Consider the following 55,045-nt stretch of genomic DNA (forward strand, 5'->3'; position numbering starts at 1 on the left):
AGCATCATTGGGCTCGGCTTCCTTGTCGGCCTGGTTGGTTTGGCGATTGATCAGATCGCACTTTGGAAGCCGAGTTCCCTCCAAATCTGAGAACTCAGTGATCTACATTTCGGAACAGTTATTTAGCCGGCGGCTTTTTGCTGCTGACCCTGCACGGTGCCGGCAGCCTGTCATTGGACAGCAAACTGAGTCAGTGATAAAGCGCGCGGCTTGCGGCACTCTTGTCGCTCCAGCGCCCTCTACCGTGTGCGGGTGGCACTGTCTGGTGGCAGTGACGAGTTCGATTCTATCGGTTAAATCATGGCCACGCTGGGCGCTTGGGGTGGCGAGATCCCGCCTTAGCATCGAGAAAGGCGGACAGATTGGAGGGCGTGATGGGACAATTAGTGAATGGGGTGTGGCACGACGTTTGGTATGACACCGAGCGTCATCAAGGGGAGTTTGTGCGTGAGCAGGCTCAGTTGCGGCATTGGGTCACCCAAGATGGTCGTCCGGGGCCATCGGGCGAGGGGGCTTTAAGGCGGAAAAGGGGCGCTACCACCTGTATGTGTCTTTGGCCTGTCCCTGGGCGCATCGAGTGCTTATCTTCCGTGCGCTCAAAGGGCTGGAAGCGTACATCGGCGTCTCTGTGGTCAGCCCGGATATGTTAGCGCAGGGCTGGAGCTTTGAGCGGGCGGCGGGATCGACGGGCGATGCGTTGCATGAGCGTCAATTTCTGCATCAGATCTACACGGCCAATCAAGCCGATCACAGTGGGCGGGTGACGGTGCCTGTGCTGTGGGATACGCACACCGGCCGCATCGTCAACAACGAGTCGAGCGAGATCATCCGCATGTTCAACAGCGCGTTTGACTCTCTGACCGGCAATACCGACGATTATTGGCCCGAAGTCTTGCGAGAGGCGATCGACGAGATCAATCAGTGGATCTATCAGGATATCAACAACGGCGTCTATCGCACGGGTTTTGCTACCACGCAGGTGGCGTATGAAACGGCTTTCCGACGCTTGTTTGCTGCGCTCGATCGCGTTGAGCTGCGATTGGCGAGCCAACGCTATCTGCTCGGCGCGCGGCTGACGGAGGCAGACTGGCGCCTGTTTACCACCTTGATCCGCTTTGATGCGGTCTATTACGGCCATTTCAAATGCAATCGACAGTTGCTGGCCAGCTACCCCAACCTGTCGGGTTATGTCCGTGAGCTGTATCAATGGCCGGGCGTGGCGGACACCGTTAACTTCGACCACATCAAACGTCACTATTACTACAGCCATGACATGATCAACCCGACCCGCATCGTGCCATTAGGGCCGGAACTGGATCTGAATGAACCCCATGATCGTGGAGGGATCTAGCTGCTTAGTCGGTGATTTGTACTTTAAACTTAACGGTCACTTTATAGAGTATAAGCTCCACCTTGTTGTCGGGCGGATCTAACTGAGTCAACGGCAAACGTAAAACAATATAAAAAGAGGCCGGCTTTCCATGTCATCACTTTCTCACCTTTCGATTGGTCGCAAGCTCAGCCTGTTTCAGGTGTTGTTTGTCGCTCTGCTGTTGCTGTTCTTTGGATATGGCACCTATTCATCAATACAACGGACTGTGAGCGATACCGATGCGCGCTTGCAGGGGCAGGTCGAGATCGCGGCGGGTTTGCTGGCTGAATACCTGGTTTTGGAACCGCAGCTGGGGCGTGAGGAGGCGCAGGCGGCGGCAAAGGCGGCCATCACTGCACAGCGATTTGACGGCGATAACTATTTTTGGGTACTGGATCGCCAAGGTAGTCTGTTGGTTCATCCACATCGGCCGGACAGTCTAGGGCAGGACATGCGGCGGGTGACCGACGGTGTGGGGCATTTTCATTGGCAGTCGATGCTGGACGTTGTTCGGCGTCAGGGGGCAGGTCAAGTGATCTACCATCTGCAGTTGCCGGGACAGCCGGTTTTGGAGAAGCACTCATATGTTCAGCAGGTCGAGCCTTGGGGCTGGGTGATCGGTGCCGGGATCGATACGGTGGAGATCGACGCTGTGATCTGGCAAGCGGTGAAGGAATTAGCACTGGTTGGGATCTTGGGCATCCTGTTACCACTGTGGGTTGGCTGGGCCATTCGGCGGGACATCGTTGAGCCCGTGCATCAGTTAGAGCGCTTTTGTCAACGTTTGGCGCAAGGGGATCTGCGTCATGAAGCCTCGGCGTTGGACGAGCGCCGGGATGAATTGGGTATGCTGTCGCGTGCATTGGGCAAGGCACAAGATGACTTGGCGACCTTAGTTAAGCGGGTCCAGCTGGCGGTAGGTCAGAGCCGTCAACAGGCTGATTTATTGCTTAGCCATAGCCGCGCGAGTCAACAGCAGGTTGCGACTCAGCAAGATCAGTTGACTCAGGTGGCTTCGGCCATGGAACAGATGAGCCAAACGGTCGCGCAAGTGGCTAAGCATGCCGAAGACAGCGCACTGGGGGCTCGTGAGCTCAACGGTTCGAGTCAGCAGGGACAGGCGATCATGCAGCAGGAGCAGCAGAGGATCGAACAGTTGGCTGAGGTGATCCAATCCAGTGCGGGTCAGATCGAGGCTTTGCAAGCCGGAGTGATGGCGATCAACGATGTGACCGCGGTCATCGATGGGATCTCCGATCAAACCAATCTGCTTGCGCTCAATGCCGCCATCGAGGCGGCTCGCGCTGGTGAGCAGGGCCGCGGATTTGCCGTGGTGGCGGATGAGGTGCGTCAGTTGGCGAGCCGAACCCAGCAGTCTACCTCCCAGGTCAAGTGCACGGTTGAACGACTGCAGGGGGATGCCGGTGAGTCAGTGGCAGCGATGCAGCAGAGTCGGGAGTTGGCGGTGAAGGGCGTTGAGGATACTCAGTCGGTAAGCCAAATGTTGGCTCAGATCGGCGAAAGGGTGGATCTTGCCAGTGAACGGGCATCGCAGATCGCAACGGCGGCTGAGGAGCAAAGCGTGGTTGCGGTGCAGATCAACGAAAACCTCTACTCAATCAATGAAGCCGGGCGTGAAGTCGTTCGACTGGCTTCTGAACTGGCCAGTGCAAGTCAGGCCATGGCGGAGGAGTCGAGTGGTTTAGATCAGCAATTGGCCGGTTTTAGAGTCTAGGCAGACTAGACTTAAGGGGTGTTTAGGTTGATGGCCCGGTCTGGGCTCGGAGGTGCTTATGGGTGTCGCCATTCGTGTCAGTGATTACCTCAACAGTCTGGGGATCCCCTATTCCCTGGTGGCTCATGCCCACAGTCAGTCGGCAACGCAGTCGGCGCTCAGCGCGGGGGTGCCGGTACGACAGACCGCCAAGGCGGTGATATTGGAGGATCATGAAGGCCGGCGGATCATGGCGGTTTTGCCCGCGGGCAACCGGCTGATCGTCCGCAAGCTGGCCGAACAGTTGGGACTGGAGTTGCATCTGGTGCCAGAATCCCGTCTCAAGGGCGCATTCGACGATTGTGAACTTGGCGCCTTGCCCGCAGTGGGGGATCCCTACCATGTGCAAGCCGTGTACGACGATCAGCTCGGTGAGGAGCAGGAGATCTATATGGAGGCGGGGGATCATGAACATCTGATCCGGCTCAGTCATCCCGCCTTTCTGACCGTCATAGCCAACCATGCTCATGGTCGGTTCAGCATCGATCGTAGCGCCGATTACGGCCAGCCCAAACGGGGTTGGGACTGGCAGTAACTTGATTGTTTAGAGTGGCTGGCGTATTTAGTCGCCAGCCTTTTCAATGCGTTAAGCCCGAACGAGAGTATTCAAAAGCGCTGATCTATCTCAACGTTAAAAGTAGGTTGAGAGGGTAAGTTGTGGATCCTTTAACAAGAAATGCGAAGGATCTCTCTCGTCATGGTTACACTTTCTCGTCTCTCATTGAGCCGCAAGCTGAATCTTCTGCTCTTGCTGTCGGTGATCGCCACGCTGTCACTGTTGTCATATGCCGCCTGGTATACGACCAAGGACAAGTCATCGGAACTGGATAAAGAGATCGCCAGTGCTGTGCATCTGGCGCACTCTCTCGTGGCGCAGTATCAAGACCGCGAAGGGGAGCTTGGGCGGGAGCAAGCTCAGGCGATGGCGCAGGAGACCCTCAGTGGCCTGCGGTACGATGGTGATAACTATTTTTGGGTCGTGGATCAGCAAGGCACCCTGTTAGTGCATCCGATCCGTCCAGAGCAGTTGGGCCAAGATATGCGTCGGGTGACTGACGGCCAAGGTCATTACCATTGGCAGCAAATGTTGGATATCAGTGCGCAGCAAGGGCAGGGGTTTCTCGACTATCAAGTTATGCTGCCTGGCCGGGCGGCGCAAGAGAAGCATGCTTACGTGCAACACGTCGAGAATTGGGGTTGGGTGATCGGCACTGGTGTTGATGCGGTGGATCGTACCGCCTTGGTATTAGCCGTCATCATCAATCTGGTCTGGGTTTCTATTATTGCCACTCTGGTGACCCAGTTGATCAGCCATTTCATTCGTAAAGATATCGCGACGCCCATTGCCGAGTTGGAGGAGGTGTGTGATCGATTGGCGGATGGCGATCTGCGTCCTATGCACCCGCACCTCAGGTTGCGCGGGGATGAGCTGGGGCACCTGGCTCAGGCATTGGGTAAGGCGCAACAAAATCTCAGCTCCTTACTTGAGCAAGTGCAGGGCGCTGTCTATGGCAACCGCGAACAGGCTCAAGGGATCGCCCAAGCGTGCCAGGCCAGTCAGGAGCAGGTCAATCATCAACAAAGTCAGCTAGAGCAGGTCTCCACTGCCATGAATGAGATGAGTGTGACGGTCTCTGATGTGGCTAAAAATGCCGAGGAGACGGCGATGCACACGGATGCAGTGACCCAGCACAGCGTGCAAGGAGAGCATTTGATGATGAAGACGGAGCAGCAGATCACCGAGTTGACCCAGCGGGTCCGCACCAACTCTGAGCAGATCGCGGCACTGCAGCATGGGGTGACGGCGATTAATGAGGTGACCGAAGTGATCGATGGGATCTCCGATCAGACCAACTTGTTGGCCCTAAATGCGGCGATTGAAGCTGCGCGCGCCGGTGAGCAGGGGCGTGGCTTTGCGGTGGTTGCCGATGAGGTGCGTCAGCTCGCAAGCCGAACCCAGCACTCCACCTCCGAGGTGAAGCAGACCGTTGATCGTCTGCAGAGTGATGCCGGCCAGTCCGTTGCTGCAATGGCGGCCAGTGTGGGTCTGGCCGAGCAAGGGGTTTCGGACACGCACGCCATGGCGGAAGCGCTGCATGAGATGATCGGACTGATCCGTCAGGCGAATGAGCGCAGTGCACAGATCGCAACCGCGGCGGAGCAGCAAAGCGTGGTTGCCGAGCAGATCAATCAAAATCTGCACAACGCGAGTGAGGCCGGTATCAATGTCAGTCGCTATGCTGATCAGTTAGCTCAGTCCAGTCATGCGTTGCTAGCCAATGCCGGGGAGTTGGAGCAAAAGCTGACCAAGTTCAGGCTCTAATCAAGCTGACTCGTGTCATCCGATACCGCATAATGGCGACATATCTCAGGAACGAGGCAGGGAATATGCTCGCTGTAATGCAGAGTCGGTTGGATGCCTATTGGCGCCTGGCGAGATTAGATCGGCCGATTGGTACCTTATTGCTGTTGTGGCCAGCGATGTCGGGCTTGTGGTTGGCGGCCGGCGGTGTGCCGGATCCGTTTGTGGCTGTGGTGTTCTTTGTGGGGGTTTGGCTGATGCGGGCCAATGGCTGCATCATCAATGATTACGCCGACCGCCATCTCGACCGGCATGTGCAACGCACTCGACATCGGCCGCTGGCCAGCGGCGAGATCAGCAGTAAAGAGGCGCTCATGCTGTTCGCACTGGTGGGCCTGGTTTGCTACGCCCTGGTGCTTCAGCTCAACGCCATGACGGTGAAACTGGCCTACGTTGGCATCGTATTGACGGTGATCTACCCCTTTACCAAGCGCTTCCTGCCTGCGCCGCAGATGTTCCTCGGCATCGTCTGGAGCTGGTCCATTCCCATGGCGTTCGCCGCGCAGACCGGCAGTGTGCCCACCCTAGTCTGGTATCTGTTTGCCGCCAATTGGTGCTGGACCGTGGCGTACGACACCATGTATGGCATGGTGGATCGCGAGGATGATCTCAAGGTCGGGATCCGCTCCAGCGCGATCTGGTTTGGTCGCTGGGATCGGCATTGGATCGGGCTGTTTCAGTTCCTGACGCTATTGCTGCTGACTGGGATCGGACTTCGGCTCTCTCTGGGCGTGATCTATGGCCTGGGGCTGGTTGGCATGGCGGGCCTGTTTGTCTATCAGCAACGCCTGATCCGCGCACGCCAGCGCGAAGCCTGCTTCCAGGCTTTTATGAACAATAACTGGGCGGGCGCGCTGCTGTTTACGGCCATCGTGCTGGATTATGCCGTGCTAGGAAGCTAGGAAGCTAGGAAGCTAGGAAGCTAGCAAGCGAGGAACCGAGCAAGCATGAACAAGCCGGGGCGATCCGGCTTGTTCGATCGAGCGTCGATCACGTATTGGCAACGGCCACAGAGCGTTGGTATTGCTCACGGGTTTGGCCAAACCAGCATTGATCGATCGTCCCCTCCGCAAAGTGACCATACACCTTATGGGTGCGGCCAAAGCCACTCTTCTCCAACACCCGCTTACTGGCCTGATTGTTGTCGAAGGTATCGGCCTGGAGCTTGTTGGCTCCCATCTGCTCGAAGGCCAGCTGAGTCAGCAGGCGACATGCTCGACTCGCCAGTCCTTGCCCCCAGCTGCGGTGGGGCAGTTGGTAGCCAATGTCGTAAGTATTGGGCTGCTCTGCGGTGGCGACAATGGCGACCATGCCGGCAAATTGCCCCTGTGGATCCCGGATCGCCAACAGCAGCTGGTTGGGTTGCTGGCCGGCGGCGATGCTGGCGGCCATCGCTGCAAACTGCGGGGTGAAGTAGTCGTAGTAGATCTGCTCGGGCGCAGGGGCGAAGAACAGATACTGATTGACCCGATCATCGGCCAGCATCTGACAGATCGCCGGCATGTCATCCGGACTCAGCAGGTTTAGGCTGTGGGTTGGGCTCAGCGCGATGCTTTCGCCTTTCAGAAGATGGGTCAGTGTCATGATGTCCGCCAGTAGGGAAAATTCGCGGCGGATCATGCCGGTTTGACCGGTGAAATACTGTGACTGTGGACAAAGAATCACCGGTGAAATAAACAACAAGGCATGTCTGCCGAGCTCAAACCCTGGGGGGAAGGTGCGAGCCCGGCTTGAGCGTGCGTTCGGAACGCCCAAGCCGGCTCGGAGCGGCCTAGGGTTGCATGGTTGGCCGCGGCCAATCTTGAGCCCGGTAGCCGTCGGGTTTGGTGGGTTTATGGACCTGAACCAAAGGCTTGTCCGGATCAAACAGTGGCCAGTCATCGGTGCGGAACGGCGAGGCAGGAAAGCCTTCGTGGTTATAAAGCAGATTGCGCTGCGAGGGGTTCATCGCCCAGGCATAGCGAGCGGCAACCGGGCGGGGCACTGCGGGCGAGGAGAGCCGGATCTTATCGCCCAGGATCTCGGCCTCGGCCCAGTGCCATTGCTGATCGTCGCCGGCAATGGCAAAGCTGTCCAGCGGCGCATCCTTGGCGGCCATCAAGCCCTGGCCCACAGCCTCAAAGCTTAGCACCAGTCGATCGCCCGCCACTTGCGTGCCGGTCAGTCGTGGCCCGGTATCCATAGTGTCGAAACCGTAAACTCGGCTGAGCGCCAAGGCGGCATGTCGCAGGCCGATGGGGCGTTTGTTTTTGGGGTGGAGCTCGACCGCGTCACCGGTATCGATGGCGACGGCCAGACCGGTATTGGGCAGCTCTTCACTGGCCAGGCGCATCATTTCGCGATTGACCGCCCAAGGGGCCTCAACGCCTTCAACGGGTAAGGTTTGCGGCGGATTCCAGCTGGGTAATTGGGTGAAGTACACGGGGAGATCTGCGGCCACATTGCCGTCGCTCATTTCGTGCCAGGACTGGCGATAGTAACCGACCAGCTGGGCCAATTGCCGGCGGTAGTTCAGCGCCTGGGCGACATTTTTCGAGTTGCGCTCACCCTGATACCAGATCATCCCTTTGATCCCATAAGGGCGGATCGGGTGGATCATGGCGTTGTAGATATGGCCTGGCATCTGATGGCCCAGATTGGCGGGTTTGGTGATGATCGGCGGTTTCGGTTCACGCTGGCGTCGCGGTGCTGTGCTTGCCAAGGCCAGCTCGGCGCGGTATTGCGTGAGCTGTTGTTGGTAAGTCTCCAGGGCTTGGGTTCGATCGAAGCGTCTCGAACGTCTATCCATATCGGCGATCAGCGCCGTGACGGCCGGATCATCCTGCTGCAGGGTTTTGGGGATCCAGCCTTCAATGGGGGTACCGGCGTACGCCTGCACGATGATCCCGACCGGCACCTTCAGCGTCCGCTGCAGCGTTGCGGCGAAATGGTAGGCCACGGCCGACGTCTGCGCGACCGTCGCCGGTGTGGCCGTCTGCCACTGCCCGCTGGCGTTGTCGAGTAGGGGCTCATGCCAGTGTTGTCGCTGCGAGCGGTAGATCCGCAGATCCGGGTTATCGGCTTGGGCCAACGTGGCCTCGGCGCTAAAGGTATTTTGCATGGCCCAACCCATGTTGGACTGGCCCGCCGCCAGCCAGACCTCGCCGAGCGCCACGTTATTGAAGGTGAGGGTATTGTCACCTGCAATGGTGAGGGAGTGGCTGTGCGGCGCGCCGGGTTGATGGGCGGGTGTTGCCAGCATGAGTTTCCAATTGCCGGCTTGATCGGCCTGAGTTTGGGCGCTGGCCCCCCAACTGGCGTGCACCTGAACCTGCTCGCCGGGATCGGCAAAGCCCCAGATGGCGTTTTGGGTGTCTTGCTGCAGGATCATGTTATCGCCGAACAGGGCGGGCAGCCGGATCTCGGCATGGGCGTGGAGCAGGGCGCTGCTGGCAAGCAGCGCCAACAGACAGTGCTTGGCTAAGAGTGTTTGCATTGTCGCGGTACCAACTGACAGTGGGTTATATTCCGTCGTTGAATATACGACCTCCGCAGCGCTGTTGTTGTGGCCTGGCTTGGGTTTTATTCGGTCAATCGGCAAAAAAACGGCACCGTTAACGGTGCCGAGATCGGCGCAGAGTGCGCTATTTCATATAGGCGTAAGCGTCACCAAACAGGTGGGCTTCATCGATGCCGAGCGTGCGGAAGCGCTCACGCGCGGTACCCGCCATCTCAAACCGACCGGCGATATAGACGTCGTAGTCGTGCAAGCTGACGAAGTCGTCGCAGACGGCGTCGAGCACCGTGCCTTGCCGCTCCCCCTCGATGGGGGTATCGAACACCGGCACAAAGCGCAGTGCCGGATGCTGCGTCAGCCAATGCTCGGCGCGCTGGCGCAGATACATGCTGGCGTTGTCTCTGCAGCCCCAGTAGATAAAGGTGGTTTGTTGATCGCCTAGGGCGATCAGGGTCTCTACTAGACTATGGATGTAGGAGAAACCGGTGCCACCGGCGATCAGGATCCGCGGCCGCTCGGTGTCATTGCGTAGCTGAGCGGCACCAAACGGCGCTTCGATCTCTATGCTGTCATCGGCTTTGAGGCGCTCCAACACTTGCGTGGCGTAGCTTTCCGCCACGGCGGCGCCAATGTGCAATTCGATGTGCGCGTCGCCGGGCTTGGAGGCGATGGAAAAGGGGCGTTTGTCCGCCTCGTCCATGACGATGAGCAGATATTGGCCCGCCTCAAAGGCAAGCGGCGTAGCGGGTTTTAGGCGGATCCGAAAGACGGTATCGCACAGTGGCGTGATGTCCACCAGGTGACAAGGTATTCGACTCATGGTTGGCTCTGCTATCCGTTCTCTGATCCTGTGGCGGGCAGGCCAAATTCGGCCCAGCGGGCATCGACCTGGTTTTTGATCGCCTCGTCCATGACGATGGGCTCGCCCCATTCCCGATCGGTTTCGCCGGGCCACTTATTGGTGGCGTCCATGCCCATCTTGGAGCCCAGTCCCGCCACCGGCGAGGCGAAATCGAGGTAGTCGATGGGGGTGTTCTCCACCATGATCGTGTCCCGGGCGGGATCCATCCGGGTGGTGATGGCCCACATCACGTCGTTCCAGTCGCGGGCGTTCACATCGTCGTCGCAGACGATGATGAACTTGGTGTACATAAACTGGCGTAGGAAGCTCCAGGCCCCCATCATCACCCGTTTAGCGTGACCCGGGTACTGCTTCTTGATGGTGATCACCGCCATCCGGTAGGAGCACCCTTCCGGTGGTAGGTAGAAGTCCTCGATCTCCGGGTACTGTTTTTTCAGGATCGGCACGAACACTTCGTTCAGCGCCACCCCGAGCATGGCGGGTTCATCCGGCGGCCGGCCGGTGTAGGTGCTGTGGTAGATGGCATCACGGCGTAGGGTCATATGGGTGACGGTAAAGACCGGGAAGGTTTCCACTTCATTGTAATAGCCGGTGTGATCGCCATAGGGGCCCTCTTCCGCCTCTAGGCCGGGCTCCAGATAGCCCTCCAGTACCATCTCACAGGTGGCAGGCACCTGCAGTTCGTTGCTGATCGATTTGACCACTTCGGTGCGCTCACCGCGCAGCAGGCCGGCGAAGGCGTATTCGCTCATGCTGTCCGGTACCGGGGTCACGGCACCGAGGATGGTGACCGGATCGGCGCCTAGGGCCACCGAGACCGGGTAGCGCTCGCCCGGGTTCTGACGCTGAAACTCCTGATAGTCCAGCGCGCCACCGCGGTGGGCCAGCCAGCGCATGATCAACTGGTTCTTGCTCAGCAGTTGCTGGCGGTAGATCCCCAGATTCTGCCGCTTTTGATTGGGCCCTTTGGTGATGGTCAGGCCCCAGGTGACCAGTGGCGCGACATCCCCAGGCCAGCAATGCTGGATCGGCAACGCGGTGAGATCGACCGCATCGCCCTTCAGCACGATCTCCTGACAGGGCGCTTTCTTCACCAGCTTGGCCGGCATGTTCAGCGCTTGCTTGAACATGGGCACCTTGGCAATGGCGTCCTTAAAGCCGGACGGCGGCTCTGGCTCCTTGAGGAACGCCAGCAGCTCCCCGACCTGGCGCAAAGCCTTGGGATCGTCCTTGCCCAGTGCCATGGCTACTCGCTTGGGGGTGCCGAACAGGTTGGCCAGCACCGGGGTTTGATGATCTTTGGCGTTTTCAAACAGCAGGGCCGGGCCGCCGGCGCGCAATACCCGATCGCAGATCTCGGTCATCTCCAAGTGGGGATCCACTTCAGCCGTGATCCGCTTCAACTCGCCGGCGTTTTCGAGATGAGTGATGAATTCGCGTAGATCCCTGAACTTCATAGGTTGGTTTTCTCTGGCGTGGTGTGATGTCCGTCTCAATATGGCGCCCATTATAACGACGGCATTGAGGCTTGTCCCTGTGACTGGAGCGTCGGATGGTGATGAATTAGGCTAACGGTAAGGTCACAAAGACCGGGAGGGCGTATGGGTAAGAGGTGGGCAGTGATCGGCGCGATGTGGCTGGCCTGTGGGCCAATGGGCCACGCGGCGGAGGTGCAGGTGCATCTTGGCAGCGGTTGGTATGGACCGAGTTATGGGCTCGGTTGGGGCAGGCACCATGGCGCTCGCTATCGATGGGATCGGCGCGATAACCGCTATCGGTATGATCCCTGGTTTCAGCACTATCGTCAGGATCTGCGCCGGCGGGAGCGGACGCGGCGGGCGGTGACGCGCCCGGCGCCGGTGACGGTGATCCCCGAGCGGCAGCGCACCGTGCAGCACGACACGACAGCGCGCGGCAGCCGCGCGGCCTTGCCCGCCAATGCGCGGATCGTGCAAACCGATGCGGGCACGCGCTATCTGTGGCAGGGGGTGTGTTACCGCTTTGACTGGCAGCAGAAGCGCTATCAGGCGGAGGATTGTCCTGAGTCAAACTGAGGTGAAATAGGCAGGACGGCAGACGTTTAAGCCCTAGTGGGCACTGGTCGCCTTAGCGTAGGATCGCAATTGTATCTGTCTTTTTTTGCCTTTGTTACAAGGAAGTGGAGTATGAAACCTGTTGTATTGGGCTTAACCGCCCTGTCGTTACTGCCGGGCGTCGCGTTGGCGTCCGCATTGGTGGATGCCCGTAGTGGTGCCATGGGGGGCGTGGGGATCGCCTCGGGCAATTTTACCTCGGCCGATCTGAATCCGGCGCTGCTGACCCGCGCGACCGAGCAACAGCGCTTTGCCATGCGTTTGGGCGTGGGGGCGGTGATCCGCGATGTGGACAATACCATCGACGACGTGGATCAGATCCAAGACACCCTGGACGCGTTCGAGGCGGTGATCGACCGGCAGGATCCGAACGATCTGCCGGAGGCGCAGCGTCTGGCCGAGTTGGCCATCAATCAACTGGAGGCGCTGGATCAGGCCAACCCGACTGGCAGCGCTGAGCCGGCGCTGGGCTTCTATGTGCCGAGCCAATCCTTGGGTTTCAGCTTGACCTTGGGGGCGCAGGCGAGGGTCGATGGCCGTTTCCATTTCGATGAGAGCGATCGGACGGTGCTGGAGCAGGCGCTGCAGACCGGCCAGTTCGATCAGGAGGACATTCTCTCCTATGCCGACGCCAATGCCGTCGTGGTGTCGGAGTTGAAGCTGGGCTTTGCCCGCTTATTTAATGCGCGCGGGATCGGCGAGTTTGCGCTTGGGATCGCGCCTAAATGGCAGCGACTCGACAGCTATTTCTATCGCGCCACCGTGGCTGAGTTTGATAAGGATGAGCTGACGTCGGACGACAATATGACCGACAGCACCCAGTTCAATCTCGATCTGGGGCTGCACAAGGGCTACGGGCCCTGGCAGTTCGGCCTGGTGGCACAGAACCTGATGGGTCATAGCCTGCGCAATGTCGAGCAGCAAACCCTCAAGCTCAAGCCGAGCTACACCGGCGCGGTGGCTTACCAGCACAATGGCTTTACGGCTGCGCTGGATCTGGATCTGGCGGAGGATCGCTCGTTCGAAGCGTTCATGTTGCCAAGTCAGTGGGCCAAGGTGGGCTTGGAGTATGACTTTGGTGGTCACTTCCAACTGCGGGGCGGCTATCGCAGTGATCTGGCCAGCAACCATGGCGATCGGGCCACAGTCGGGTTGGGGATCAGCCCTGGGCGTCTGGTGAGCCTGGATCTGGCCGGTGAATTTGGCGATGACGACGAATACGGTGTGCGTCTGCAGTTGGGATTGAATTTCTAACCGAGCGCCGACACTCGGTGGCTCACTGAATCAACGGCTCAACGCAAAACGCCCCGCTCAATGAGCGGGGCGTTTGTTTTAGCGCTAACGCTTACTTCGATTTGGCGCGTTTCATCGCATCGAAGAATTCGTCATTGGTCTTGGTCATCGCCAACTTGTCGATGAGGAACTCCATCGCTTCGATCTCCTGCATCGGATTGAGGATCTTACGTAGGATCCACATCTTCTGCAGCTCATCTTTGCTGGCCAGCAGCTCTTCGCGACGGGTACCGGAGCGGTTGAAGTCGATGGCCGGGAACACGCGACGCTCGGCGATCTTACGGGCCAAGTGCAGCTCCATGTTACCGGTGCCTTTAAACTCTTCGTAGATCACTTCGTCCATCTTGGAGCCGGTTTCCACCAGCGCGGTCGCGATGATGGTCAGGCTGCCGCCCTCTTCGACGTTACGGGCCGCACCGAAGAAGCGCTTTGGACGGTGCAGGGCGTTGGCGTCGACACCACCGGTCAGAACCTTGCCGGAGCTTGGGATCACGGTGTTGTAGGCACGGGCCAGACGGGTGATGGAGTCCAGCAGGATCACCACATCTTTCTTGTGCTCAACCAGGCGCTTGGCCTTTTCGATCACCATCTCGGCCACTTGCACGTGACGGGAGGCGGGCTCATCGAAGGTGGAGGCGACCACTTCGCCTTTCACCAGACGCTGCATCTCGGTCACTTCTTCCGGACGCTCGTCGATCAGCAGTACCATCAACTCACAATCTGGGTGGTTGTAGGCGATGGACTGGGCGATGTTCTGCAGCAACAGGGTCTTACCGGCCTTCGGCGGGGCGACGATCAAGCCACGCTGACCTTTACCGATCGGGCTGGCCAGATCCAGAACGCGCGCGGTGATGTCTTCCGTTGAACCATTGCCTCGCTCCATCCGCAAACGATCGTTGGCGTGCAGCGGGGTGAGGTTTTCGAACAGGATCTTACTGCGGGAGTTTTCCGGACGGTCGTAGTTGACCTGGTTGACCTTGAGCAGGGCAAAGTAGCGCTCACCGTCTTTGGGTGTGCGGATCTTGCCGGCAATGGTGTCACCGGTACGCAGGTTGAAACGACGGATCTGGCTCGGGGAGACGTAGATGTCGTCCGGACCGGCCAGGTAGGACGAGTCGGCGCTACGCAGGAAGCCGAAGCCGTCTTGAAGGATCTCGAGTACGCCTTCGCCGAAGATGTCTTCGCCGCTTTTGGCGTGGGCCTTCAGGATGGCAAACAGAATGTCTTGTTTCCGTGCACGTGCCAGATTGTCCAAATTCATGGATTCGGCCAAGGCAATCAGCTCGGAGACCGGCATCTGTTTCAGTTCGGTAAGGTTCATAGGGGGGTCTTTTTGATGGATTTTGCGCACCATTAGCGGGCGCGGACGTTTCACTGTCACTGTGAAAGAGTTGGGGGATCTGGGCTATCTGAGGCCGAGAATTGTACTGATGATGAAGTTAGCACCAATGACTGGGGGCGTCCAGCGCTTTTCTGTTTCGGTTAATCGCGGTCAAAGCTGGGCCGCCATGACGGGCTGCCCAGCGCCAATTGAGCACTTACAGGTGAGTGTCAATGAACTCTTTCAATTGTGTCTTGGATGCCGCACCCACTTTGGAGCCAGCCAGTTCGCCGTTTTTGAACAGCAGCAGGGTTGGGATCCCGCGAATGCCGTATTGGGCCGGGGTGCCACTGTTTTGGTCGACATTCATTTTGCCGATGGTGATCTTACCTTCGTATTCCGTGGCCAATTCATCCAGAACCGGGGCGATCATTTTGCACGGTCCACACCACTCGGCCCAGAAATCCACCAATACTGGCTGATCAGCCTTTAGTACGTCGGTCTCAAAGCTGTCATCAGACAGGGTAATAATCTTATCGCTCATCAGATACTCCAGATCAATGTAGTCAGCGCCGACGTCATCGACGGCGTAGGGTTCCTATATGGGCACGCAGCCCGCCGCTTTCAAGGTTGCGTAAACACAGACTGATGTGGCGATAATTTGACTCGATCGGTTCCCAATAGCAAGCGCATCCGATATGCTGCATCCGTTATGACAAAGACCCATCTTACAGAAACGAAATTCGCTGATTTTCCTTTAGCATCATCGGTTGTTGATGCTTTGGCAGCCAGTGGTTTTAACCACTGCACCCCGATCCAGGCGTTAACCCTGCCGATCGTCTTGGGTGGAAAAGACATCGCCGGCCAGGCGCAAACCGGTACCGGTAAAACCCTGGCTTTCCTGGTAGCGACTTTTCATGAGTTGCTATCCCGTCCTGCGCCGGAACAACACGATGGCAAGAGCCCTCGTGCTTTGATCATGGCCCCAACCCGTGAGTTGGCCATTCAGATCTGTAAAGACGCGGAGCCATTGGCCGCGGCGACGGGTCTGAAACTGGGCTTGGCCTACGGTGGCGAGGGCTATGACAGCCAGCGCCAGACCCTGGAGAATGGCGTCGATATCCTGATCGGCACCACGGGTCGTTTGATCGACTACTTCAAGCAGGGTGTGTTCAAACTCGATAGCATTCAGGTGATGGTACTGGATGAAGCCGATCGTATGTTCGATATGGGCTTTATCAAGGACATTCGCTACCTGTTCCGTCGCATGCCAGCCCCTGCCCAGCGTCGTAACATGCTGTTCTCTGCCACGCTGTCCTTTAAGGTGCAGGAGTTGGCTTATGAACACATGAATGAGCCTGAGCATGTCCAGATCGAGCCGGAGCGTAAAACCGCGGAACGGATCGAGGAAGAGCTGTTCTATCCCTCTAACCAAGACAAGATGGCGCTGCTGCTGACCTTGTTGGAAGAGGAATGGCCGGACAAAGGCATCGTATTTGCGAATACCAAGCATCGCTGTGAGGACATTCACGGTTGGATGGCCGCCGATAACCATCGGGTGGGTCTGCTGTCCGGGGACGTACCGCAGAAGAAGCGGGTGAAGATCCTTGAGCAGTTCAAATCCGGTGAGATCGATTTCCTGGTGGCCACTGATGTGGCGGCACGCGGTCTGCACATCCCGGATGTGACGCATGTCTTCAACTACGATCTGCCGGACGACTGCGAGGACTACGTTCACCGCATTGGCCGCACCGGTCGGGCGGGCGCGGCGGGCAAGTCGATCAGTTTTGCTTGTGAGCAATACGCCCTGAACCTGCCAGCGATCGAAGAGTACATCTCGCACAGCGTCCCGGTGAGCAACTACGACGCATCGGCCCTGCTGACCGATCTGCGCCGTCCGAAACGGACTGCGCCACGCAACCGCCGCCCGGGTGGTCAGCGTGATAATCGCCAAGGAGGCTCCCGTGGCGGGCGCCCGCGCCGCAACGGTTAATTCAGCTCGAACGCAACGTGGCGGCCCTTTGTTGGCCGCCATTACGTTGGGTTCAAACAGCTTCAATATGCTGCTGGCCCGCCCGGGTCAGCCGCTTCCACAAGTGATCGCCAAACATAAACGCAAGGTTCGTCTGGCTCAGGGGTTGCTGCCCGATGCGCCGTTGGCGCCGGAAGCGGCGGCGGCAGGACGGGATTGTTTGCGCTGGTTTGGCCAATTGCTTGCCCAGTACCAGCCCAAGCATGTGGCGGTCTATGCCACCGCGGCGCTGCGTCAGGCCAGTGATGGCGCGGCTTTTTGCGCGCAAGCCGAACCCCTGCTGGGCTATCCCATCCAGATCATCTCCGGTGACAGTGAGGCCGCCTATATCTACCAAGGCATGCGGGCGACCACGGATGTGGCGGGCAGTGCCTTGGTGTTGGATATTGGCGGCGCTAGCACCGAGTTGGTGATCGGCGATGAGCACATCCGTTTTAAGCATTCCCTGGCCCTAGGGGCGGTGCTTTATACCCAAGAGTACTTTGCCGGCGCCATCACCGCGCAGGGCTTCGTTCAAGCGCATCAGGCGGTGGCGCGTGCGCTCGACCCTTTGCGAGTTGAGATGGAGGGACACGATTGGCAAACCGCCTTAGGGATCTCCGGTACCTTTCGAAGCCTGTTTGAGTTGGCGGACAACCGTGGGTTGGCCCTGACCCGGCTTACGCCGGCATTTCTGGCTGAGATCCAGCAGGAGCTGATCGGCTGCGGCCATGCGCAGCTGGACGGCTTGGTCGAGGAGCGTGTGCCCACGTTTGCGGCCGGCGTGGCGATCCTCGCTGCCCTGATGGCGGAGTTGGGTATTGCTGAGCTACATCCGGCCGGTGGTGCCTTGCGCGAAGGGGTCTTGGTCGAGCTGGATCAATGCGCTCGTCGCTCGCAGTCATTGTCGTAACAACTCTATCTGACTTTCATATTCCATTTGGGAATAACGTTATGTGCGTCCTTTGGGTATTCTGCCCGTCGTTAGGGAACGGAGTGAATGAATCCGGTTAATAACGCAATTATAATTAATCCCGCTAACGCGTAATTTGCGCCGCCGTATTCGGCGAATAAGGTGACTGCTTTATGGATCTGTTTGTGATCGCCAATGTCCTGGTGATGTTGGTGTTGTTTGGTTTGCTGTACAAGATGCAGCGTGACCATGTGAAGTTTACCCGTCGGGTGTTCATTGCACTCGGCCTCGGGGTGGCGTACGGCGCGATCCTGCAATGGCTCTATGGCTCTGGCTCCGCTGTGGTGCAGTCCTCCATTGAGTATTTCGATATCGCCGGACGGGGTTATGTCCAACTGTTGCGCATGATCATTGTGCCTTTGGTGATGGTCTCCATCATCAGTGCCATCTTGAAGCTCAAGGACGGTGAGTCCCTGGGGAAGATCAGCGTGCTGACCATCGGGATCCTGCTGGCCACCGTGGCGATCGCCGGTCTGATCGGCTTGTTTGTGGCGCAGATCTTCGGTTTAACCGCGGAAGGGCTGGTGCAGGGGGGTCGTGAGGCCGAACGTGCCGCGGCGCTGCTGGCCAATGAAGGTCGGGCCGAGGGGATCTCCATCGCCAAGACCCTGGTCGAGATCATTCCGGCCAACCCGTTCCTGGACATGACCGGTGCTCGCGACACCTCCATCATCTCGGTGGTGATCTTCTCCGCCTTTATCGGTGTGGCGGCCCTGGGCGTCAACAAGAAGCAACCTGAGCTGACCGCCAAGTTCGACAGCTTTATGCAGGTCGCGTACGCCATCGTGATGCGGATTGTGACCCTGGTACTGCGCCTGACCCCTTATGGTGTGCTCGCGCTGATGACCAAGGTGCTGGCGTCCAGTAATTTTGCTGACATCCTGAGTTTGTTTAACTTTGTCGCGGCCTCCTACGTGGCCCTGGCACTGATGTTCAGTGTGCATCTGTTGCTGGTCTTCTTGGTGGGGGGCAATCCGATCACCTATCTGAAGAAGGTGTGGCCGGTACTGACCTTTGCCTTTACCAGCCGCTCCAGCGCCGCGACCATTCCGCTGAACATTCAGACCCAGACCCGCCAATTGGGCGTGTCCGATGGGGTGGCCAACTTCGCCGCTTCCTTTGGGGCAACGATCGGCCAGAACGGTTGTGCCGGGATCTACCCCGCCATGCTGGTGGTGATGGTCGCGCCGATGATCGGCCTGGATGTGATGAGCCTGAGTTTCATTGCCACCCTGATCGCGGTGATCGTGGTGGGCTCCTTCGGGGTCGCTGGCGTCGGCGGTGGGGCCACCTTTGCCGCGCTGATCGTGTTCTCTGCGCTGGGACTGCCCAACGAGGCCATTGCCTTGATCGGTTTGCTGATCTCCATCGAGCCGCTGATCGACATGGGCCGGACCGCATTGAACGTCAATGGCGCCATCACCTCCGGCTTTGTCACCAGCCGCTTGCTGGGCCAGACCGATATGGACGTGTTTAATAGCAAGCAAGACTTGGAACTGGATATGGAATCCGTATCCTAAGCTTACTCATTCCCAAAGGGTCGCCATGGGCGGCCCTTTTTATTGGAAGATCCTATGAATATTTTGATCATCGGCGCCGAAGCCGCCGGTATGAGCGCCGCCGCGAAAGCCCGCCGCAGCGCACCAGATGCGAACATTACCGTGTTTGAACAAAGCAACGTGGTCTCCTTTGGCGCCTGTGGTCTGCCCTATTTTGTTGGCGGCTTCTTCGATGAGCCCAAGTTCATGGCGGAGCGCAGCGTCGAGCAGTTCAAAGCCTCGGGGATCGATCTGCGTACCGGCCACCGGGTCGAGTCCGTCGATACTGACAAGCAGATCGCCACGGTGCGCGATTTCGCCAGCGACACCCTGTTTGAGCACGCTTACGATAAGCTGATGATCGCCACCGGTGCCTCGGTGGTGAAGCCGCCGGTACCGGGTCTGGAGCTGGGAAACGTCTATTTCGTTAAGACCATGGCCGACGGTTTGGCATTGCGCACATTGGTGGAGCAGGAGCACATTCAGGATGTGGTGGTGATCGGCGCCGGCTACATCGGCCTGGAGATGGTCGAAGCGATGCACAAACAGGGTAAGCGGGTACGGCTGATTGAGGTGGGCGAGTGGGCCTTGTCGGGATCTTTCGACAGCGAGGTGTCCGAGCTGGTGCATGCCGAACTGGAAAAGCACGGCGTGGCACTGCATCTGAATGAGCGGGTGGAGTCGTTGCACGGCGAGCAGTTGGTCAGCATGGTGCAGACCAACAAAGGCGAATACGATGCCGATCTGGTCGTCGTGGCCACCGGCGTGCGACCGAGTACCGGGTTTCTCAAAGACACCGACATCGAGATGCTGGCCAATGGCGCCATCGTTATCGATGAGCAGGGTCGTACCAGCCTGGCCAACACCTATGCCGCCGGCGACTGTGCCACGGTATGGCACCGGGTGCGTCAGGAATCGGTGTACATCCCGCTGGCGACCACGGCGAACAAACTGGGCCGATTGATTGGCGAGAACCTGGCCGGTGCCGAGAAGCGTTTCCACGGCACCCTGGGCAGCGCTGCGGTTAAGGTGTTGGATATCGAGGCGGGCCGCACCGGGATCAGCGAGAAAGAAGCCAAGGCGCTGGGTCTGAACTACAAGGTGGTGGTGATCCGGGATAAGAACACCACCAACTATGTGCCTGGACAGGACGACATTCAGGTCAAGCTGGTGTACGACGCCGACAGCAAGGTGATCCTTGGGGGCCAGTTGGTTGGCGGCCAGGGCGCGGTGCTGCGGGTGGATACCCTCGCCGCCGCCATTCACAGCGGCATGACCACCGAGGATCTGGGCATGCTGGATCTGATCTACGCGCCACCCTTTGCCCGAACCTGGGACGCGCTGAACGTCGCGGGCAATGTGGCCAAGTAACCCGTCTTAGCGGGATCGCCGCGAGAGGAAGTAACAACGCCGCAGTTATGCGGCGTTTTTGTTGCTGGGTTCGCGCTTATGGCGATCAGTGGCGGGCGCCGCTGATCTCCAAGGGCTGATCCCGTTGTGACAGATCGATGATCTCGACATTGGCCCGATTGCGCGCATGGCGATTCAGGCGGTCGACCACACGCTGATCGCTGTTATAGCGGGCGGCGAAGAAATTGATCGGCTCGTCGTTGCAGGCGATCCCGCGGACCACATTGCGGATGGCATAGCCTGAGTGTTTGACGGCGGTGTGCATCTTCAGCGGTGTCCCGGTTGCCGCGGCCATGCACAGGCGGGTTTCCCGCGTGTCGTTCATAGCGACAAATTCGGTGGCGGAGACGGTACCGCAGATCAGAAACAGTGAGGCAAACAGTGCGCGTTTCATAATGGCATTCCCTGTGGGTGAGGTAAGAAGCCTCTCAAGCTTCGTTCAATGCGGGCAGAATGCTGTTAGCGATCTGTGTGCGGATGTAACCTAATGCACGGGAAACATGCAGGGCTTGCGCAGGAAGGTGGGGTAAAACAGTCGCATGAAAGTTTATGCGCCGATATGCAATACATATTCAGTCACGGCGGGAAACACTTTGACATAAATTGCCGCGGCTGCTGGGCCGGCGGATCAAAAAAAAGCGCCCGGAGGCGCGTTCATTTCAGCTCGGCAGCTTAGTGGGAGCGGATGATCTGAACCAGATCGTGCTCCAGGCTGACTTCGGCACTTTCGACGATACGGCCGATCTCTTCACCGTCCTGATGCACCAGGATGGTTGGGATCCGCTGGAAGTCGTAGCCGGCGGCCAAGCCCTGCGGATCGGTGCGTGAGCGATCGATGCCGATGTATTTCACGCTGATGTGCGGGTTGTTGACCTGTGCCAGGATCTTAGCCAGACGCGGGGTTTCACGGTGACAGTCTGGACACCAGGTGCCGACGATCACCACCAGCTCGGTCGGTGTGGTGATCTGCTTCAGCGCATCGATCAGCTTGGCATCGGCTTGGTAAGCCGCGTAGTTTTCGTCGTAGCCAGGCTGCTGGCGTAGCTCGTCAAAGCTCAAAAGACCGGTCAGGATCACTTCCTTTTTTTCCTCTTGTTTTTCGCAGGTCGCAAACAAGCCGCCAGAGGCGTTGTCTTCGAAGCCACAGCCACCGCTGGCGTTATCGGCGGCGTGGGCAGGAACCAGTAACAGGGGGCTGATCAGGGCAGCCAGTACCGCTTTGTTCATGGAACATCCTCTACAGGTGTGTGTCGTTTCGCTCAGTATGACGGTCATTCGTCACAAAGGTGCCTGGATGATCGGCAAAGCGTGATCCAGGCAACACTTGTTAAGACGGCCTTGAGCGAGCGAGGCGTCAGGCTTCCTGTAGGTAACGCGCCACGTCTTTGGCGAAATAGGTGAGGACGCCATCGGCCCCGGCGCGCTTAAAGCACAGCAGGGATTCCAGTACCACCTTGCGCTCGTCCAGCCAGCCATTTTGGGCGGCGGCTTTGAGCATGGCGTACTCGCCGCTGACCTGGTAGGCAAAGGTCGGCACCTTCAGCTCGGTTTTGACCCGGCGTACCACATCCAGGTAGGGCATGCCTGGCTTGACCATGACCATGTCGGCGCCTTCTTCGATGTCCATGGCCACCTCTTGCAGCGCTTCGTCGCTGTTGGCGGGATCCATCTGGTAGCTGTGCTTGTTGCCACCGGCCAGGTTACCGGCGCTGCCGACCGCATCGCGGAACGGGCCGTAGAAGCTGGAGGAGTATTTGGCGGAATAGGCCATGATCTGGGTGTTGTGGAAACCCGCCGCTTCCAGTGCATCGCGAATGGCGCCGATGCGGCCGTCCATCATATCGGATGGGGCCACCATGTCGGCGCCGGCTTCGGCATGGGACAGTGCCTGCTTGACCAGCACCTCGGTCGTGACGTCATTGAGGATATAGCCGCTGTCGTCGATGATCCCATCCTGACCGTGGGTGGTGAAGGGATCCAGCGCAACGTCGGTGATCACGCCCAGCTCGGGGAACTGACGTTTGAGGGCCCGCACCGCCTTTTGCGCCAACCCTTCCGGGTTGTAAGCCTCCTCGGCGTCCAGCGATTTAAGCTCGGCCGGGGTTACCGGAAACAGGGCGATGGCCGGGATCCCCAGTGCCACCAGCTCAGCGGCTTCCTCCAGCAGCAGATCGATCGACACCCGCTCGACCCCCGGCATGGAGGGCACAGCTTCGCGGCGGCTGTTGCCTTCGAGCACAAACATCGGATAGATCAGATCGGCGCTGGTTAGGGTATGTTCGGCGATCAGTCGGCGGGAAAACGCTTGTTTGCGGATCCGGCGTGGCCGGCGACGGGGAAAGGCTCCGGTGGTTGGGCTCATAATCCATTCCTTGTTAATGATATGGGGCGACGGGATCGCCAAGTCATAGCCGCATAGTAGCAAAATGTATGGGAGGTGAAACGCGCGGGTTCACAGAGGAAACAATTGCTTGACGTTGTCTTCGCATTGGCGGCACAGCGTCTCCAGCGGGACGTGACGCAGCCGAGCGACGGCCTGGGCTATGTGGGGCAGGTAGGCCGGCTCATTGCGGCTGCTTTTGGGCTTGGGGCGCAGATCGCGAGGCAACAGATAGGGCGCATCGGTTTCCAGCAGCAGCCGGTGGGCGGGGATCCGCGTGACCAACTGGCGCAATTCGCCGCCGCGGCGCTCATCGCAGATCCAGCCGGTGATCCCGATGTGCAGATCCAGCGCCAGCGCGGCGTCCAACTCCGCACCGCTGCCGGTAAAGCAGTGCAGCACGGCGCCGGGCAGATCGGCACGGTAACGCGCCAGCAAAGGCAGGAAGTCCGCGTAGGCTTCCCGGCAATGCAGTAACACCGGCATCGACAACTCCGCAGCCAGCGCCAGTTGGGCTGCGAATGCCTCGCGTTGGGCCGGGCGCGGCGAATAGTCGCGGTTGTAGTCCAGGCCGCACTCGCCCACGGCAATGACCTTGGGGTGTTGCAGCTGTTGTTTGAGGCGGGGCAGGCTATCGGCACACCAAGCGCTGGCATGGTGTGGGTGCACCCCGGCGGTGGCGTAGACATTGGCATAGTGCTGCGCGTGCGCTATGCACACGCTGGCTTCGTCCAGATCGCTGGCCAGCGACAGCAGGCGCCTTACCCCGGCCTCGCTGGCGCGCCTCACCACGTCATCGCGATCCTTGTCGAAGCGTTGCCCGGCCAGGTTGACGGCGATGTCGGTCAGCTTCATTGCAGCCGCTTGACCTTGGTGATGGCATTGCTGCCGGCCTTGGCCAGGTTGAATGAGCCCAGCGCGCCTTTTTTGATCACCACCAGATCGTCGGTTTTCAGCTTAAAGCGGCGGGATTCACTCTGACGCCAGCGTTGGCCATTGTCCAAAGTGATGGTCCATTTGCCGTAGGGATCGGAGGTTAAGGCCACCACGGTGGCGCTGATCTTGTCCGGGGTTTGGTTGAGCGCCTTGGCTTCAAAACCAAATGCATTGTCGGCATTGTCGGCATTGACCGGGACGGTCGGGGTCGGTGGGCTGTCGGCGACGCTGGGGCGCGATGCGGGTGCATGGGCCTGGCTGGCCTGGGTGATGCTGTCGTAGCAGAGCAGGCGGTCGAGTTTGTCGCTTTGCTGGCGACACTGAGCAATGGTGTCGGCGATCTGATCAAAACAGGCGAGGCGCGCCTGAGGATCGGTATCTTGGCCGCAGCCAAAGGGGGTAGAGAAGGCTGCGCTGCTGGCCAGCAGCGCAGTGGTCAAAAGCAATGTGCGGCGCATGATCCCTCCTTGGGGGTCCGGTGCCGCCATCGATCCTGGGCGGCGATTAAGCCTCGTCGTCGTCCCGCTTTGGGGTGTAGATCCGCGCGGCCAACAGGCCACCTTCAAACAGCAGCAGCATCGGAATGGCCAGCATGGTCTGAGAGATCACATCCGGTGGAGTCAGTGCCATGCCAATCACAAATGCGCCGACAACGATGTAGGGGCGTTTGGTTTTGAGTTCGTCCACCGTGGTGGCGCCACTCCAGCACAGCAACAGTACCGCGATCGGGATCTCAAACGCCAGCCCGAAGGCAAAGAAGAGTTTGAGTACGAAGTTGAGGTAGCTGTTGATGTCCGTTGCGACCTGAACCCCTTCCGGAGCGACACTGGTGAAGAAGCCAAACACCACCGGGAATACGGCGTAGTAGGCAAAGGCGATCCCGGCGTAGAACAGCAGGGTACTGGAGGCCAGTAACGGTGTGATCAGGCGCTTTTCATGCTTATACAAGCCTGGCGCGACAAACGCCCAGATCTGGTACAGCACATAGGGGATGGCGATAAAAAACGCCACTACCAGGGTCAGTTTAAACGGCGCAAAAAACGGCGAGGCCACGTCCGTGGCGATCATTGACGTACTTTCTGGCATCACAGACAGCAGCGGCTGGGACAGATAGTGATAGATGTCATTCGCCCAGTAGGCGATGGCAAAAAACACCGCAAAGACGGAGCCGAAAGCATGCATCAGCCGCGTTCTCAGCTCCATCAGATGGCTGATCAGAGGTTGTTGCTCAGACATAGTTATTCTTTCGCTTTGGCGTCAGTCGGCTCCGCGGCGGTGGCCGCAGGGGTCGTTTGCGCGGGTGCGCTCTCCGATGTTGCCGTTGAAGGGGACGGGGTCTCATAGCTACGGGTAACGGATTGAGCCGCTTCCCGAAGCTCGGTGATCGATTTTTGCAGATCCGGATCCAGATCCTTCAGGCCTTTGGCCTCGGCCTTTTTCAGATCCGCATGCAGTTGCTCGATCTTCAGCTCCTGCTCCAGCTCGGTTTTGACCGAGCCAGCCATCCGCTTGATGGCCCGGACCCAACCGGATACGGTACGTACAGCCACGGGCAGTCGCTCCGGTCCCAACACGATCAGGCCCAGAACGGCGATCACCAGTAGCTCGAAAAAACCGAATCCATCGAGCATCGTCGGTTAGGCCTTTTCTTTGCTTTTTTGCTCAGCTTCGCTGCGCTCGGCCTTGTCGCTCTCTTCCAGCGCTTTCTTTTCGTCGGCCTTGTCGTCGGACATGGCGTTCTTGAAGCCTTTGACTGCGCCGCCCAAGTCACCGCCGATCCCGCGCAGCTTCTTGGTTCCGAACAGCAGTACCACGATAAGTGCAACGATCAGTAGTTGCCAGATGCCAAAATTGCCCATGACGGCTCCCCATTTCTTTAGGATTACTCCGACGCCGGTGGGCGACGGAAACAAAGTTCAGTGTACCGTGACTTGGTTACGGTTGCCTAATTCGCCAGCTGATCCCCCAAGCAACGAGCCCGAGGAAAATTAAGCTGACTGAAGGCCAGATTGTAACGGTTTTCCCAACCAAGATTGTGCTGGAGATCACCAAAACACCGCCCGCAGATAAGAACCAATTACTCAGGTGCTGACGACGTCGCAGCGCCACATACTTTTCCATCACCTGACTCGGGTTCGCCAAGAGGTTGCGGCCAAGCATAAGATTTTCATGAAGTAATTCAGGAAGATCAGGCAATTGCTCGGCAAATCTAGGGGCCGATTGTTTGAGTCGTTTCCATTGATTCTGCGGACTGTGCTGCGCCAGCATCCACTGCTCAAGGTACGGCTTGGCGGTGGCCCAAAGATCCAGCTGCGGGTAGAGCTGCCGGCCTAAGCCTTCAATATATAACAGGGTTTTTTCCAGCAGCACCAGCTGTGGTTTCACCACCATGCCAAAGGTGTGGGCGGTGCGAAACAGCTGCACCAAGACGTGACCGAAGCTGATCTCGGACAGGGGCTTATTCTCCAGCGGCTGGAATACCTGCCGCAGGGCAAACTCGAAGTCGGCCAGATCGGCCTGGGCATCCACCCAGCCGGTGCTGAGGAAGATCTGCGCCAGCTGGCGGTAATCGTGATTGAAGAAGGCCAGGAAGATGGCGGCCATATCGCGTTTGTCCTGCTCAGACAAACGGCCGACGATGCCGCAATCGATGCCGATGTATTGCGGATCGTCCGGCGTCTGGCGCGAGACAAAGATGTTGCCCGGGTGCATATCGGCGTGGAAGAAGTTATCGCGAAACACCTGGGTAAAGAACACCTCCACTCCGCGCTCCGCCAGCTTCTTCATATCGGTCCCCTGGGCGCGCAAGGCGTCCAGATCGGTCACCGGGATCCCGTAGATCCGCTCCATCACCATCAGCTGAGGGTGGGAGTACTCATGGTGCACTTCCGGCACATAGAGGGCGGGGGAGTCGAGGAAGTTGGCTCTGAGCTGGCGGGCGTTGTCGGCCTCACGGGTCAGATCCAGCTCCGCCAGGATGGTGCGGCGGTAGTCTTCCACCACGGCGGTGGCGCGCAAGCGGCGGCCGTGTCGGCTGAATTCCACCACCTTGGCGGCGAGCGCCATTAGGCTGAGATCGGAGCGGATAACGCTGTGGATCCCAGGCCGGAGCACCTTGAGTACGACGGGTTGCTGACGCGATCGGAGCGTGGCAGTGTGGATCTGCGCGACCGAGGCGGAAGCCAAGGGAGTGGGCTCGAAGTCATCAAAGTATTCGGCGATGGGCGCCCCGAGCGCGTGCTCGATCTGTGCGATGGCCAGGACCGGATCGAACGGCGGCACTTGATCCTGCAGCAGCGCCAAGCTGTCTGCGAGCTCGTCGGGCAGCAGATCGCGTCGGGTCGACAACATCTGACCAAACTTAATGAAGACCGGACCAAGCTGTTGCAGGGCCAGTTTCAGTCGCTGTGGCGCCGGTTGTTCCTTGGCCTTGCGGGGCAGAAAGAACAGGCTGCGATCGAGCCAGCGCAGCAGGGTCGGTTGATGCTGGCGTGGCAGCAGCTCCAGCAACTGATATTGACGCAGGGTTTTGAGGATGGTGGCGCCGCGGCGCAGCGCAGCCAGACTCATTCGACCCCCTGGTGTCGGCTCAGTCGAGCATCCAGCTGCGCAACCCGTTGCGCTAGGGCGTCGATCTCTTGGCCAAACTGGGCCAGCTCCGTCGCGCAGGGGGCCAGTTGAAGCTCATCGCGCAAGAAAGTGCCGCTGTGTCGTTGTAAGCGACTGAGCTGCTCTGCGCCCTGTTGCCACCCGTTACGAGCGAGCTGATCGAGCCGATAGGCCATGCCATCGCCCACCAGTTTGCTAAGCGGCGCCGTCAGATCCGGTTCGATGGCACCGAGCAGGTGGGCCAGCTTGCCCGCCAGTTGAATATCGCCCTCGATGGTCAGCCTATCCTGCTTAATCAATTCGGAAAGGCTGTCACCCCGTCGTAATTGCCCTAGCGTGGCGAGGCTGAGGGTGAGCTGGCAGTCGATTGGCCCTTCGCAGCGGCTGTACACCTGGATGGGATCGGTGATCACCAAATAAAGCGGAAACTTCAGCTCCGCCAGATCCAGCTGGATCCGTTGCCCTTGCCAGCTGGCTAAGGGGCGGGGATCGGGGTGGAATTTCAATAGGCTCGCCAGAGCCGTTTCGAGCCAACCGGCTGCTAAAGTCGCTATCTGCATCGCCTTCCTGCTTGGCTGCGGTTCGTTAGAACTTGTATCCGCGGTGTAGGGCTACCACACCATTGGTCATGTTGACGTAGTCGGCCTGATCGAAGCCGGACTCCAGCATCATGTTCTTCAAGGTTTCCTGATCCGGGTGGACTCGGATCGACTCGGACAGGTAGAGGTAGGACTCCTTGTCGCCGGCGATCATGCCGCCCATCTGCGGGATCACCTTAAAGCTGTAGAAGTCATAGGCCTTCTGCATCAAGGCGTTCTTTGGCTTGGAGAACTCCAGCACCAGCAATTTGCCGCCTGGCTTAAGCACACGCTGCATGGAGCGCAGGGCTTTGGCCTTGTCGGTAACGTTACGTAGACCAAAGGCGATGGTGATGATATCGAAGTGGTTGTCGGGAAACGGCAGGGCTTCGGCGTTGGCTTGCACGTAGCTGACGTTGCCGACCACGCCATTGTCTTGCAGCTTGGCACGACCCACTTTGAGCATGGAGTCATTGATGTCTGCCAGGACCACTTCGCCGGTGGCGCCGACCAGATGGGCAAACTTGGCGGTCAGATCGCCGGTACCGCCAGCGAGATCGAGCACCTTCATACCAGGGCGTGCGGCGGCGCACTCAATGGTGAAGCGTTTCCAGTAGCGGTGGACGCCAAACGACATGACGTCGTTCATCAAGTCGTACTTCGAGGCAACGGAATGGAAAACGTCTGCCACCATCTCCGCTTTCTTATCCGCTTCTACCTGTTGGTAGCCAAAATGGGTTTTGTTGTCACCGCCGTCGGCCATGATGCTCTGATCCTGTGATTGCAATCCTCAAATGTGGCCACAGTCTACACTTTAACGCGTCTAACAGAAATGATGCCGATCGCACGGGATCCAACTGTCGTCTGAGGATGGAAATAGGGACATAACCCCCCTCAAGGGACGTGTTGGCTTTCGATGGCTCGGTGGTCGCGATGACCAGCTAGGAGGGGCGCGATGAGCGTTATGTTGTGGTGGTTCTGTTTTGCCCGATCCCGTTAGTGGCTCGCCTGTGCTTGCTGCTCGGCATCGGTTTTGCCCCTTGGTTGTGGGCCCTCGAAGAGCCGGCCTTGCCGTGGCAGCAGTATTTTGTCGCCAGCCGATTGGACCAGCTCGAGCGCCGTTTTGGCCTTGAGGGGCGCCAGCGTGTTGAAGCGCTAGAGCAATGGCTTTTGACGGAGCTGGCCATCGATCGCCCCACCTTAGAGCGGCTGGATGTGGTGAATCGGTATTTTAACCGGCTGCAGTTTGTCGACGATCAGGCCCACTGGGGCGTGGCTGATCACTGGGCCACGCCGTTGGAGATGGTGGCCAGTGGGGGGGGCGATTGCGAGGACTTCGTCATCCTCAAGTATATGGTGCTGAGGATCCTGCGCTTACCGCCTGAGGCGTTACGGCTGATGTACGTCAAGGCGATCGAGTTGGATCAGGCGCATATGGTGCTGCTCTACCTGGACACCCCGCAAGCCATGCCATTGGTACTGGATAACCTGATCGACACCATCGAGACCGGCGAACAGCGCTCGGATCTGCTGCCGGTGTACAGCTTCAATGCTGGTGGTCTGTGGAAGGCGCGGGCGTTTGATCAGGGCACTCAGTTGAAGGCCGGTGAGAGCGGGGTCGATCTGTGGGGCGAGCTGGTGGCCCGTTTGATTGAGGAGGGACAGGGATGACACTGTACCGTTTGTTGTTGCTGGCCATGGTGTTACTGATCGGCAGTCTGTCTTGCAGCAGCCTGTGGCTTTATCTACATGGGAGTCAGGCCTTTCTCAATCAGCAGCTGTCGGTGCACGCCCAGGACACCGCCACCTCGCTGGGATTGTCTCTGTCGCCGGTGTTGGGGGCGGACGACTGGGTGCTGGCGGGCTCGATGGCCGACAGTATCTTTGACCGGGGTGAGTATCAGTATGTGGCGATCCGCAGTTTGGATCAGCGCCAGAGTATCGAGCGGCTCAGCCGGGCCAGTGCGTCGGGATCGCCGCGCTGGTTCCGCCACCTGTTTCCCTTGAATGCGCCGGTCGAGCGCAGTCAGGTCAATGCCCGTTGGCGCTTGGTGGCGGATGTCGAGGTGCAGGCCAGTGTGGTGCGGGCATACGATTACCTGTGGCAGATCAGTCGCAAGGCGATGCTGTTCAGTGCGGCTCTGGCCCTGGTGTCGGCCTTGGTGGGCGCCTGGATATTGCGGCAGCTGCTGCAGCCGTTGCAACTGGTGGAGCGCCAGGCTCGGGGCTTGCGGCGCCACCATTACATCAAGCAGGCGAGCCTACCTCGGGTGCGGGAGCTGCGTTCATTGGTGCAGACCATGAACGTGATGGTGGATCACTCCGAGGCGATGTTTAAGGAGCAATGCCGCCGGATGGAGCGGCTGCGGGCGCAATCGCTGCTGGATGAGCAGACTGGGCTAGGGAATCTTGCCCGGGGTCGTAAGCGTTTGGCGCAACTGCTTAAAGATGCGGAGCTGGGCGATGGCATGATCGCCAAGGTGCATCTGGTGGGGCTGGACAAGGTGGCGCTGAAAAGTGGGGTTGACGCCGAGCTGAGTTTGCTCAGAGCCGTGGCGACACGTTTGTCTGAGTGGGTGTTACAGCTGCCTCATGCCCGAGTGTACCGGGTTGGATTTGCCGATTTTATGTTGCTGTTTCCCGGGATCGGCGCGGCGGATCTGGCGAGCCTGGAAACTGAGGTGCGCCAGCGGATCAGCATCGATCTGCAGCAGGCCGGTGGCGATAGGGTGCTGATCGTGGCGTGCGGCTATCCGCTCAATGAGGCGATGGAGGTGGTCGAGGGGCGGCTGGAGCATCAACTGTCGTTGGCGTTAACGCAGGATCAGGCCAGTGTCTATCTGTGTGATAGCGGCGCTGAGTTGGCGCCGCTGGATCTGGCCATGCAGGAGCAGCAATTGACCCAGCTGCTGAGCGTGCCGCCCAGGCTGATGCTGCAGCCGGTGTTTGATCGAACCGGTCAGACGCTGCATCAAGAGGTGTTGGCGCGTTTTAATGACGGCCAGCGCTGGATCAACCCCGGCCCGGTGATGGCGATGGTGGCGCGCCAACGTTGCCATCAGCAGCTGGATCTGCTGGTGTTGGAGAACATCCTGCGCCGTTTACGCTTGCGCCCTCAGGTGCAGCCGGTGACCTGCAACCTGACCGCCGAGTCGGTGTTGGATCCGCTATTTCTCGGCCAGTTGCGCCGGCGCATGTCGGGCCATTGGCAGGCGGTGGGGTTTGAGGTGCCAGAGCGGGCTTTTCTGGTGGATCCTCAGCTGACCCAGCGCTTTCTTGAGGCGCTGCAAGACAATGGTGCGCGGATCTGGCTGGATCACACCACACCGGCGGGTATGGTCTTGATGGCCAAGCCCGGTTTGCATGGTATTAAGTTGGATCCTGCCTATACCCGCTCGTTGCTCAGTGAGGAGGGGCATACCGATCTGATCGAGATGATGATCGGCGCGGCCCACACCCGCGGCATCAAGGTGGTGGCCGAGCAGGTGGAGGAGGCGGCGCTGGCGGAGCGGCTCTGGCAGTTGGGGATCGATGGGGTGCAGGGGTTTGCGGTGCGTCCCCCCAAACCCTTTAGCTCCGAGGATGGCCCGGTGGCCCTGGACGATTGAGCGGCGTCAGTGGCACGGGTGCTGGCGGCCGTCCCGATAACACAGCACCAATTCGCTCAGCAGTTGGCCGATCTCTCGCTCACCCTGGCTCAGCCCAGCGGGATGACAGCCCGGTGCGGCCTCGGCCAGATGCAGATAGGTGACGGCATGGTGCTGGGCCAGACGATAGAGTGCATGGCAAGCATCTCGGACAGGGACGCCAATGATACTTTGCGCGGAGCTGGGCGCGGACTCGATCGCATCGAGATCCAGCTCCAGACCGACCGGTTGAGCGGTTGGCAGTCGTGAGCGGATCAGCTGCAGGGCAGCGTTCAGGCTCATCTCGCGGTGCAGCCAGATCTGCTGGAAGTCGTACCAGAAGATCCCCGATTGCTTCAGCTCAGCCAAGGCGTCGGCGTTGTTGCGCTGTTCGTGCAGGCCCAAGATCTGATAGTGGCTGAGCGCGCCTTGCTGCCAGGCGTAGCGGAAGGGATTGCCACTGTGTCGGCCTTCGCAGGCGCGGAAGTCGCAGTGGGGATCGAGGTTGACCGCCGCCATGGGTTGGCCCAGTGCCTGGCTGCAGCCTTGTAGGATCGGCAGGGCGTTGTTGTGGCCACCGCCGATCACGATGGGCTCGAGTCCCGCTTGGACAATGGCAGCGATCAGCGGACTGAGCCGCCGATCCAGCTGGGTGACGAGTTCACGCAGTTGGTCGAGCTGCTTGGGTTTGGCGGGATCCAGCGGCGCCGCCTGTTGGCGCAGATCCGCCAAGGCCACTTCGCCCCAGAGCAACAGATCACTGCCATCACAATCGGGGGTGGCGGGCAGGTTGAGGAAGTGTTGTAAGAAGGCGGGCCAGCCGCGCTCGGCACCGCCACGGCCGAGGTTGGCGCGGGGGCCAAGATCTTCCGGCACCCCGAGCAGCACATAGCGGGCACCGTGTTGCTGGGCATGGCGCAGTTGTTGGTCTATCGGCGCGCTGATCGGCAGCTGCAGCGTTTGACCCAAGCGTTGTTCCCCTGAGCGGGGCCGAAGGTAGTGTGCCAGCGTGGCACCGTCCATGGTGCGCAGCATGTTATTCCAGATCCAGCGGTTCGTCTGACAGGATGATCCCGGTGGCATCGATGTAGAGATGGTCTTCGGGCATAAAGGTGACGCCGCCAAAGTTGACCGGGATATCGATCTGACCTTCGCGGTTCTGGCTGGCACCGACCGGGATGGGGGCCAGTGCCATGATCCCCAGATCCAGATCCTCCAGCCCATCGACATCGCGCACGGCACCCGACACCACCAGCCCTTCCCAACCTTGCTCTACGGCGCGCTCGGCCAGCGCCAGATCGATCAGGGCGCGGCGCATCGAGCCGCCTCCGTCGATCACCAACACCTTGCCGCTGCCATCCCGCTCCAGTGCTTCAGCGATGGCGCTGTTGTCTTCAAAGCACTTGACCGTGCTGACTTGGCCGCCGAACGAGGCAACGCCGCCGAAGTTACTGAAGATGGGCTCGACGACGTCGATCTGATCGCCGTAAAGATCGCAGAGTTCGGACGTGTTGTAGTGCATGGAGGGCTCCTGGACTGTGGGCAAGCGACCCCTGTCAAATTAGCTAAAACCTGTTGAATTGCAATCTAATGATGTGATTAACGCGCGGCGGTTCAAGAATACGGTTGCGCTGTCATCGGCCAGCCTCAAACCTGTCATGTGCGCGTCGACGGGCCGTCACCCGTTTGTCACGGCCGCTGCCTAGCGTTAGAGCCAGGTTGAAGGAGGCGACGATGTGGCAAAAATTGGATGAACTTGATCGGGATGGCTTGTTGCGCTTACAGCGGTTGCCCGGCGCGCCGATCTGGCAACCCATGGCCCGGGGGATCTCGCTGAGTGGCGATGGGGCCGGTTATCTGCTGTTTGCTTTGTTATTGGCGGAGCTTGGCGGGGCGCGCGGTGTCGCGTTTCTTTTTGCTGGGTTGGCGGCATTTGCGGTGGAGCTGCCGATCTATTGGCTGCTGAAGAACAGCCTGAGGCGGGGGCGACCCTGCCATGTGTTGGGTGAGGTGATGGCGAGCGTGGAGCCCCATGATCGGTTTAGCCTGCCCTCCGGTCATACCGCTGCGGCGTTTATCTTTGCGTCTTTGTTGGCCTGGTATTGGCCACCACTGGCGGGGGTGGCGTTTGCCTGGGCGAGCTTGGTGGGGCTGTCGCGAGTCTTGCTCGGGGTGCACTATCCTGGGGATGTTTTGGTGGGGGCCGGTCTCGGTCTCTGGAGCGCGCAGTTGGGACTGAGTTGGGTGGGGTAGATGATGGGTTTGGCTCGATATTTTTCACAACATAAGATTAGGGATTGATCACGATGCGGATCCTTTACGGCGTACAAGGCACGGGCAATGGCCACCTGACACGCGCTCGGGTGATCGCCCCGGCGTTTGCCAAAGCGGGGGTCGAGGTGGACTACCTGTTTTCTGGCCGGGCGCGGGATAAGTTCTTCGATATGGCGCCGTTTGGCGAATTTCAGTGCAAAACCGGACTGACCTTTGTCAGTCGCGCAGGCAAGATCCGCTTTGTCGAGACGGCACTGAAGAATCGTCTGTGGCAGTGGTTTCAGGACGTGAAACAGTTGGATCTGTCTCAGTATGATCTGGTGTTAAACGACTTCGAGCCTGTCAGTGCTTGGGCGGCCAAGCGGCAGGGCAAGCCCTGTATCGGGATCAGCCATCAAAACGCGTTTAACCATCCGGTGCCGGTGAGCGGTGACAGTTGGGTCAATCGCCAGATCATGCAGCACTTTGCGCCGACAACCGTCGCGCTGGGGTGCCATTGGCATCATTTCGGTTGCGATCTCTTGCCCCCCTTTATTGAGCCGATCCGTCCTTCGGAGCAGGGCAGCGGCCGGGTGCTTATCTACCTGCCGTTTGAAGACGCCAATGACATTGTGGCGCTGCTCAAGGCGTTGCCGGAGCAAGCCTTCGCGGTCTATCACGGCGAGGCGCCGGACTCGCCGTTGCCGGCCAATGTGCAGTGGCATGGGTTTTGTCGGGCGGGATTTCAGCGTGAGTTGGCCAGCTGTCAGGGGGTGATCTGCTCGGCGGGGTTTGAGTTGGTGTCCGAAGCCTTGGTGCTGGGCAAGAAGCTCTTGCTTAAGCCGTTGCAGGGGCAGTTTGAGCAACAATCCAATGCGATGGCGCTGGAGTTGTTGGGTGTCGCAACGGTCATGCAGCAGCTCCAAAGTGAGCGAGTGTGCCAATGGTTGGCTGAGCCGGAGATCGAGCCGATCGGCTATCCACAGATGGGCGATGCCTTAGTGGAGTGGTTACTGCGCAAGGATTGGGACGACGTGGCGGGCTTGTGCCAGTCTTCCTGGCAGCGCGCCAAGCTGCCTGAGGCGTGGCAACATAAGTGGGCGACCGCCTATTAAGCGCACTAAGACAAGGGCAGCCGGCAGGCTGCCCTTGTTGGTCTTAGTGGGTGATCACTCGCGGCAGGGCCTTGGCTTGGGTAACCCAGTCCTCGACGGCCGTGCTGGTCGGCAGCTGCCTGACCAGGCTTTTTTCTTCATTGACCTCGGCCATTTTGGCATGAAGATTAGCCGCATTGCGCTGGGCCAGCTCAGGCACGGTGTCAACGCCAGCGGCCTCTAGCAGATCGGCATATTGAGTGCTGACGCCTTTGATCCGGGCCAGATCGGCTCGGTTAACCCAGTTGAGGATCAGGCTTTCGCTGATCTCGGTGGCCTGGGCGAGCTTGCCGCGTCCGGCCTTGCTGGCGGCGGACTCGAGTAGCTGTTCTAACGTGGCTACCCCGGCGTCACTGAGCTTGCTGCTGTAGCTTGGGCCGATCCCTTCGATGCTGGTGAGTGCGGTCATCTTGGTGCTCCATTGTCAGAGAGAATCGCTAAAAAGGTAGATGAAAGATCCTGTTTGTGCCTGTTGTTCGAGGAAAAACGTGCTGATGTGATCGGTTTAGGTGTGTGCTCCGTAGATCGCACAGGGTGAGGGTGACTGGGGATAGGCATGCGACATATTTTGGTCTTAGGGGCGAGCGGATTTGTTGGTAGCCACCTGGTGCCGCTGTTGCTTCAGCAGGGGCACCAGGTGCGCGTGGCTGGACGGCGGCCAGAGGGGTTGGCGCAGCGCGGTTGGGCGGCGGATCGTGTCCGGGCGGATGTGCTTGAACCGGAAACGCTGGAGGCGGCGCTGGCGGGCATCGAGGTGGTGTATTACCTGGTGCACGCAATGACCGAGGGCGATGGCTATGGCGAGCGAGAATCCCAAGGCGCCCGTAATGTCGCGGCGGCGGCACACGCTGCGGGCGTCGCGCGGATCATCTATCTCGGCGCCCTGCGGCCCGAGCAGGCTGATTCGACGCATCTGCGCAGCCGAAGTGCCACCGGCGCGGCCTTGCGCGCGGGCTCCGTGCCGCTCACGGAGATCGGCGCACCGGTGATCATCGGGCCCGGCTCGGCGGCGTTTGAGGTGATGCGCGATCTGCTCTATCACCTGCCGCTGATGGTGACGCCCAAATGGGTGCGCTCGAAGATGGCGCCGATCGCCCTGCCGGATCTGCTGCACTATCTGATCGGGGTGCTGGAGCGGCCGGAGAGCGTCGGTCGGCATTACAACGTCAGCGGGCCGGAGATCCTCAGCTATGAGCAGCAGATCCACCGCTTTGCGGCCTTTATCGGCCGCCGGATCCGGATCGTGCCGGTGCCTCTGCTGTCGCCAGGTCTGTCGGCGCGCTGGTTGCGCTGGATCACCTCGGTGCCGACCGGGATCGCCAAGGCGTTGGTGGGCGGACTGAAGCAAGATCTGCTGGCGGACGACCGTGCGATCCGCGCGTTACTGCCGCGGCGGCGGATGGGATTTGATGAGGCGGTGCGCTGGTCTTTGGCGCAGGAGCGCGAGCATATCGCCGAGCAAACCCCGGCATTGGCGCCCGTGTTGCGTCGTCGCTGGCGGCCTGCTTTTAGCTTTTATCCTAAGCGTGACGGTGCACGTGCCGTTATCGATGCGCCCCCGGCGCAGGTGTGGTCGGTGATCAATCAGATCGGTGCGGCCCCCAGATATTTTGCGTTTGATGGTTTGTGGCGCATTCGTGAGGCGATGGATGCGGCCATTGGAGGGCGGGGTTTGAGCTATTATCGGCGCGATCCGCATGAGCTGGTGGCGGGGGATCGGATCGATTCCTGGACGGTGGCTGAGCTGCAGCCGCAGCGTCGGCTCAGCTTGCTGTTTGGCATGAAGGCACCGGGCATGGGCGGACTGAGCTTTGAGTTGACGCCGAGCGGCGACCAAACCCAGCTCAGCCTCACTTGTTGGTGGTATCCGCAGGGGGTTTGGGGACTGCTCTACTGGTGGGCCTTGTTACCAGCGCATGTGCTGCTGTTTCGGCGCATGGTGAGCAACATTGAGCGCTTGGCCCTGCAGGGGACTCCGACCCCGGCCTAAGCTCAGAGCCAGCGACGTACCCGTTGGCAATAGTGGTCGAATTCACGGCCAAAGCGTTGTAGCAGGTGGCGCTCCTCCGGGCCGATCTGGAAGCGATTCATGTATAGCACGAACAGCGGCAAGACCAGCAATGGCAGCAGGGCGCTAAGGTAGAGCGACCAGCCGAGCAGTGCCAGTAGCATGCCCAGGTACATGGGATTGCGCGTCAGCCGATAGATCCCGCCGTTCACCAGTGCGGTGGCGTCTGGGCGGGCCGGGTGCACTGTGGTACTGGCTCGGCGAAACGCCAGCACGCCGGCCAGCGCGATCAGTACGCCGAGCGCCAGAGCCAAAGCCAACAGGCTATTTTTGAATACCGGCGGCAGCGGCCAGCGCGGCCCCAGTCGGGCCAGCAGCGTCATCAGTTGGCTGGCGATAAGGGCGATCAGTAGTGGCGGTACTTTTAGCTCGAGGGCGTGCATCTTCGCTCCGTGCGTGGGGGACGGCGCCGTGCATTACCCCCGGCAGGGTATGGGCTCGGGCCGCCGCGATCGGGCCTGCGGCTTGAGGCGGCGATGGTTGGCGCAGCCAGTGCGATCCATCCTCACCACTGAGTGGCGTAGCGTAGCAAGATCTCAGGCTGGGATCTGTAAGAAAAACGCCCCCGCTTCCATAGGGAGGCGGGGGCGTTGTTGGCGGCGCGCTGAGGCTACTTCGGTTTGCTGGCGTCGTGAAACTGCACCTTGAGCGGAATGAGCGGCTCGCGCGAGGCGTTGGCGGCGCGCATTCGGCTCAGGTAGTCCTGCCACAACTCCGCTTGGTTTTGCCCCATCTCCCACAGGTATTGCCAGGAATAGAGGCCGGAGTCGTGGCCATCGTCAAACACCAACTTCACGGCGTAAGCGCCGACCGGCTCGATCTTGACGATGTTGACCTCCCGTTTGTGGGTCACCAGCTTGGGGTTGCCGTGGCCATGCACCTCCGCCGAGGGCGAGCACACTCGCAGCAGCTCGCAGGCGAGGGTGTAAGACTCGCCGTCATCGAACTCGATCTCCAGCACGCGACTGCTCTGCTTTAACTTAAGCGCTGTGACTCTTGGGGCCATGGTGACTTCCTATCGTAAAACGCCCTGATACAAGGAAAGAGCCTAGGTACTAAGGAAACGCCTAGGTACTAGGGAAACGCCTAGGTACTAGGGAAGAGCAAAAGCGTTTCGCACTCTTGCTCTTAGAACCTAGCAGAGCGAAGCCCGCCATAGAGCCTGCTCTTAATGCTCTTAGTACCTAGAACCTAGCAGGGCGAAGCCCGCCCTAGAACCTGCTGTTAAAGGATAAAGCGAGCCAGATCTTCGTCTTCCACCAACACATCCAGATGGCTGTTGACGTAATCGGCGTCGATCTTAAAGGATTGGCCGCTCTTGTCGGAGGCGTCGAAGGAGATCTCCTCCATCAGCCGCTCCATCACGGTGTGCAGACGACGGGCACCGATGTTCTCGGTGCGCTCGTTGACCTGCCAGGCCGCTTCGGCGATGCGATCGATGCCGTCCTGAGTGAACTCGATGGTGACGCCTTCGGTGCCCATCAGCGCGATGTATTGCTCGGTCAGGCTGGCGTGGGGCTCGGTCAGGATGCGAACGAAATCTTCCGCTGACAGTGCGTCCAGTTCAACCCGGATCGGCAGGCGGCCCTGCAGCTCAGGGATCAGATCCGATGGCTTGGCCAACTGGAACGCGCCGGAGGCGATAAACAGGATGTGATCGGTTTTGACCATGCCGTGTTTGGTGGAGACGGTGCTGCCTTCCACCAGTGGCAGTAAGTCGCGCTGTACCCCTTCGCGGGATACGTCGGGGCCGGAGGCTTCACCGCGCTTACAGATCTTGTCGATCTCATCGAGGAAGACGATGCCGTTTTGCTCGACGGATTCGATCGCCTTCTCTTTCAGCTCTTCCGGGTTGACCAGTTTGCCCGCTTCCTCTTCGATCAGCGCTTTGAAGGCGTCTTTGACCTTCATTTTGCGGCGATCTTTCTGCTGGCCGCCCATGTTCTGGAACAGACCCTGCAGTTGGTTGGTCATCTCCTCCATGCCCGGAGGTGCCATGATCTCTACGCCCATCTGGGATTGAGACACTTCGATCTCGATCTCTTTGTCGTCCAGCTTGCCTTCGCGCAATTTCTTGCGGAACACCTGACGGGTGCTGCTGTTGTCGGACTTCTGCTCGTTGCCCCACTGATCTTTGGCCGGTGGCAGCAGCGCATCGAGCACGCGCTCTTCCGCGGCTTCTTCGGCGCGGAAACGGTTACGCTCCACTTCCTGCTCGCGGGTCATCTTGATGGCGGAATCGGTCAGATCACGGATGATCTGCTCCACTTCCTTACCGACGTAACCCACCTCGGTGAATTTGGTGGCTTCGACCTTGATGAACGGTGCGTTGGCCAGCTTGGCCAGACGACGGGCGATCTCGGTTTTACCGACACCGGTCGGGCCGATCATCAGGATGTTCTTGGGCGTCACTTCCTGGCGCAAGTCCGGCTGCAACTGCATGCGGCGCCAGCGGTTACGTAGGGCAATGGCGACGGCTTTCTTGGCGCCGGACTGGCCGATGATGTGGCTGTCCAGCTCGGACACGATCTCGCGCGGGGTCATAGCGGACATTATTGCGCCTCCTTGGTGGACAACTCTTCGATGGTTTGGGTGGTGTTGGTGAAGACGCAGATCTCACCGGCGATGGTCAGGGCTTTTTGGCAGATCTCGCGCGCGCCCAGATCGGTGTTTTGCAGCAGGGCCAGGCCGGCGGCCTGGGCAAAGTTGCCGCCGGAGCCGATGGCGATCAGATCGTGCTCGGGCTCGACCACGTCGCCGTTACCGGAGATCAGCAAGCTGGTTTCATTATCGGCGACGATCAGCATGGCTTCGAGTTTTTGCAAGGAGCGCTCGGTGCGCCATGCCTTCGCCAGCTCGACCGCTGCGCGGGTCAGGTGGCCTTGGTGGGCGTTGAGTTTGGCTTCGAGCAGCTCAAACAGGGTAAAGGCGTCGGCGGTGGCGCCGGCGAATCCGGCCAAGACTTTGCCGCCGTGCAGGTGGCGTACCTTGCGGGCGTTGCCCTTCATAACGGTATTGCCCAGGGAAACCTGGCCATCGCCAGCGATGACAACCTTATCGCCGCGGCGTACAGACACAATCGTGGTCATTTGGAACCCTTATCTACGGGGCGGTCGGAACGGACCGCCACTGAAAATGTGGTGGCAGATCGGCCCTGTGGGCGGATCTGAGCGGCAGGCGTAAGGCCATGGCGCTTTGCATTAGTGTAGATGTGGGGATGGGGAGGGACGGGATCAACCCTGTAGGGGCAATTCCCGCCATGACGCCAGTTTGAGTTCAGCCCTAGAGCATGCGTGCCAGCACATCGGCTTGGTGGCGCTGATCCAGCCAGCGGTGTTTGACGGCGCCGGCGATATGCAGCAACACCAAGCCCAGCATGGTATAGGCGAGCGGACCATGCAGCGTATGGGCGACGGAGCCAAGGGTTTCGCTTTGTGGGGTGATGGTGGGCACCACCCAGCCAAACACGGCCAACTCCCGATCGATGGTCGACATGATGAAGCCGGACAGGGGGAGCGCCAGCATCAACAGGTAAAGCAGGCTATGGGTGGCGTGAGACAAGCCGATCTCCCAGCGCTTGAGGATCCCGACCGAGCTGGGAACCGGACTGCTGCGCCGGGCAAGCACGCGCAGCACCCACAGCGCGAGCAACAGCACGCCGAAGGATTTGTGCAGGCCATACAGCTCCCATTTGAATGCGGATTTTTCCAACCCTTCCATATACCAGCCGACGGCGATCAGGCTAAGTAAACTGAGGGCCATCAGCCAGTGCAGTAGGCGCAGTGGCAGAGCGTATTTCGATACCTTCATGGCAACGTCCTTTGTTGTTGTGTTGCGCCCATGATCGATAATTATTAGCCGCTTAGCCAGACCCGATCCGGTTTGACTTGATGTAGATCAGACCACAAATTGCTCCAGCTTCTGGCGCTGCTCATCGGCGATGTGGGCGACCTGCTCGGACTGGACCGACAATTGATCGATCTGGTTTTGCCGTTCACTGGCTTGCGCGGCCAATGAACGGACGCTGGTGTTGATCTGATGGCACTGCTCGGTCTGCTCGGCCGTGGCGCTGGTGATCGCATCGGCCCGGCTTTGCACCATCACGATGGCGTGGTGGATCTGCTCGGTGGCGCCTTCGAGCGTTTGGCGCAATTCGGCGGTTCGGCTCATCTCCTCGCGGCTGGCGGTGATGGAGTGGCGGGCATTGCCGGCCGCGTGGTGCAGGGTCTGGATCATCTGCTCGATGGAGTTGGTTTGCTCTCGGGTCTGGGCAGCCAGCTTGCGCACCTCGTCGGCCACCACGGCAAAGCCGCGGCCCTGCTCGCCGGCCCGCGCCGCCTCGATGGCCGCATTGAGCGCCAGCAGATTGGTGCGATCGGCGATGTTATTGATCACTTCGGCCACGGCGCCGATCTGATCCACCTGGGTATCCAGCTCGGCCATGCGGCCGTCGTTGTCGTTGAGGTGGCTGGCCAGGGCATCGAGGTGCTCGCTGGTGCGATAGAGCGCTTGCTGCCCCTGCTTGGCCAGATCGGCGCTGAGTCGGCTGTCCTCTGAAGTCTGGGCACTGGCCTGTGCGATCCCCTGCAGGCTGGCGTCCAACTCCGCCACCGCCGCAGCGATCTGGGTGGTTTGGCTGGCCTGGGTGGCAAGTGCCTGCTGCTGGTTGTGGCTGATCTGAGTGCTGACTTCGGCGGCCTGACTCAGCTCCTGGCCCCGCTGGCGCAGCTGGCCCATGGTGTCACGGTTGTTGTCGTTGGCCTGGTTGAGCCAGCGAGCCAACTGCTGAAACTCGGCCGGGCTGTTGGCATGGCAGTAGTGGGTAAAGTCGCCGTTGGCCATCGCCTTGATGGTGCCCTTGAGCTGCGCCAGGACGTGACGCAGGCGTAGCATTAAGCGGTACGTTAGGTAGGCGACGATGAGCCCGCCGAGCAGGGTCAAGGCCAGCAGCCACTTGCGGCTCTGCTGTACGGTCTCTGTGGTATCTGTCTGGGCTTGAGCGACCAGTTGATCGGCATTGGCGCGCAGCAACGCCAATGCCTCGGCCAGTGGCTGCAGCTGGGACAGCAATTGACTCAGGCCATTCTCTGTTAGGTGGTTGAGTCGCACCCGCTCCACCTCTTGAGCAAACAAGCCGTCGCGGGTCGCGCCCTGCTCCAGCACCTCCAGTGCCGCGAGGGCCGATGGGAACGTATCGAGCTCAGGGTTGAGTTGGGCCAGAGAGTCGTATTGAAAGCGCATCCGACTGATATAAGCGCGTACCTCACGATATTGGTTTTGCGCTTCGTCCGGCGTGTTTGCCGTCGTCAACTGGACGATGGCACCGACCAGGCCTCCGGCGCCGGAGATAAAGCTGTCGTAGGCGTCATTGGCACCGGGGAGCGTGTCAAACAGCAAAGGGTAGATCCGCGCCATCTCATTGCGCACCGAGTTGACGGAAAACAGCAGATAGCCCCGGCCTTCACTGAGGGTATGCTCGATCTCCAGTTTCTGTGCGATCTGCCGCAGCAGTGTATCCATGGTTTGCTGCGTGTCACGGGTTTGCAGGGTGATGGGCTCTAACCCCTGTACCAACCAAGGGTGGGGGTAACGCTCGCTGGCGTGCTGCAACTGTGCCAGCGCAGTGCGCAGTTGTTGTTGATGCTGCTGGTAGATCTGTTGGCGTTGGTGAAACTGAGCCAGATCCCCGCTGTTGATGGCGTTGCGCAGGGATTGATCCAACTGCAACACCTGACGTTCAATGCTGCCCGCGGCGGTGGCGATTGGCAGGGCTTCCGTGCCGAGTTGATCGATGGTCCGAGAGAGGGTGGTCAGTCCCCATAAGGCACAACCGACTAGGGCCAGAGCGATGGCCAGTTGCAGCAACATAGACAGGGTGATCCGCTGGATCAGGGTGAGGGCAGCGAGTGGGCGAAAAATGACGGACATGATCCTTCTCATACAGAGTACGTCGGCGGGATCACGTTTTACTGCAGATATATGACGCCGTTATGACTGTATTCGAAGCTGGTTATTTCTCTGGTCAGACATCTGGCTCTTTCACTGTTTCGTCATGATTTCGACTCTATAGTGATATGGCATATTCAACCAGAGGGAGTGGTATCGCATGGATCGCAAAGTGGCACTTATTACCGGCGGGCTCGGGGGGATCGGCCTGACCCTGACCAAGTCTTTGGCAGAAGCTGGCTATCAGGTGGTCGCTGGCTGCCGACCCAATAGTAGCAATGCGGAAAAGCACGCCGGGGAACTGGCGCAATCACACCCCGACGTTAAGGTCGTGCCCTTTAATGTCTCGGATTTTGATGAATGTCAGCGGGTGGTGTTGGATATTGAGGAGACGGTGGGGCCCATCTCGGTGTTGGTTAATAACGCCGGTATTACCTGGGACGGTCAGTTGAAGAAGATGAAGGCCGAGCAGTGGCGTTCAGTGATGGACACCAATTTGGACAGCGTATTTAACCTGTCCCGCGCCCTGATCCCACAGATGTTGGCGCGCCAATATGGCCGTATCATCAGCATCTCTTCGGTCAATGGCGAGAAGGGGCAATTTGGTCAGACCAACTACGCCGCTGCCAAAGCGGGTATGTATGGCTTTACCAAGTCGTTGGCGCAGGAGGTGGCGTCCAAAGGGATCACCGTCAATACCATCTCGCCGGGTTACATCGAGACCGATATGATCCGTGCGATCAAAGAGGAGATCCGTGAGGGGATCCGCACTCAGATCCCGGTGAAGCGCTTTGGTCAGCCGGAGGAGATCGCCCGGGCGGTGTTGTTCCTGGCGGATGAGCAGGCGGGATTTATCACCGGCTCGAATCTGTCCATCAATGGCGGCCAGTATATGTAATCGCCCTAGAGCTCAATGCGAGTCTCAAGCCGCGCCTCAGCGCGGCTTTTGTTTTTCTGCGTCGGGGCGTTGCGTTGGCAGCACTCCAGACACAGCTGCCATAGCCGGTGTTTGCTGGCCGGATCCAGCGCGGTGACTTGCGCCAGGCATAACTGCTGCTGCGTAACCAATGACGCCAGCACGGCGTCGTCGATGGCGATCTGAACCCGAGTCATTCCATCCCTCTTAAATCCCCCTAAATGGTATTGGTAATTATTATCATTAAGTCTGATGTAGTTCAAGGGGGGATAACTTTAGCGATAGCGGGTGCGTACCTCGGCGGGCATGTGGGCCAACTGACTCTGCTTCAATGCTTCAAACGCGTGGTACAGCGGGGAGGGATCGCAGCCTTCCAGTTGCTCCAGTGCGTAGGCGATGGCCTCTAAGGTCGACAGGCTGTCTTCGCGGTGGGCTTTGCGGATCTGGTAGTTGCCTTGTGGTGCGGTGTGGAAGCTGAGCTTGGGCAGCGCCTGTAGCCAGGGATTGAGCTGCAGGATCTTGTGGGTTTTGCGCCAGGTGCCATCCAGCACCAACAACTGGCTGTGGGGGGGCAGTGTGGCCGTTTCCACTGGCTGGGCCTGTTCATCCGGGTAGAGCAGAAAAGCGGGGACGTCGGCCAGGTGCTGTCTCAGGGGGGCCAGATCGTCGGCACTTTCGCCGGGCCAGAGTTGGCAGTGATCTAACACCTTTTCGGTCAGCTTTGCCGTGCCTTTGGCGGCATTCAGCTCGCTGGGGTGGATCAAGATCTGCACCGGCAGATGATGATGCAGCGGGGTGATGTGCGCGCACAGGCAGACCTTCATCGGCCGCTCGCAATGCGGGCATTGGCGTCGTTTTTCAGTGGGCGATCCAGACATAGAGGCAGCCTGCTTCAATGGGTTGCTTGGGAGAGTTTAGGTGTTTGGCGTGCGCTCGGTACAGGGGGAAACCGAAGCGCGGGCAGGCGCCTCGGTTGGGTGGTCCGCATCAGCGTCAGTGCCAGCTCAACGCGGATGACGCGTTGAGCTGGCACTGAGCACTGAGCTTTAATCCCAGTTCCAGATCTGACAGCCGTTGATCCCAGCCCGCTCCAGCGTATGGCGATGTGCTTCGGCTTGGCGTTTGCGCTCATAGGGACCGAGGCGAACCCGGTACCAAACCCCATTGCGGCCTTCGGTGCGACGCACCTCGGACTCGAGCCCTTGAAAGGCAATGGTGGCGCGCATTGACTGTGCCTGATCGTCGGTGCGGAACGAGCCACACTGCATCTGAAACGGCCCGGCACTCTGGCGTTGCTCTGGCAGTTCAACCTGCACTTCCTTATTGGGCAGTGACTCGATGAACTCCCAGCGCTCGGTCGGGGCTTCCGGCAAGGGTTGGCTTGGCTTGGCCGGCTCCGGCTTGGGCTCAGGCTGAGCTTGAACCGCCGGGCTGCCGGCACTCGGTGCGTGTTCCGACAGCGGCGCCTCACTGGCGCCTTGGATAGCACTGAGTACATAGCCAAACAGCGACAACATGGCCACGGCAAACAGCGCCAATGGCCACGGAAACGGCTTCTTGGCCGGAGCGTTACCCCGGCCTCGAGCGGTGCGGCTTCGACCGCGTGAGCGTCCCTTGCCCGCGTAGTCCCGGGTCATGGATTACATGCGCTCCAGGGTGTCAATGCCCAGCAGGCTGAGGCCCACTTTCAGGGTATTGGCGGTGGCGGCACACAGGCGCAGACGGCTGGCTTTGTCTTGGGCGCTGACGTCGTCTTTGTTGATTGGGCAGGCTTCGTAGAAGCTCATAAAGGCGCCAGCCAACTCAAACAGGTAGGTGCACATCAGGTGTGGCATGCCTTTGTTGGCAACGCCGTTGACCGCGTCATTGAACTGCACCAGCTTGTTGGCCAGGGCCTCTTCCTTGTCGTGGGACAGGACGATCTCACCGTTCAGTTGCTCGGCGGTGACGCCGGCCTTACGGAAGATGGACTGGATCCGGCTGAAGGCGTACAGCATGTAAGGCGCGGTGTTGCCCTCGAAGGTCAGCATGTTGTCCCAGTCGAACACGTAATCCGTGGTGCGGTTCTTGTTCAGATCCGAGTACTTAACCGCGGCCATGGCGACGGTGTGGGCGATCTTCTCCAGCGCTTCGCCTTGCAGATCTGGGTTCTTCTCGCCGATCAGCTTCACAGCGCGGCTGTGCGCCTCTTCCAGCAACTCGGACAGCTTAACCGTGCCGCCGCTGCGGGTCTTAAATGGCTTGCCATCCTTGCCCAGCATCATGCCGAAGGCGCAGTGCTCGGTGGTGGTGGCGTCGGTCAGGTAGCCGGCCTTGCGGGCGATCAGCCAGGCTTGCTGCAGATGCTGGGCCTGACGGGAGTCGATGAAGTAGAGGATACGGTCGGCCGCGTAGTTGTCGACCCGGTATTTGGCGGCAGCGATGTCGGTGGTGGTGTAGAGGAAACCGCCGTCACGCTTACGGATGATCACGCCCATGGCGTTGCCATCTTTGCCCTTGAACTCGTCGAGGAACACCACGGTGGCGCCGGCGTCTTCGACGGCCAGACCCTGCTGGGTCAGATCGGATACCACTTCCGGCAGCAGATCGTTGTAGAGGCTTTCACCGGCGATGTGATCGTTGTTCAGGGATACGCCCAGGCGATCGTAGATCGCTTGGTTCTGCGCCATGGTGATGTCCACCAGCTTGCGCCACATGCGGTTGCAGTATTCGTCACCGCCTTGCAGTTTCACCACGTAGTTACGGGCGCGCTCGGCAAAGGCTTCGTCTTCGTCGTAGCACTTCTTGGCTTCGCGGTAGAAGGCTTCCAGATCGGACAGATCCATGTCAGCGGCGCTTTCGTTTTCCATCTTTTCCAGATAGGCGATCAGCATACCGAACTGGGTGCCCCAGTCGCCGATGTGGTTAGCGCGGATCACTTTGTGGCCCATGAATTCGAGGGTGCGGGTCACCGCATCGCCGATCACGGTTGAGCGGATATGGTGTACCGCCATCTCTTTGGCCACGTTGGGCGCGGAGTAATCGGTGATGATGGTTTGTGGCTGAGCGGCCGGCGCCACATTGGCGCGGCTGTCGTCGGCCATCGCTTCGATCTGCTTGGCCAGCCAGCGGCTGTCGAGGAAGAAGTTGATGAAGCCCGGGCCGGCGATCTCGGTCTTGGCCACCAGCTCGGAGGCCGGCAGGTTGTCGATGATCAGTCCCGCCAGCTCGCGCGGGTTCTTCTTGGCCGGTTTGGCCAGCATCATGGCCAGGTTGGTGGCCAGATCGCCGTGGCTCTTGTCTTTGGTGCGATCGACTTGAACGCGTGGCGCGGCATCGGATGGGATGATGGCCTGATCTTTCAGACGGCTGACGGTTTGTTCAAGTAATTGCTGGATTTGCTCTTTCATCGCGACACCAAAAAGCGTTAAAAACGGGCCGAAATCGGCGGATTATCGAACCCGATAGTTTAACCGGCTATGGCGTTAAAAACTACAGAAGATCTTGCGGATCCCGCTCCAAGTGCCAGCGGCAGCGGCGATCCGGCTCCAGCGCCTGCAGTTTGGGCAGCCAGGCCTCGAGTCCTTGCTGCAACTGCGGCCGGGTTGGGGCGAGGATCAGCGCCTGGAAACGGTACTTGCCCGCCTTGCGCTCCATCGGCGCCGGCATGGGGCCGATCATCTGTACCCCGGGCGCGTCCAGCAGCTGCTTGGCGTCGCGGATAAAGTGGCGGGCGACGTCGGCATAGTTGGACTCACTGCGCAGGATCGCCAGCTGCCAGTGCGGTGGCAATTGCGCTTGTTGCCGCTCGGTTAGGGCGTCGTCGGCGAAGGCGGCGTAGCCAGCCCCCATCAATTGGTGCAGCAGTGGGTGCTCCGGCTGATGGGTTTGCAACACCACCTCACCGGCCTTGCTAGCCCGGCCTGCGCGGCCAGCGACCTGAACGTAAAGCTGGGCCAGGCGCTCGGCGGCGCGGAAGTCGGCGGAGAACAGCGCCGAGTCCACATCCAGCATGGCCACCAGGGTGACGTCGGGGAAATGGTGGCCCTTGGCCAGCATCTGGGTGCCGACCAGGATCTTGACCTCGCCTTTGCGGATCTGCTCCAGCTTGGCCTCCAGGCTGCCCTTGCGGCTGGTGCTGTCGCGATCGATGCGCACCGAGGGGTAATCCGGGAATAGGCGCTCCAGTGCGCCTTCGAGCTGCTCGGTGCCGACCCCGCGGGTGAACAGCTGGGTCGAGCCGCAGTCGGGGCACTGGCGCGGCAGCCCTTTCTGGCTACCGCAGTGGTGGCACTGCACCATGTTGGCGCCTTGATGGACGGTGTAGAAGGCGTCACAGCGTTGGCATTCGTGCAGGTAGCCGCATTCATGGCACAGCAGCGCCGGGGCAAAGCCACGCCGGTTGAGAAACAGCATCACCTGATTGCCGGCTTTGAGGTGGGTGCCAATGCGCTCGATCAGCGGGGTCGACATGCCCGCATCCAGATGCAGATGGCGAATATCCTGCAGGATCTGCTTGACCGGTCGGCCCAGGCCGGCGCGTTGGCTTAACTTGAGGTGGCGGTAGCGGCCGGTCTTGACGTTGTTGAGGGTTTCCAGCGCCGGTGTGGCGCTGCCGAGGATGATCGGAACCCGCTCCAAGTGGGCGCGCATGACCGCCAGATCCCGGCCGTGGTAGCGAAACCCCTCTTGTTGCTTGAAGCTGGCGTCGTGCTCCTCATCGATGACGATCAACCCCAGCCCCGGCAGCGGGGTAAACAGCGCCGAGCGGGTGCCCAGCACGATGGCGGCGCCACCGGCCTTGGCCCGCTGCCAACTGAGCAGGCGCTCACTGTCGTTGACGTTGGAGTGCAGCACCTCCATCGGCAGCGGGAAGCGGCGACGAAAGCGGGCGATGGTTTGCGGCGTCAGGCCGATCTCCGGTACCAATACCAGGACGGGCTGACCGGTGCGCAGTACTCGCTCCATCACGGTTAGGTAGACCTCGGTTTTGCCCGAGCCGGTGACGCCATCGAGCAGGAAGGGCTGGAAGCCTTCGCTGTCGTTGATCGCCGCCACGGCCACGGCTTGTTCCGGATTGAGGGTGGGTGGGGTTTCGCCCAGCTCAAACTCGGTGTCCCAGCGATCCTGCCACTCGGGCTGCTCGGTGTGTGAGGCGATCAGCGCTTTGCCAGCCAGCGCTTTGAGCGCCGGTCGGCTGAACTCTAAGGGGGCGATCTGATCATCCTCAAGTGCCGGTTGGTGCTGGAGATAGGCGAGGATCCGAGCTTGCTGGTGCGCGCCTTTGAGTGCGTTAGGGTCTTGCTGTCGGCCTTGCTCGGTCAGCCGCCACAGAGTGCGGGCTTTGGGTTCACTGCTCTCCCCCTTGCGCAGCTTGACCGGCAGCAGTTGTGGCAGCACCATGCCCAGCGGCGACAGGTAGTAGCGGCTGGCGGTATTGGCCAGTTTCCACAGTGGCGCGGGCAGCAGGGGCTCAGGATCCAGTACCTCGGTGATGGGTTTGAGTTTGCTGGCAGGGACGTCACAGTGTTCGCTGAAGGCGACGACAAAGCCGATCTGATGGCGCTGGCCAAAGGGGACCTTGACCCGGCTGCCAATGATGGGCAGCGGCGCATTGTCGAGGGGCAGGTAACTGAACAGGCGCGGCAGGGGCACCGGCAGGGCGATCTGGATAAACACGGTAGCTCACAGAGGATTGGACTCTCTACTACCCTAACAGAGATAATCGGCGGCGGTAGGATCGGATCCCAGAGTTGCGTTTCCGGCCCAGACCTTAGTGCAGAAAATCAGCAAGGGTTATTGCGGCAGAGCGGACCATGCTGTAAACTCTCGCGCCCTGAAACTATGTGTAATTACGTGTGGTGTCCGGCATAGATCCGGTATAGCGACACGGCCTAAATTGAGGTTTTTCCCATGAAAGATGGTATCCATCCTAACTACGCAGAGATCACTGCGAACTGTTCTTGCGGTAACGTGATCAAAGTTGGCTCCACTGTAGGTAAGAGCCTGCACTTGGACGTTTGCTCTGCATGTCACCCATTCTACACCGGCAAGCAGAAGGTACTGGATACCGGCGGTCGTGTTGAGAAGTTCAAGAACCGTTTTGGCGCGCTGTCTTCCAAGAAGTAAGCGTTTCAAACGATTCGAAGAAGGGCGCCTTAGGGCGCCCTTTCTTTTTGTCTCGCGTTTGTCCAGTCGCATTATTGCGGCGACTTGATCGCATAATTTCAACTTTGAACCTTTCTCTCATCCGCTCACTTTCGGCTTGCCGATACCCATTGCCTTGTTTTTCCTCATTCAATTCTATTTTTGCCGTGAACTTGGCGTGACGCTGGGCTGGTCACTGTGGCGTTAGCCGCCGACAGCGCGGACACAATGGGCCAATCAGGCCGGTTATTTGCGTTATATTCCTACTGTTTGGATGCTTGGGAGCATAAATTTTTGTTCTTATCATCAATGGGTTATATGGCAGTATGAGCATCGTGTGAATTTTTGTGATGTCGCCTTTGCTTTTGCCTGACATAGCGGTATGTTTTGCGCGTCCCCCAGACTTTTCACCCTTCGCATTTGGATAGATAACAAAATGACGGATCTGCGCGACCAAGCCCTCGAGTACCATGCCCAGCCGGTTCCCGGCAAAATCAGCATCGCTTTAACCAAGCCCGCCGAGACGGCGCACGATCTTGCTTTGGCCTACAGCCCTGGCGTTGCCGAGCCGGTCCGCGAGATCGCGGCCGATCCTAATGACGCCTACCGCTACACCAACAAAGGCAATCTGGTGGCGGTGATCACCAACGGCACCGCCATCTTGGGCCTGGGCAATCTAGGCCCCTTGGCGTCGAAACCCGTGATGGAGGGCAAGGCACTGCTGTTTAAGCGTTTTGCCAATATCGATTCGATCGATATCGAGGTGAAGCACCGTACCCCGGATGAATTTATCGATACCGTCGCCAACATTGCCGACACCTTCGGGGGGATCAACCTGGAGGATATCCGTGCGCCGGAGTGCTTTGAGATCGAGAAGCAGCTGATCGCGCGTTGTTCGGTGCCGGTGTTTCACGACGATCAACACGGCACCGCGATCGTGACGTCGGCGGGTTTGCTCAACGCCTTGGAGATCCAAGGTAAAGAGCTGTGCGAAAGCACCATCGTCTGCCTGGGCGCCGGCGCGGCGGCCATCGCTTGTATGGAGCTGCTGATCAAATGCGGTGCGATGCGCGAGAAGATCTACATGCTGGATCGTAACGGGGTGATCCACACCCGACGGGACGATCTTAACGAATACAAGAAGTTGTTTGCCAACAACACGGATAAGCGCACGCTGCAGGATGTGATCGTCGAGGCGGATGTGTTTGTTGGGGTGTCCGGGCCGGATCTGTTGTCGGCGGACGACGTCAAGCTGATGGCGGATAAACCAGTGATCTTCGCCTGCTCCAATCCTGATCCGGAGATCAAGCCGGAGCTGGCCCGGTCAGCGCGCCCAGACGTGATCATGGGCACCGGCCGCAGCGACTACCCCAATCAGGTTAATAACGTCCTCTGCTTCCCCTTTATCTTCCGCGGCGCGTTGGATGTGCGGGCCAGCTGCATCAATGATGCAATGAAGGTGGCGGCGGTGCATGCGCTGCGCGGTTTGGCCAAAGAGCCGGTACCGCAGAATGTGCTGGAGGCCTATGGCGCGGAGAGCATGACGTTTGGCCCGGATTACGTTTTACCCAAACCGGTGGACGGTCGCCTGTTGCCTCGGATCGCCAAAGCCGTGGCGCAAGCGGCGATCGATACCGGTGTGGCGGGGATCGCTGAATTGCCCTCTGCCTATGCCGCAAGTGACACGTAACCGCTTTTGCTGCTCTGGCTGAAGTCTGAGGGCGAAAGAATGGCTACAATAGACAAAGCTCGCAGTTGGCGGGCTTTTTTAATGGTTTGAGATTGTTATGTCGTTGAGATCTGTCATTGCCGCAGCCCTTGTTGCACTGAGCTGGCCCATACTGGCTGCACCGGGGGCCGAACAACGCCCGGAGTGGGGGATCGCCATCGGCGCCCGCTACGCCGATATTCCGTTTCAGACGGACGTCGATCAGGTGATGGATATCACCCCTCTGATGTATTTCAACTCTGAGCATTTCTACATTCACGGGCTCGAGGCGGGGTTCCACCTATGGGGTAATGAACGGCATCAGACCGCCCTGTTCAGCCGCTTTCGTTTTTTTGATATTCCGGCGGATTACCAGAATGAGTATCAAGAAGACAGCTTTGACACCGGCTGGCGTTATCGCTATCTACCAGGTCAGGATGACTACTTTGATGTGGAGCTGCTCAGTGATGGCAATGGCCGCAGCTACGGCCATTTTCGCTACGGTTTCTATCATCAGGAAGGCAAACTGGAGTTGTGGCCTGAGCTGTCGCTGGATTGGCGCAGCTCGAGCTTCAATGACAAGTATTACGGCTTAGGGTTGTATGAGTCCGGCGGCGATATCGGCGGCTCGGTCGGGATGGAGGCGCGCTACCACATCGCCAGCAACCTGTATCTGATGGGCAATGCCAAGATCAGTGCCTTTGGCGGCCCCTTGGGGGATCTGCCGACCCTGGACTCCCGCTACAACATCGAAACCTTTTTCGGCTTTGGCTTTTTCCCTGAGCCTTCCAAGCGGGGCGGGCGAGTGTCCTATGACTCTCTGGAGGGCCACTATGTGCGCGTCGCCCACGGCTATGCTACCGAATCCAATATGGGCGACATCTTCGGCGGCAGTTGGGTGAAGGATCCTTTTGAGAATCAGCTCACCTCGGTGTTTTGGGGCTTTCCTTTGACTCAAGAGCTGTTCGGCCTGCCGCTGGATATCTATTTGACCCCTGGGGCGATCGTGCATCACAGCTCTGAGGTGCAGGATCAAACCTTCGAAGGGGTCTTGGCGCTGAAAGCCTATTACACCTTTACCTGGCCCATCCGTTGGCGCTTCGGTGCAGGCGAAGGCCTGTCCTACGTTAAAGACATCACCCATATCGAACAGATCGAGATGGATCGCAAAGGCTATCGCCCCTCCAAGCTGATGAATTACGTTGATATCTCCTTAGATGTGAATATGGGCGATCTGCTCGGCTGGTCCAAGCTGGATAATCTCTGGCTGGGCTACAGCCTGCATCATCGCAGCTCCATCTTTGAAACCAGCTCGCAGTTTGGTCGGATCAAGGGCGGCAGCAACTACAACACCATCGCCCTGCAGTGGCACTTCTAGCCTGACAGGCCCAGCTCTTGGTATTGACAGCCCGGCATTGAGCCGGGCGTTTTTGTAACCGCGCGGGTGAATGCGGTTTCTGGCGACGGGATCGTCCGGGGGAATGTTGGCTTTTTACACTGCTTGACGGTAGCGGCGAATTCGCTGGGTAGACTGACAGCCAAGATCACACGACCAATTTGGTGGAGTCACGATGAAGTACCTAACCCCACTGGCGGCGACCCTGCTGTCTATGAACGTTGCGACGGCGCTGCACGCCGCCGAGGCCAGCTCCTATTCCAGTGTGCAGAGCGAAGGCACTCGCCCCAACATCATTATGATCTTCACCGACGATCTGCACTACGGCGCGCTGGGGGTGACTGGCTCGGTGAATACCGAGGCTAAGACGCCGAACATCGACAAGATCTTCAATGAAGGGGTGATCTTCCCGCAAGGCTACGCCACCCATGCGGTGAGCGCGCCCAGTCGTGCCGGCCTGATGACCGGCCGCTATCAGGCCCGCTTCGATTTCGAGACCCTGCCCGGCAGCACCGAAGAGCGGATGGAGGCCCGCTACGGCGTCAGCCTTGATGAAGTGATGATGTCGGATCTCTTGCAAGACGCTGGCTACAAGACCCACGCCATTGGCAAGTGGCACCTGGGGGCAAATCCCGAGTTTCAGCCGCACAACCGCGGTTTCGACCAATGGTTTGGTTACCGTGGCTCCTGCGGCTTCTATCAGTTTCGCAGCGAGAACCGGGCGATCAACCTGGGACAGCCCCTACCGCCGCTGGATCTGACCGAGAAACCGAATCTGGATATCGTTCGTAACGATGAGTCGGTGCACGTGCGCGGTTACCTGACCGAGGCATTTGCTCAGGAGGCCCGGGAGATCATCCTGCGGGAGAAGGAGGATCCCTTCTTCATCTATTACGCCCCCTACAATGCTCACGCGCCGGACATCGTGCCGGCCCATTACATTCCCGAAGGTGGCACTAAGCATGACGGCGTGATCGCCGCGCTGGATGTGTCGGTGGGCGTGATCCTCGATGCCTTGGATGAGGCCGGTGTGGCCGACAATACTTTGGTGGTGTTCTCCAACGACAATGGTGGCAAGCGCGAGTACAGCACCACCTTCAATGGTGGCAAGGCGACCTACTATGAGGGCGGTGTGCGGGTGCCGTTTGGCATGCGTTGGCCAAACCAGATCGAAGCGGGCAGCACCTTCAATGGTATGGTGTCGACCCTGGACATGCTACCGACCTTTGCCGCCGCAGCTGGCGCTGAGATCCCTACCGGTGTTGAGCTGGACGGCAAAGATCTGCTGCCCTTTGTGAAGGGGGAGCAAGCGGAAGGCGAGCTTCGTGGGGTGCATTTCTGGCGCAATACCGCGAACCGCGCCGTGCGCGATGGGGATTGGAAACTGGTTTGGGTGATCGATCGCGGCGCCCACAAGGCCAAGTTGCAAGAGCTCGGCATCGAGCACTTTAAGGGCCGCAAGCCTATCCACGCCGAGCGCGATGATGCCCTGTTTGGTGAGCCGCAGCTGTACAATTTGGCGGAAGATCCACAGGAGTCGAACGATCTGGCCCGCCAGTATCCTGAGCTCACTGAACGGATGGTACAGATCTTCAAAGAGTGGGAAGCCACCATTCCGAATTGGCGAGATGCTGAGATCGCCGAGATCACTGCGGCGGATGATTGAGCGTGCGTGATCGCGCATAAAGGACAAGGCCGATGCACTAAGTGCACCGGCCTTTTTGTTGGGTGTGCCAGGCATGGCACGCAGTGCCTTGACGGGCACTGTTCCGGTTCGCGTGGTGGCGATCGGATGACTTGGTGGTGAAAGTCCACTGCTGGCCCGGTAAGGGGAACAGCTAGCT

Annotated in this window: 51 protein-coding genes and 1 pseudogene; 21 read left to right on the plus strand and 31 right to left on the minus strand. The window is 59.5% G+C overall.

Features of this window, described 5'->3' with window-relative positions:
* Positions 1-374: 374 nt before the first annotated feature.
* The 5 genes and pseudogenes from ABEA08_RS14320 to ubiA all read left to right on the plus strand — a co-directional run bounded on the left by ABEA08_RS14320 (position 375) and on the right by ubiA (position 6,410).
* Positions 375-1,351 (plus strand): annotated as a pseudogene (locus tag ABEA08_RS14320) (glutathione S-transferase family protein).
* A 130-nt stretch (positions 1,352-1,481) separates the two neighbouring features.
* Positions 1,482-3,107 carry a methyl-accepting chemotaxis protein gene (locus ABEA08_RS14325; protein WP_345336023.1) on the plus strand — a complete coding sequence of 542 codons (1,626 nt, stop codon included), beginning with the start codon at positions 1,482-1,484 and terminating at the stop codon, positions 3,105-3,107.
* A gap of 58 nt (positions 3,108-3,165) precedes the next feature.
* Positions 3,166-3,681 carry an aminoacyl-tRNA deacylase gene (locus ABEA08_RS14330; protein ID WP_345336024.1) on the plus strand — a complete coding sequence of 172 codons (516 nt, stop codon included), beginning with the start codon at positions 3,166-3,168 and terminating at the stop codon, positions 3,679-3,681.
* Positions 3,682-3,843: 162 nt separating this feature from the next.
* Positions 3,844-5,469, plus strand: coding sequence for a methyl-accepting chemotaxis protein (locus ABEA08_RS14335; RefSeq protein WP_345336025.1), 1,626 nt, complete (start codon positions 3,844-3,846; stop codon positions 5,467-5,469).
* 65 nt (positions 5,470-5,534) lie between these two features.
* Positions 5,535-6,410, plus strand: coding sequence for a 4-hydroxybenzoate octaprenyltransferase (gene ubiA, locus ABEA08_RS14340; RefSeq protein WP_345336026.1), 876 nt, complete (start codon positions 5,535-5,537; stop codon positions 6,408-6,410).
* Positions 6,411-6,498: 88 nt separating this feature from the next.
* Here ubiA and ABEA08_RS14345 read toward each other — a convergent pair whose 3' ends face one another.
* From ABEA08_RS14345 to ubiD, 4 genes are all read right to left on the minus strand, one after another.
* On the minus strand, positions 6,499-7,128 hold the full coding sequence (locus ABEA08_RS14345; protein ID WP_345336027.1) for a GNAT family N-acetyltransferase: 630 nt from the start codon (positions 7,126-7,128) through the stop codon (positions 6,499-6,501).
* A 151-nt stretch (positions 7,129-7,279) separates the two neighbouring features.
* Positions 7,280-8,983: a sialate O-acetylesterase gene (locus ABEA08_RS14350; RefSeq protein WP_345336028.1), complete on the minus strand. Its 1,704-nt coding sequence runs from the start codon at positions 8,981-8,983 to the stop codon at positions 7,280-7,282.
* 148 nt (positions 8,984-9,131) lie between these two features.
* Positions 9,132-9,824: an NAD(P)H-flavin reductase gene (gene fre / locus ABEA08_RS14355; protein ID WP_345336029.1), complete on the minus strand. Its 693-nt coding sequence runs from the start codon at positions 9,822-9,824 to the stop codon at positions 9,132-9,134.
* 11 nt (positions 9,825-9,835) lie between these two features.
* Positions 9,836-11,323, minus strand: coding sequence for a 4-hydroxy-3-polyprenylbenzoate decarboxylase (gene ubiD, locus ABEA08_RS14360; protein ID WP_345336030.1), 1,488 nt, complete (start codon positions 11,321-11,323; stop codon positions 9,836-9,838).
* 144 nt (positions 11,324-11,467) lie between these two features.
* On the opposite strand from ubiD, the gene ABEA08_RS14365 reads away from it, so the two are divergent.
* Both ABEA08_RS14365 and ABEA08_RS14370 read left to right on the plus strand, forming a co-directional pair.
* The gene (locus tag ABEA08_RS14365; RefSeq protein WP_345336031.1) at positions 11,468-11,920 is read left to right on the plus strand and encodes a hypothetical protein; all 453 of its coding nucleotides are present in this window, start codon (positions 11,468-11,470) and stop codon (positions 11,918-11,920) included.
* Between the two features lie 111 nt (positions 11,921-12,031).
* A complete protein-coding gene (locus ABEA08_RS14370; RefSeq protein WP_345336032.1) occupies positions 12,032-13,213 on the plus strand; it encodes a conjugal transfer protein TraF in 1,182 nt (393 codons plus the stop codon).
* A gap of 91 nt (positions 13,214-13,304) precedes the next feature.
* On the opposite strand, the gene rho is transcribed toward ABEA08_RS14370, so the two are convergent.
* Together rho and trxA are read right to left on the minus strand one after the other, a co-directional pair.
* On the minus strand, positions 13,305-14,573 hold the full coding sequence (gene rho, locus ABEA08_RS14375) for a transcription termination factor Rho (RefSeq protein WP_345336033.1): 1,269 nt from the start codon (positions 14,571-14,573) through the stop codon (positions 13,305-13,307).
* A 217-nt stretch (positions 14,574-14,790) separates the two neighbouring features.
* A complete protein-coding gene (gene trxA, locus ABEA08_RS14380) occupies positions 14,791-15,117 on the minus strand; it encodes a thioredoxin TrxA (RefSeq protein ID WP_345336034.1) in 327 nt (108 codons plus the stop codon).
* A 168-nt stretch (positions 15,118-15,285) separates the two neighbouring features.
* Between trxA and rhlB the strand changes: the two genes are divergently transcribed.
* The 4 genes from rhlB to ABEA08_RS14400 all read left to right on the plus strand — a co-directional run bounded on the left by rhlB (position 15,286) and on the right by ABEA08_RS14400 (position 20,466).
* Positions 15,286-16,566, plus strand: coding sequence for an ATP-dependent RNA helicase RhlB (gene rhlB, locus ABEA08_RS14385; RefSeq protein ID WP_345336035.1), 1,281 nt, complete (start codon positions 15,286-15,288; stop codon positions 16,564-16,566).
* Positions 16,538-17,497, plus strand: a complete 960-nt coding sequence (locus ABEA08_RS14390; protein WP_345336037.1) for a Ppx/GppA phosphatase family protein — start codon at positions 16,538-16,540, stop codon at positions 17,495-17,497. Before rhlB ends, ABEA08_RS14390 begins: the two co-directional genes overlap by 29 nt.
* A 173-nt stretch (positions 17,498-17,670) precedes the next feature.
* Positions 17,671-19,077, plus strand: coding sequence for an L-cystine transporter (locus ABEA08_RS14395; RefSeq protein ID WP_345336038.1), 1,407 nt, complete (start codon positions 17,671-17,673; stop codon positions 19,075-19,077).
* 54 nt (positions 19,078-19,131) lie between these two features.
* The gene (locus tag ABEA08_RS14400; RefSeq protein WP_345336039.1) at positions 19,132-20,466 is read left to right on the plus strand and encodes a CoA-disulfide reductase; all 1,335 of its coding nucleotides are present in this window, start codon (positions 19,132-19,134) and stop codon (positions 20,464-20,466) included.
* Between the two features lie 85 nt (positions 20,467-20,551).
* Here ABEA08_RS14400 and ABEA08_RS14405 read toward each other — a convergent pair whose 3' ends face one another.
* The 11 genes from ABEA08_RS14405 to ubiE form a co-directional block, all read right to left on the minus strand.
* The gene (locus ABEA08_RS14405; RefSeq protein WP_345336040.1) at positions 20,552-20,899 is read right to left on the minus strand and encodes a DUF3718 domain-containing protein; all 348 of its coding nucleotides are present in this window, start codon (positions 20,897-20,899) and stop codon (positions 20,552-20,554) included.
* A 278-nt stretch (positions 20,900-21,177) separates the two neighbouring features.
* Complete coding sequence (locus ABEA08_RS14410) at positions 21,178-21,732, minus strand: thioredoxin family protein (RefSeq protein WP_345336041.1); 555 nt, start codon at positions 21,730-21,732, stop codon at positions 21,178-21,180.
* A gap of 127 nt (positions 21,733-21,859) precedes the next feature.
* Positions 21,860-22,867 (minus strand): porphobilinogen synthase, encoded by a 1,008-nt coding sequence (gene hemB, locus ABEA08_RS14415; protein WP_345336042.1) that lies wholly within the window; start codon positions 22,865-22,867, stop codon positions 21,860-21,862.
* Positions 22,868-22,957: 90 nt separating this feature from the next.
* Positions 22,958-23,740, minus strand: coding sequence for a TatD family hydrolase (locus ABEA08_RS14420; protein WP_345336043.1), 783 nt, complete (start codon positions 23,738-23,740; stop codon positions 22,958-22,960).
* Positions 23,737-24,279, minus strand: a complete 543-nt coding sequence (locus tag ABEA08_RS14425) for a hypothetical protein (protein ID WP_345336044.1) — start codon at positions 24,277-24,279, stop codon at positions 23,737-23,739. The genes ABEA08_RS14420 and ABEA08_RS14425 overlap by 4 nt, the downstream gene beginning before the upstream one ends.
* 46 nt (positions 24,280-24,325) lie before the next feature.
* Positions 24,326-25,057, minus strand: coding sequence for a twin-arginine translocase subunit TatC (gene tatC, locus ABEA08_RS14430; protein WP_345336045.1), 732 nt, complete (start codon positions 25,055-25,057; stop codon positions 24,326-24,328).
* Positions 25,058-25,059: 2 nt separating this feature from the next.
* Positions 25,060-25,452: a Sec-independent protein translocase protein TatB gene (gene tatB, locus ABEA08_RS14435; RefSeq protein ID WP_345336046.1), complete on the minus strand. Its 393-nt coding sequence runs from the start codon at positions 25,450-25,452 to the stop codon at positions 25,060-25,062.
* 6 nt (positions 25,453-25,458) lie between these two features.
* The gene (gene tatA / locus ABEA08_RS14440; protein WP_345336047.1) at positions 25,459-25,680 is read right to left on the minus strand and encodes a Sec-independent protein translocase subunit TatA; all 222 of its coding nucleotides are present in this window, start codon (positions 25,678-25,680) and stop codon (positions 25,459-25,461) included.
* 76 nt (positions 25,681-25,756) lie between these two features.
* Positions 25,757-27,391, minus strand: a complete 1,635-nt coding sequence (gene ubiB, locus ABEA08_RS14445) for a ubiquinone biosynthesis regulatory protein kinase UbiB (protein ID WP_345336048.1) — start codon at positions 27,389-27,391, stop codon at positions 25,757-25,759.
* Entirely contained in the window at positions 27,388-27,990 is a 603-nt protein-coding gene (locus ABEA08_RS14450; RefSeq protein ID WP_345336049.1) for a ubiquinone biosynthesis accessory factor UbiJ, read from the minus strand. Before ABEA08_RS14450 ends, ubiB begins: the two co-directional genes overlap by 4 nt.
* Before the next feature lie 25 nt (positions 27,991-28,015).
* On the minus strand, positions 28,016-28,771 hold the full coding sequence (gene ubiE, locus ABEA08_RS14455; RefSeq protein WP_345336050.1) for a bifunctional demethylmenaquinone methyltransferase/2-methoxy-6-polyprenyl-1,4-benzoquinol methylase UbiE: 756 nt from the start codon (positions 28,769-28,771) through the stop codon (positions 28,016-28,018).
* Positions 28,772-28,977: 206 nt separating this feature from the next.
* Here ubiE and ABEA08_RS14460 point away from each other — a divergent pair, with 206 nt between their 5' ends.
* Both ABEA08_RS14460 and ABEA08_RS14465 read left to right on the plus strand, forming a co-directional pair.
* Complete coding sequence (locus tag ABEA08_RS14460) at positions 28,978-29,679, plus strand: transglutaminase-like cysteine peptidase (RefSeq protein ID WP_345336051.1); 702 nt, start codon at positions 28,978-28,980, stop codon at positions 29,677-29,679.
* On the plus strand, positions 29,676-31,616 hold the full coding sequence (locus tag ABEA08_RS14465; protein WP_345336052.1) for an EAL domain-containing protein: 1,941 nt from the start codon (positions 29,676-29,678) through the stop codon (positions 31,614-31,616). Before ABEA08_RS14460 ends, ABEA08_RS14465 begins: the two co-directional genes overlap by 4 nt.
* A gap of 6 nt (positions 31,617-31,622) precedes the next feature.
* Here ABEA08_RS14465 and ABEA08_RS14470 read toward each other — a convergent pair whose 3' ends face one another.
* Together ABEA08_RS14470 and rraA are read right to left on the minus strand one after the other, a co-directional pair.
* Positions 31,623-32,669: a formimidoylglutamase gene (locus ABEA08_RS14470; protein ID WP_345336053.1), complete on the minus strand. Its 1,047-nt coding sequence runs from the start codon at positions 32,667-32,669 to the stop codon at positions 31,623-31,625.
* 1 nt (position 32,670) lies between these two features.
* Complete coding sequence (rraA, locus tag ABEA08_RS14475; RefSeq protein ID WP_345336054.1) at positions 32,671-33,156, minus strand: ribonuclease E activity regulator RraA; 486 nt, start codon at positions 33,154-33,156, stop codon at positions 32,671-32,673.
* A gap of 212 nt (positions 33,157-33,368) precedes the next feature.
* Between rraA and ABEA08_RS14480 the strand changes: the two genes are divergently transcribed.
* On the plus strand, positions 33,369-33,887 hold the full coding sequence (locus ABEA08_RS14480; RefSeq protein ID WP_345336055.1) for a phosphatase PAP2 family protein: 519 nt from the start codon (positions 33,369-33,371) through the stop codon (positions 33,885-33,887).
* 53 nt (positions 33,888-33,940) lie between these two features.
* A complete protein-coding gene (locus tag ABEA08_RS14485) occupies positions 33,941-35,002 on the plus strand; it encodes an MJ1255/VC2487 family glycosyltransferase (RefSeq protein WP_345336056.1) in 1,062 nt (353 codons plus the stop codon).
* A gap of 43 nt (positions 35,003-35,045) precedes the next feature.
* Here the strand turns inward: ABEA08_RS14485 and ABEA08_RS14490 are convergent, their stop codons facing one another.
* Positions 35,046-35,450, minus strand: coding sequence for a DUF4332 domain-containing protein (locus tag ABEA08_RS14490; RefSeq protein ID WP_345336057.1), 405 nt, complete (start codon positions 35,448-35,450; stop codon positions 35,046-35,048).
* Between the two features lie 147 nt (positions 35,451-35,597).
* On the opposite strand from ABEA08_RS14490, the gene ABEA08_RS14495 reads away from it, so the two are divergent.
* On the plus strand, positions 35,598-37,031 hold the full coding sequence (locus ABEA08_RS14495; RefSeq protein ID WP_345336058.1) for a DUF2867 domain-containing protein: 1,434 nt from the start codon (positions 35,598-35,600) through the stop codon (positions 37,029-37,031).
* A gap of 2 nt (positions 37,032-37,033) precedes the next feature.
* On the opposite strand, the gene ABEA08_RS14500 is transcribed toward ABEA08_RS14495, so the two are convergent.
* The 6 genes from ABEA08_RS14500 to ABEA08_RS14525 form a co-directional block, all read right to left on the minus strand.
* Complete coding sequence (locus tag ABEA08_RS14500; protein WP_345336059.1) at positions 37,034-37,492, minus strand: methyltransferase family protein; 459 nt, start codon at positions 37,490-37,492, stop codon at positions 37,034-37,036.
* A 227-nt stretch (positions 37,493-37,719) separates the two neighbouring features.
* Positions 37,720-38,115 (minus strand): gamma-butyrobetaine hydroxylase family protein, encoded by a 396-nt coding sequence (locus ABEA08_RS14505; protein ID WP_345336060.1) that lies wholly within the window; start codon positions 38,113-38,115, stop codon positions 37,720-37,722.
* Between the two features lie 218 nt (positions 38,116-38,333).
* Entirely contained in the window at positions 38,334-39,662 is a 1,329-nt protein-coding gene (hslU, locus tag ABEA08_RS14510; protein WP_345336061.1) for an ATP-dependent protease ATPase subunit HslU, read from the minus strand.
* Positions 39,662-40,198: an ATP-dependent protease subunit HslV gene (gene hslV / locus ABEA08_RS14515; RefSeq protein ID WP_345336062.1), complete on the minus strand. Its 537-nt coding sequence runs from the start codon at positions 40,196-40,198 to the stop codon at positions 39,662-39,664. The genes hslU and hslV overlap by 1 nt, the downstream gene beginning before the upstream one ends.
* Before the next feature lie 193 nt (positions 40,199-40,391).
* Positions 40,392-40,919 (minus strand): cytochrome b, encoded by a 528-nt coding sequence (locus ABEA08_RS14520; protein WP_345336063.1) that lies wholly within the window; start codon positions 40,917-40,919, stop codon positions 40,392-40,394.
* A gap of 87 nt (positions 40,920-41,006) precedes the next feature.
* Positions 41,007-43,037 (minus strand): methyl-accepting chemotaxis protein, encoded by a 2,031-nt coding sequence (locus ABEA08_RS14525; RefSeq protein WP_345336064.1) that lies wholly within the window; start codon positions 43,035-43,037, stop codon positions 41,007-41,009.
* Positions 43,038-43,215: 178 nt separating this feature from the next.
* Here ABEA08_RS14525 and phbB point away from each other — a divergent pair, with 178 nt between their 5' ends.
* Complete coding sequence (gene phbB / locus ABEA08_RS14530) at positions 43,216-43,953, plus strand: acetoacetyl-CoA reductase (RefSeq protein WP_345336065.1); 738 nt, start codon at positions 43,216-43,218, stop codon at positions 43,951-43,953.
* Between the two features lie 5 nt (positions 43,954-43,958).
* Here phbB and ABEA08_RS14535 read toward each other — a convergent pair whose 3' ends face one another.
* The 5 genes from ABEA08_RS14535 to priA form a co-directional block, all read right to left on the minus strand.
* Entirely contained in the window at positions 43,959-44,168 is a 210-nt protein-coding gene (locus tag ABEA08_RS14535) for a hypothetical protein (RefSeq protein ID WP_345336066.1), read from the minus strand.
* 78 nt (positions 44,169-44,246) lie between these two features.
* Positions 44,247-44,849: a tRNA-uridine aminocarboxypropyltransferase gene (locus ABEA08_RS14540; RefSeq protein ID WP_345336067.1), complete on the minus strand. Its 603-nt coding sequence runs from the start codon at positions 44,847-44,849 to the stop codon at positions 44,247-44,249.
* A 168-nt stretch (positions 44,850-45,017) separates the two neighbouring features.
* Complete coding sequence (locus ABEA08_RS14545) at positions 45,018-45,608, minus strand: SPOR domain-containing protein (RefSeq protein WP_345336068.1); 591 nt, start codon at positions 45,606-45,608, stop codon at positions 45,018-45,020.
* 3 nt (positions 45,609-45,611) lie between these two features.
* The gene (gene argS / locus ABEA08_RS14550; protein ID WP_345336069.1) at positions 45,612-47,360 is read right to left on the minus strand and encodes an arginine--tRNA ligase; all 1,749 of its coding nucleotides are present in this window, start codon (positions 47,358-47,360) and stop codon (positions 45,612-45,614) included.
* Positions 47,361-47,442: 82 nt separating this feature from the next.
* The gene (priA, locus tag ABEA08_RS14555) at positions 47,443-49,629 is read right to left on the minus strand and encodes a primosomal protein N' (protein ID WP_345336070.1); all 2,187 of its coding nucleotides are present in this window, start codon (positions 49,627-49,629) and stop codon (positions 47,443-47,445) included.
* A gap of 234 nt (positions 49,630-49,863) precedes the next feature.
* On the opposite strand from priA, the gene rpmE reads away from it, so the two are divergent.
* The 4 genes from rpmE (at position 49,864) to ABEA08_RS14575 (ending at position 54,867) form a co-directional block, all read left to right on the plus strand.
* Positions 49,864-50,079, plus strand: coding sequence for a 50S ribosomal protein L31 (rpmE, locus tag ABEA08_RS14560; protein ID WP_345336071.1), 216 nt, complete (start codon positions 49,864-49,866; stop codon positions 50,077-50,079).
* A 454-nt stretch (positions 50,080-50,533) separates the two neighbouring features.
* On the plus strand, positions 50,534-51,787 hold the full coding sequence (locus tag ABEA08_RS14565) for a malic enzyme-like NAD(P)-binding protein (RefSeq protein ID WP_345336072.1): 1,254 nt from the start codon (positions 50,534-50,536) through the stop codon (positions 51,785-51,787).
* Positions 51,788-51,884: 97 nt separating this feature from the next.
* The gene (locus ABEA08_RS14570) at positions 51,885-53,183 is read left to right on the plus strand and encodes a MipA/OmpV family protein (protein WP_345336073.1); all 1,299 of its coding nucleotides are present in this window, start codon (positions 51,885-51,887) and stop codon (positions 53,181-53,183) included.
* 193 nt (positions 53,184-53,376) lie between these two features.
* Positions 53,377-54,867 carry a sulfatase-like hydrolase/transferase gene (locus tag ABEA08_RS14575; RefSeq protein ID WP_345336074.1) on the plus strand — a complete coding sequence of 497 codons (1,491 nt, stop codon included), beginning with the start codon at positions 53,377-53,379 and terminating at the stop codon, positions 54,865-54,867.
* Positions 54,868-55,045 lie beyond the last annotated feature (178 nt).

It is taken from the genome of Ferrimonas pelagia (assembly GCF_039543565.1).
Taxonomy (GTDB): Bacteria; Pseudomonadota; Gammaproteobacteria; order Enterobacterales; family Shewanellaceae; genus Ferrimonas; species Ferrimonas pelagia.

What these genes read in the sequence shown, in the direction of transcription:
- ABEA08_RS14325 (WP_345336023.1), top strand. Translation starts at nt 1,482, where the DNA reads ATGTCATCACTTTCTCACCTTTCGATTGGTCGCAAGCTCAGCCTGTTT.
- ABEA08_RS14330 (WP_345336024.1), top strand. Translation starts at nt 3,166, where the DNA reads ATGGGTGTCGCCATTCGTGTCAGTGATTACCTCAACAGTCTGGGGATC.
- ABEA08_RS14335 (WP_345336025.1), top strand. Translation starts at nt 3,844, where the DNA reads ATGGTTACACTTTCTCGTCTCTCATTGAGCCGCAAGCTGAATCTTCTG.
- ubiA (WP_345336026.1), top strand. Translation starts at nt 5,535, where the DNA reads ATGCTCGCTGTAATGCAGAGTCGGTTGGATGCCTATTGGCGCCTGGCG.
- ABEA08_RS14345 (WP_345336027.1), bottom strand. Translation starts at nt 7,128, where the DNA reads ATGATCCGCCGCGAATTTTCCCTACTGGCGGACATCATGACACTGACC.
- ABEA08_RS14350 (WP_345336028.1), bottom strand. Translation starts at nt 8,983, where the DNA reads ATGCAAACACTCTTAGCCAAGCACTGTCTGTTGGCGCTGCTTGCCAGC.
- fre (WP_345336029.1), bottom strand. Translation starts at nt 9,824, where the DNA reads ATGAGTCGAATACCTTGTCACCTGGTGGACATCACGCCACTGTGCGAT.
- ubiD (WP_345336030.1), bottom strand. Translation starts at nt 11,323, where the DNA reads ATGAAGTTCAGGGATCTACGCGAATTCATCACTCATCTCGAAAACGCC.
- ABEA08_RS14365 (WP_345336031.1), top strand. Translation starts at nt 11,468, where the DNA reads ATGGGTAAGAGGTGGGCAGTGATCGGCGCGATGTGGCTGGCCTGTGGG.
- ABEA08_RS14370 (WP_345336032.1), top strand. Translation starts at nt 12,032, where the DNA reads ATGAAACCTGTTGTATTGGGCTTAACCGCCCTGTCGTTACTGCCGGGC.
- rho (WP_345336033.1), bottom strand. Translation starts at nt 14,573, where the DNA reads ATGAACCTTACCGAACTGAAACAGATGCCGGTCTCCGAGCTGATTGCC.
- trxA (WP_345336034.1), bottom strand. Translation starts at nt 15,117, where the DNA reads ATGAGCGATAAGATTATTACCCTGTCTGATGACAGCTTTGAGACCGAC.
- rhlB (WP_345336035.1), top strand. Translation starts at nt 15,286, where the DNA reads ATGACAAAGACCCATCTTACAGAAACGAAATTCGCTGATTTTCCTTTA.
- ABEA08_RS14395 (WP_345336038.1), top strand. Translation starts at nt 17,671, where the DNA reads ATGGATCTGTTTGTGATCGCCAATGTCCTGGTGATGTTGGTGTTGTTT.
- ABEA08_RS14400 (WP_345336039.1), top strand. Translation starts at nt 19,132, where the DNA reads ATGAATATTTTGATCATCGGCGCCGAAGCCGCCGGTATGAGCGCCGCC.
- ABEA08_RS14405 (WP_345336040.1), bottom strand. Translation starts at nt 20,899, where the DNA reads ATGAAACGCGCACTGTTTGCCTCACTGTTTCTGATCTGCGGTACCGTC.
- ABEA08_RS14410 (WP_345336041.1), bottom strand. Translation starts at nt 21,732, where the DNA reads ATGAACAAAGCGGTACTGGCTGCCCTGATCAGCCCCCTGTTACTGGTT.
- hemB (WP_345336042.1), bottom strand. Translation starts at nt 22,867, where the DNA reads ATGAGCCCAACCACCGGAGCCTTTCCCCGTCGCCGGCCACGCCGGATC.
- ABEA08_RS14420 (WP_345336043.1), bottom strand. Translation starts at nt 23,740, where the DNA reads ATGAAGCTGACCGACATCGCCGTCAACCTGGCCGGGCAACGCTTCGAC.
- ABEA08_RS14425 (WP_345336044.1), bottom strand. Translation starts at nt 24,279, where the DNA reads ATGCGCCGCACATTGCTTTTGACCACTGCGCTGCTGGCCAGCAGCGCA.
- tatC (WP_345336045.1), bottom strand. Translation starts at nt 25,057, where the DNA reads ATGTCTGAGCAACAACCTCTGATCAGCCATCTGATGGAGCTGAGAACG.
- tatB (WP_345336046.1), bottom strand. Translation starts at nt 25,452, where the DNA reads ATGCTCGATGGATTCGGTTTTTTCGAGCTACTGGTGATCGCCGTTCTG.
- tatA (WP_345336047.1), bottom strand. Translation starts at nt 25,680, where the DNA reads ATGGGCAATTTTGGCATCTGGCAACTACTGATCGTTGCACTTATCGTG.
- ubiB (WP_345336048.1), bottom strand. Translation starts at nt 27,391, where the DNA reads ATGAGTCTGGCTGCGCTGCGCCGCGGCGCCACCATCCTCAAAACCCTG.
- ABEA08_RS14450 (WP_345336049.1), bottom strand. Translation starts at nt 27,990, where the DNA reads ATGCAGATAGCGACTTTAGCAGCCGGTTGGCTCGAAACGGCTCTGGCG.
- ubiE (WP_345336050.1), bottom strand. Translation starts at nt 28,771, where the DNA reads ATGGCCGACGGCGGTGACAACAAAACCCATTTTGGCTACCAACAGGTA.
- ABEA08_RS14465 (WP_345336052.1), top strand. Translation starts at nt 29,676, where the DNA reads ATGACACTGTACCGTTTGTTGTTGCTGGCCATGGTGTTACTGATCGGC.
- ABEA08_RS14470 (WP_345336053.1), bottom strand. Translation starts at nt 32,669, where the DNA reads ATGCTGCGCACCATGGACGGTGCCACGCTGGCACACTACCTTCGGCCC.
- rraA (WP_345336054.1), bottom strand. Translation starts at nt 33,156, where the DNA reads ATGCACTACAACACGTCCGAACTCTGCGATCTTTACGGCGATCAGATC.
- ABEA08_RS14480 (WP_345336055.1), top strand. Translation starts at nt 33,369, where the DNA reads ATGTGGCAAAAATTGGATGAACTTGATCGGGATGGCTTGTTGCGCTTA.
- ABEA08_RS14485 (WP_345336056.1), top strand. Translation starts at nt 33,941, where the DNA reads ATGCGGATCCTTTACGGCGTACAAGGCACGGGCAATGGCCACCTGACA.
- ABEA08_RS14490 (WP_345336057.1), bottom strand. Translation starts at nt 35,450, where the DNA reads ATGACCGCACTCACCAGCATCGAAGGGATCGGCCCAAGCTACAGCAGC.
- ABEA08_RS14495 (WP_345336058.1), top strand. Translation starts at nt 35,598, where the DNA reads ATGCGACATATTTTGGTCTTAGGGGCGAGCGGATTTGTTGGTAGCCAC.
- ABEA08_RS14500 (WP_345336059.1), bottom strand. Translation starts at nt 37,492, where the DNA reads ATGCACGCCCTCGAGCTAAAAGTACCGCCACTACTGATCGCCCTTATC.
- ABEA08_RS14505 (WP_345336060.1), bottom strand. Translation starts at nt 38,115, where the DNA reads ATGGCCCCAAGAGTCACAGCGCTTAAGTTAAAGCAGAGCAGTCGCGTG.
- hslU (WP_345336061.1), bottom strand. Translation starts at nt 39,662, where the DNA reads ATGTCCGCTATGACCCCGCGCGAGATCGTGTCCGAGCTGGACAGCCAC.
- hslV (WP_345336062.1), bottom strand. Translation starts at nt 40,198, where the DNA reads ATGACCACGATTGTGTCTGTACGCCGCGGCGATAAGGTTGTCATCGCT.
- ABEA08_RS14520 (WP_345336063.1), bottom strand. Translation starts at nt 40,919, where the DNA reads ATGAAGGTATCGAAATACGCTCTGCCACTGCGCCTACTGCACTGGCTG.
- ABEA08_RS14525 (WP_345336064.1), bottom strand. Translation starts at nt 43,037, where the DNA reads ATGTCCGTCATTTTTCGCCCACTCGCTGCCCTCACCCTGATCCAGCGG.
- phbB (WP_345336065.1), top strand. Translation starts at nt 43,216, where the DNA reads ATGGATCGCAAAGTGGCACTTATTACCGGCGGGCTCGGGGGGATCGGC.
- ABEA08_RS14535 (WP_345336066.1), bottom strand. Translation starts at nt 44,168, where the DNA reads ATGACTCGGGTTCAGATCGCCATCGACGACGCCGTGCTGGCGTCATTG.
- ABEA08_RS14540 (WP_345336067.1), bottom strand. Translation starts at nt 44,849, where the DNA reads ATGTCTGGATCGCCCACTGAAAAACGACGCCAATGCCCGCATTGCGAG.
- ABEA08_RS14545 (WP_345336068.1), bottom strand. Translation starts at nt 45,608, where the DNA reads ATGACCCGGGACTACGCGGGCAAGGGACGCTCACGCGGTCGAAGCCGC.
- argS (WP_345336069.1), bottom strand. Translation starts at nt 47,360, where the DNA reads ATGAAAGAGCAAATCCAGCAATTACTTGAACAAACCGTCAGCCGTCTG.
- rpmE (WP_345336071.1), top strand. Translation starts at nt 49,864, where the DNA reads ATGAAAGATGGTATCCATCCTAACTACGCAGAGATCACTGCGAACTGT.
- ABEA08_RS14565 (WP_345336072.1), top strand. Translation starts at nt 50,534, where the DNA reads ATGACGGATCTGCGCGACCAAGCCCTCGAGTACCATGCCCAGCCGGTT.
- ABEA08_RS14570 (WP_345336073.1), top strand. Translation starts at nt 51,885, where the DNA reads ATGTCGTTGAGATCTGTCATTGCCGCAGCCCTTGTTGCACTGAGCTGG.
- ABEA08_RS14575 (WP_345336074.1), top strand. Translation starts at nt 53,377, where the DNA reads ATGAAGTACCTAACCCCACTGGCGGCGACCCTGCTGTCTATGAACGTT.